The 56,173-nt window shown below is 72.0% G+C and carries 53 protein-coding genes and 1 pseudogene (1 of these 54 cut by a window edge); 35 read left to right on the top strand and 19 right to left on the bottom strand.

Annotation, left to right across the window (positions count from 1 at the left end):
• Positions 1 to 68, bottom strand: partial view of a threonine aldolase family protein gene (locus ACFY01_RS20635; RefSeq protein ID WP_390737165.1) — the 5' end (the start) only. 1,117 nt of this gene lie to the left of the window's left edge; 68 of the gene's 1,185 nt are visible here — the first part of the coding sequence; its start codon is at positions 66 to 68; its stop codon lies off the left edge, out of view.
• A gap of 173 nt (positions 69 to 241) precedes the next feature.
• Here ACFY01_RS20635 and ACFY01_RS20630 point away from each other — a divergent pair, with 173 nt between their 5' ends.
• From ACFY01_RS20630 to ACFY01_RS20585, 10 genes are all read left to right on the top strand, one after another.
• A complete protein-coding gene (locus ACFY01_RS20630) occupies positions 242 to 1,225 on the top strand; it encodes a Rossmann-like and DUF2520 domain-containing protein (protein ID WP_390737164.1) in 984 nt (327 codons plus the stop codon).
• 70 nt (positions 1,226 to 1,295) lie between these two features.
• Positions 1,296 to 2,297: a pantoate--beta-alanine ligase gene (gene panC, locus ACFY01_RS20625; RefSeq protein WP_390737163.1), complete on the top strand. Its 1,002-nt coding sequence runs from the start codon at positions 1,296 to 1,298 to the stop codon at positions 2,295 to 2,297.
• Positions 2,294 to 4,027 (top strand): L-aspartate oxidase, encoded by a 1,734-nt coding sequence (locus ACFY01_RS20620; RefSeq protein ID WP_390737162.1) that lies wholly within the window; start codon positions 2,294 to 2,296, stop codon positions 4,025 to 4,027. Before panC ends, ACFY01_RS20620 begins: the two co-directional genes overlap by 4 nt.
• 5 nt (positions 4,028 to 4,032) lie before the next feature.
• Positions 4,033 to 5,019 (top strand): carboxylating nicotinate-nucleotide diphosphorylase, encoded by a 987-nt coding sequence (nadC, locus tag ACFY01_RS20615; RefSeq protein ID WP_390737161.1) that lies wholly within the window; start codon positions 4,033 to 4,035, stop codon positions 5,017 to 5,019.
• Between the two features lie 5 nt (positions 5,020 to 5,024).
• Positions 5,025 to 5,822 (top strand): type III pantothenate kinase, encoded by a 798-nt coding sequence (locus ACFY01_RS20610; protein ID WP_361446019.1) that lies wholly within the window; start codon positions 5,025 to 5,027, stop codon positions 5,820 to 5,822.
• 92 nt (positions 5,823 to 5,914) lie between these two features.
• Positions 5,915 to 6,523 (top strand): hypothetical protein, encoded by a 609-nt coding sequence (locus tag ACFY01_RS20605; RefSeq protein ID WP_390737160.1) that lies wholly within the window; start codon positions 5,915 to 5,917, stop codon positions 6,521 to 6,523.
• Between the two features lie 47 nt (positions 6,524 to 6,570).
• Positions 6,571 to 6,750: a hypothetical protein gene (locus tag ACFY01_RS20600; protein WP_390737159.1), complete on the top strand. Its 180-nt coding sequence runs from the start codon at positions 6,571 to 6,573 to the stop codon at positions 6,748 to 6,750.
• A gap of 143 nt (positions 6,751 to 6,893) precedes the next feature.
• Positions 6,894 to 7,322 carry a BlaI/MecI/CopY family transcriptional regulator gene (locus tag ACFY01_RS20595; protein WP_390737493.1) on the top strand — a complete coding sequence of 143 codons (429 nt, stop codon included), beginning with the start codon at positions 6,894 to 6,896 and terminating at the stop codon, positions 7,320 to 7,322.
• Between the two features lie 9 nt (positions 7,323 to 7,331).
• Positions 7,332 to 7,865, top strand: coding sequence for an amino-acid N-acetyltransferase (locus tag ACFY01_RS20590; RefSeq protein WP_390737158.1), 534 nt, complete (start codon positions 7,332 to 7,334; stop codon positions 7,863 to 7,865).
• A 207-nt stretch (positions 7,866 to 8,072) separates the two neighbouring features.
• Positions 8,073 to 8,408: an Lsr2 family protein gene (locus tag ACFY01_RS20585; RefSeq protein WP_361446004.1), complete on the top strand. Its 336-nt coding sequence runs from the start codon at positions 8,073 to 8,075 to the stop codon at positions 8,406 to 8,408.
• Here ACFY01_RS20585 and ACFY01_RS20580 read toward each other — a convergent pair.
• Entirely contained in the window at positions 8,387 to 9,016 is a 630-nt protein-coding gene (locus tag ACFY01_RS20580) for an SCO3374 family protein (RefSeq protein WP_390737157.1), read from the bottom strand. The genes ACFY01_RS20585 and ACFY01_RS20580 overlap by 22 nt on opposite strands.
• A 431-nt stretch (positions 9,017 to 9,447) precedes the next feature.
• Here ACFY01_RS20580 and ACFY01_RS20575 point away from each other — a divergent pair, with 431 nt between their 5' ends.
• Positions 9,448 to 11,973, top strand: coding sequence for an ATP-dependent Clp protease ATP-binding subunit (locus tag ACFY01_RS20575; RefSeq protein WP_390737156.1), 2,526 nt, complete (start codon positions 9,448 to 9,450; stop codon positions 11,971 to 11,973).
• Positions 11,974 to 12,034: 61 nt separating this feature from the next.
• Here ACFY01_RS20575 and ACFY01_RS20570 read toward each other — a convergent pair whose 3' ends face one another.
• From ACFY01_RS20570 to ACFY01_RS20555, 4 genes and pseudogenes are all read right to left on the bottom strand, one after another.
• The gene (locus ACFY01_RS20570; protein WP_390737155.1) at positions 12,035 to 12,772 is read right to left on the bottom strand and encodes a hypothetical protein; all 738 of its coding nucleotides are present in this window, start codon (positions 12,770 to 12,772) and stop codon (positions 12,035 to 12,037) included.
• A gap of 105 nt (positions 12,773 to 12,877) precedes the next feature.
• Positions 12,878 to 13,110: pseudogene (locus tag ACFY01_RS20565) on the bottom strand (hypothetical protein); the annotation flags it as partial.
• Between the two features lie 92 nt (positions 13,111 to 13,202).
• A complete protein-coding gene (locus ACFY01_RS20560) occupies positions 13,203 to 13,820 on the bottom strand; it encodes an HAD family acid phosphatase (protein WP_390737154.1) in 618 nt (205 codons plus the stop codon).
• A 119-nt stretch (positions 13,821 to 13,939) separates the two neighbouring features.
• Positions 13,940 to 14,239, bottom strand: a complete 300-nt coding sequence (locus ACFY01_RS20555) for a hypothetical protein (RefSeq protein WP_390737153.1) — start codon at positions 14,237 to 14,239, stop codon at positions 13,940 to 13,942.
• A 435-nt stretch (positions 14,240 to 14,674) separates the two neighbouring features.
• On the opposite strand from ACFY01_RS20555, the gene ACFY01_RS20550 reads away from it, so the two are divergent.
• Positions 14,675 to 15,322 carry a M23 family metallopeptidase gene (locus ACFY01_RS20550; protein ID WP_390737152.1) on the top strand — a complete coding sequence of 216 codons (648 nt, stop codon included), beginning with the start codon at positions 14,675 to 14,677 and terminating at the stop codon, positions 15,320 to 15,322.
• On the opposite strand, the gene ACFY01_RS20545 is transcribed toward ACFY01_RS20550, so the two are convergent.
• Entirely contained in the window at positions 15,319 to 15,921 is a 603-nt protein-coding gene (locus tag ACFY01_RS20545) for a TetR/AcrR family transcriptional regulator (RefSeq protein WP_390737151.1), read from the bottom strand. The genes ACFY01_RS20550 and ACFY01_RS20545 overlap by 4 nt on opposite strands.
• 123 nt (positions 15,922 to 16,044) lie before the next feature.
• On the opposite strand from ACFY01_RS20545, the gene ACFY01_RS20540 reads away from it, so the two are divergent.
• The 3 genes from ACFY01_RS20540 (at position 16,045) to ACFY01_RS20530 (ending at position 18,696) form a co-directional block, all read left to right on the top strand.
• Positions 16,045 to 17,643 (top strand): MDR family MFS transporter, encoded by a 1,599-nt coding sequence (locus ACFY01_RS20540; protein ID WP_390737150.1) that lies wholly within the window; start codon positions 16,045 to 16,047, stop codon positions 17,641 to 17,643.
• Between the two features lie 107 nt (positions 17,644 to 17,750).
• Positions 17,751 to 18,182 carry a helix-turn-helix transcriptional regulator gene (locus ACFY01_RS20535; protein WP_390737149.1) on the top strand — a complete coding sequence of 144 codons (432 nt, stop codon included), beginning with the start codon at positions 17,751 to 17,753 and terminating at the stop codon, positions 18,180 to 18,182.
• Positions 18,183 to 18,240: 58 nt separating this feature from the next.
• Positions 18,241 to 18,696 (top strand): VOC family protein, encoded by a 456-nt coding sequence (locus tag ACFY01_RS20530; protein WP_390737148.1) that lies wholly within the window; start codon positions 18,241 to 18,243, stop codon positions 18,694 to 18,696.
• Positions 18,697 to 18,722: 26 nt separating this feature from the next.
• Here ACFY01_RS20530 and ACFY01_RS20525 read toward each other — a convergent pair whose 3' ends face one another.
• Positions 18,723 to 19,478, bottom strand: coding sequence for an SDR family oxidoreductase (locus ACFY01_RS20525; RefSeq protein ID WP_390737147.1), 756 nt, complete (start codon positions 19,476 to 19,478; stop codon positions 18,723 to 18,725).
• 129 nt (positions 19,479 to 19,607) lie between these two features.
• On the opposite strand from ACFY01_RS20525, the gene ACFY01_RS20520 reads away from it, so the two are divergent.
• Entirely contained in the window at positions 19,608 to 20,201 is a 594-nt protein-coding gene (locus tag ACFY01_RS20520) for a TetR/AcrR family transcriptional regulator (protein WP_390737146.1), read from the top strand.
• Positions 20,202 to 20,469: 268 nt separating this feature from the next.
• On the opposite strand, the gene cseC is transcribed toward ACFY01_RS20520, so the two are convergent.
• The 5 genes from cseC to ACFY01_RS20495 form a co-directional block, all read right to left on the bottom strand.
• Complete coding sequence (gene cseC / locus ACFY01_RS20515) at positions 20,470 to 21,813, bottom strand: two-component system sensor histidine kinase CseC (RefSeq protein WP_390737145.1); 1,344 nt, start codon at positions 21,811 to 21,813, stop codon at positions 20,470 to 20,472.
• Positions 21,814 to 21,826: 13 nt separating this feature from the next.
• A complete protein-coding gene (cseB, locus tag ACFY01_RS20510) occupies positions 21,827 to 22,531 on the bottom strand; it encodes a two-component system response regulator CseB (RefSeq protein ID WP_390737144.1) in 705 nt (234 codons plus the stop codon).
• A gap of 134 nt (positions 22,532 to 22,665) precedes the next feature.
• A complete protein-coding gene (locus ACFY01_RS20505) occupies positions 22,666 to 23,316 on the bottom strand; it encodes a hypothetical protein (RefSeq protein WP_390737143.1) in 651 nt (216 codons plus the stop codon).
• Positions 23,304 to 23,843: a SigE family RNA polymerase sigma factor gene (locus tag ACFY01_RS20500; protein WP_390737142.1), complete on the bottom strand. Its 540-nt coding sequence runs from the start codon at positions 23,841 to 23,843 to the stop codon at positions 23,304 to 23,306. The genes ACFY01_RS20505 and ACFY01_RS20500 overlap by 13 nt, the downstream gene beginning before the upstream one ends.
• Positions 23,844 to 24,105: 262 nt before the next feature.
• Entirely contained in the window at positions 24,106 to 24,981 is an 876-nt protein-coding gene (locus ACFY01_RS20495; RefSeq protein WP_390737141.1) for an A/G-specific adenine glycosylase, read from the bottom strand.
• Between the two features lie 219 nt (positions 24,982 to 25,200).
• Between ACFY01_RS20495 and ACFY01_RS20490 the strand changes: the two genes are divergently transcribed.
• The gene (locus ACFY01_RS20490; RefSeq protein ID WP_390737140.1) at positions 25,201 to 26,031 is read left to right on the top strand and encodes a hypothetical protein; all 831 of its coding nucleotides are present in this window, start codon (positions 25,201 to 25,203) and stop codon (positions 26,029 to 26,031) included.
• 105 nt (positions 26,032 to 26,136) lie between these two features.
• Here ACFY01_RS20490 and disA read toward each other — a convergent pair whose 3' ends face one another.
• Positions 26,137 to 27,261 (bottom strand): DNA integrity scanning diadenylate cyclase DisA, encoded by a 1,125-nt coding sequence (gene disA / locus ACFY01_RS20485; protein ID WP_390737139.1) that lies wholly within the window; start codon positions 27,259 to 27,261, stop codon positions 26,137 to 26,139.
• Between the two features lie 81 nt (positions 27,262 to 27,342).
• A complete protein-coding gene (gene radA / locus ACFY01_RS20480) occupies positions 27,343 to 28,752 on the bottom strand; it encodes a DNA repair protein RadA (protein WP_390737138.1) in 1,410 nt (469 codons plus the stop codon).
• A 184-nt stretch (positions 28,753 to 28,936) separates the two neighbouring features.
• Between radA and ACFY01_RS20475 the strand changes: the two genes are divergently transcribed.
• From ACFY01_RS20475 to ACFY01_RS20445, 7 genes are all read left to right on the top strand, one after another.
• The gene (locus ACFY01_RS20475; protein WP_390737137.1) at positions 28,937 to 29,383 is read left to right on the top strand and encodes a hypothetical protein; all 447 of its coding nucleotides are present in this window, start codon (positions 28,937 to 28,939) and stop codon (positions 29,381 to 29,383) included.
• Positions 29,380 to 30,402 (top strand): hypothetical protein, encoded by a 1,023-nt coding sequence (locus ACFY01_RS20470; RefSeq protein WP_390737136.1) that lies wholly within the window; start codon positions 29,380 to 29,382, stop codon positions 30,400 to 30,402. The genes ACFY01_RS20475 and ACFY01_RS20470 overlap by 4 nt, the downstream gene beginning before the upstream one ends.
• Positions 30,399 to 31,520, top strand: coding sequence for an AAA family ATPase (locus tag ACFY01_RS20465; RefSeq protein WP_390737135.1), 1,122 nt, complete (start codon positions 30,399 to 30,401; stop codon positions 31,518 to 31,520). Before ACFY01_RS20470 ends, ACFY01_RS20465 begins: the two co-directional genes overlap by 4 nt.
• 3 nt (positions 31,521 to 31,523) lie before the next feature.
• Complete coding sequence (locus ACFY01_RS20460; protein WP_390737134.1) at positions 31,524 to 33,515, top strand: hypothetical protein; 1,992 nt, start codon at positions 31,524 to 31,526, stop codon at positions 33,513 to 33,515.
• Positions 33,512 to 34,834, top strand: coding sequence for a hypothetical protein (locus tag ACFY01_RS20455; protein ID WP_390737133.1), 1,323 nt, complete (start codon positions 33,512 to 33,514; stop codon positions 34,832 to 34,834). Before ACFY01_RS20460 ends, ACFY01_RS20455 begins: the two co-directional genes overlap by 4 nt.
• Positions 34,831 to 38,445 (top strand): tetratricopeptide repeat protein, encoded by a 3,615-nt coding sequence (locus ACFY01_RS20450; protein WP_390737132.1) that lies wholly within the window; start codon positions 34,831 to 34,833, stop codon positions 38,443 to 38,445. Before ACFY01_RS20455 ends, ACFY01_RS20450 begins: the two co-directional genes overlap by 4 nt.
• A gap of 151 nt (positions 38,446 to 38,596) precedes the next feature.
• Entirely contained in the window at positions 38,597 to 40,303 is a 1,707-nt protein-coding gene (locus ACFY01_RS20445) for a hypothetical protein (protein ID WP_390737131.1), read from the top strand.
• Positions 40,304 to 40,405: 102 nt separating this feature from the next.
• Here ACFY01_RS20445 and ACFY01_RS20440 read toward each other — a convergent pair whose 3' ends face one another.
• Positions 40,406 to 41,206 (bottom strand): hypothetical protein, encoded by an 801-nt coding sequence (locus ACFY01_RS20440; protein WP_390737130.1) that lies wholly within the window; start codon positions 41,204 to 41,206, stop codon positions 40,406 to 40,408.
• Between the two features lie 71 nt (positions 41,207 to 41,277).
• Between ACFY01_RS20440 and ACFY01_RS20435 the strand changes: the two genes are divergently transcribed.
• The 4 genes from ACFY01_RS20435 to ilvD all read left to right on the top strand — a co-directional run bounded on the left by ACFY01_RS20435 (position 41,278) and on the right by ilvD (position 45,830).
• Positions 41,278 to 42,210, top strand: a complete 933-nt coding sequence (locus tag ACFY01_RS20435) for a Ppx/GppA family phosphatase (RefSeq protein WP_390737129.1) — start codon at positions 41,278 to 41,280, stop codon at positions 42,208 to 42,210.
• Between the two features lie 173 nt (positions 42,211 to 42,383).
• A complete protein-coding gene (locus tag ACFY01_RS20430) occupies positions 42,384 to 43,205 on the top strand; it encodes a sugar phosphate isomerase/epimerase family protein (protein ID WP_390737128.1) in 822 nt (273 codons plus the stop codon).
• Positions 43,202 to 43,810 (top strand): TetR family transcriptional regulator, encoded by a 609-nt coding sequence (locus ACFY01_RS20425; protein WP_390737127.1) that lies wholly within the window; start codon positions 43,202 to 43,204, stop codon positions 43,808 to 43,810. Before ACFY01_RS20430 ends, ACFY01_RS20425 begins: the two co-directional genes overlap by 4 nt.
• Before the next feature lie 166 nt (positions 43,811 to 43,976).
• Positions 43,977 to 45,830, top strand: coding sequence for a dihydroxy-acid dehydratase (gene ilvD, locus ACFY01_RS20420; RefSeq protein ID WP_390737126.1), 1,854 nt, complete (start codon positions 43,977 to 43,979; stop codon positions 45,828 to 45,830).
• A 103-nt stretch (positions 45,831 to 45,933) separates the two neighbouring features.
• On the opposite strand, the gene ACFY01_RS20415 is transcribed toward ilvD, so the two are convergent.
• The gene (locus tag ACFY01_RS20415) at positions 45,934 to 48,126 is read right to left on the bottom strand and encodes a serine/threonine-protein kinase (protein WP_390737125.1); all 2,193 of its coding nucleotides are present in this window, start codon (positions 48,124 to 48,126) and stop codon (positions 45,934 to 45,936) included.
• Between the two features lie 181 nt (positions 48,127 to 48,307).
• Between ACFY01_RS20415 and ACFY01_RS20410 the strand changes: the two genes are divergently transcribed.
• From ACFY01_RS20410 to proC, 6 genes are all read left to right on the top strand, one after another.
• A complete protein-coding gene (locus ACFY01_RS20410; RefSeq protein WP_390737124.1) occupies positions 48,308 to 48,655 on the top strand; it encodes an SH3 domain-containing protein in 348 nt (115 codons plus the stop codon).
• Positions 48,656 to 48,697: 42 nt separating this feature from the next.
• Complete coding sequence (locus tag ACFY01_RS20405) at positions 48,698 to 49,219, top strand: EamA/RhaT family transporter (RefSeq protein ID WP_390737123.1); 522 nt, start codon at positions 48,698 to 48,700, stop codon at positions 49,217 to 49,219.
• A 75-nt stretch (positions 49,220 to 49,294) separates the two neighbouring features.
• Complete coding sequence (locus ACFY01_RS20400; protein WP_390737122.1) at positions 49,295 to 50,110, top strand: class I SAM-dependent methyltransferase; 816 nt, start codon at positions 49,295 to 49,297, stop codon at positions 50,108 to 50,110.
• 32 nt (positions 50,111 to 50,142) lie between these two features.
• The gene (locus tag ACFY01_RS20395) at positions 50,143 to 50,952 is read left to right on the top strand and encodes an ABC transporter ATP-binding protein (RefSeq protein ID WP_390737121.1); all 810 of its coding nucleotides are present in this window, start codon (positions 50,143 to 50,145) and stop codon (positions 50,950 to 50,952) included.
• Entirely contained in the window at positions 50,949 to 51,701 is a 753-nt protein-coding gene (locus ACFY01_RS20390; RefSeq protein WP_390737120.1) for an ABC transporter permease, read from the top strand. Before ACFY01_RS20395 ends, ACFY01_RS20390 begins: the two co-directional genes overlap by 4 nt.
• Positions 51,702 to 51,907: 206 nt before the next feature.
• A complete protein-coding gene (proC, locus tag ACFY01_RS20385) occupies positions 51,908 to 52,720 on the top strand; it encodes a pyrroline-5-carboxylate reductase (RefSeq protein WP_390737119.1) in 813 nt (270 codons plus the stop codon).
• A gap of 36 nt (positions 52,721 to 52,756) precedes the next feature.
• Here the strand turns inward: proC and ACFY01_RS20380 are convergent, their stop codons facing one another.
• Positions 52,757 to 53,341: a cysteine hydrolase family protein gene (locus ACFY01_RS20380; RefSeq protein WP_390737118.1), complete on the bottom strand. Its 585-nt coding sequence runs from the start codon at positions 53,339 to 53,341 to the stop codon at positions 52,757 to 52,759.
• Positions 53,342 to 53,506: 165 nt separating this feature from the next.
• Between ACFY01_RS20380 and ACFY01_RS20375 the strand changes: the two genes are divergently transcribed.
• Entirely contained in the window at positions 53,507 to 54,520 is a 1,014-nt protein-coding gene (locus ACFY01_RS20375; RefSeq protein ID WP_390737492.1) for a GlxA family transcriptional regulator, read from the top strand.
• Here ACFY01_RS20375 and trpS read toward each other — a convergent pair.
• Positions 54,424 to 55,485, bottom strand: a complete 1,062-nt coding sequence (trpS, locus tag ACFY01_RS20370; protein ID WP_390737117.1) for a tryptophan--tRNA ligase — start codon at positions 55,483 to 55,485, stop codon at positions 54,424 to 54,426. The two genes, ACFY01_RS20375 and trpS, sit on opposite strands and share 97 nt — an antisense overlap.
• Positions 55,486 to 56,173 lie beyond the last annotated feature (688 nt).

The raw sequence follows: 56,173 nt of genomic DNA, 5'->3' as shown, positions 1-56,173 counted from the left end.
TCCCGCAACCGCTCCTGCACCGACTTCGCGCCGCCCTGTTCCACGCCCTGCCCCGCCGTATCGCTCATGCCCGGATCATGCCGCCTCCCGCCACGGCCGGGCACCGGATTTACCGCCCCGGAGCCCGTGTGCGCAAACCCACAGCCTGTGGACAACCGACCGCCCCTCGACCCGATAGCGTTAACATGACGAGAAATCGTCCGGTACCCAGAGCGGACTGGAACGGGAAGGCCGTCGTCGCGTGAGCACAGTCCACCAGCAAGACTCCAAGGACCGCCCCGCGCGGCTCACCGTCGGCGTCATCGGCGCCGGCCGTGTGGGTCCCGCGCTCGCCGCGTCCCTCCAACTCGCCGGGCACCGCCCGGTCGCCGTCTCCGCCGTCTCCGACGCCTCCCTGCGGCGGGCCGCGCTGCTCCTGCCGGACGTGCCGGTCGTGCCGCCCGCCGAGGTCCTCCAGCGCGCCGACCTGGTCCTGCTGACCGTGCCCGACGACACTCTGCCCGGCCTCGTCACCGGCCTCGCCGAGACGGGGGCCGTACGCCCGGGGCAGCTGCTCGTGCACACCTCCGGGCGGTACGGCGCCAAGGTGCTCGAACCCGCCCTGCGCGCGGGCGCGCTGCCGCTGGCCCTGCACCCGGCGATGACCTTCACCGGCACGCCCGTAGACGTCCAGCGGCTCGCCGGCTGCTCCTTCGGCGTCACCGCGCCCGAGGAACTGCGGCTGGCCGCCGAGGCCCTCGTGATCGAGATGGGCGGCGAGCCCGAGTGGATCGCCGAGGAGAACCGCGCGCTCTACCACACGGCCCTCGCCCTGGGCGCGAACCACCTGGTCACGCTGGTCGCCCAGTCCATGGAGCTGCTGCGCACGGCCGGTGTCGAGGCCCCCGACCGGATGCTCGGCCCGCTGCTCGGCGCCGCCCTGGACAACGCCCTGCGTTCCGGCGACGCCGCGCTGACCGGGCCCGTCGCGCGCGGGGACGCGGGCACCGTCGCCGCCCACGTCGCCGAGCTGCGGGCGCACGCCCCGCAGGCCGTCGCCGGCTATCTGGCGATGGCCCGCGCGACCGCCGACCGTGCGCTCGCCCACGGGCTGCTGAAGCCGGAACTCGCTCAGGACCTCCTGGGGGTACTCGCCGACGGGACGGCCGGCGCCGCGGGGTCCGGCGGCACCGGGGGATCCGGCGGCGCCGACGGCACCGAGGGCACCGAGGGAGACGGCCGATGACCGGGGCCGGGTTCAAGACCGCGACGGAGGGCCGCCCGGCGACGTGCGTGCCCGGGAACGGAGACCTGCGATGACCGCCGCCCTGCTGAGCACCGCCGACGAGCTGCACGCGCGCGTGCGCCGGGGCCGCCGCGCCGTCGTGATGACCATGGGCGCCCTGCACGAGGGCCACGCCACCCTGATCCGCACCGCGCGCGAGATCGCCGGGCCGGACGGCGAGGTCGTCGTCACCGTCTTCGTCAACCCGCTCCAGTTCGGCGCCGGCGAGGACCTCGACCGCTACCCGCGCACCCTCGACGCCGACCTCAAGCTCGCCGAGCAGTCCGGCGCGGACGCCGTGTTCGCCCCCGCCGTGGACGAGGTCTACCCGGGCGGCGAACCCCAGGTGCGCGTCTCCGCGGGCCCGATGGGCGAGCGCCTGGAGGGCGGGTCCCGCCCCGGGCACTTCGACGGCGTGCTGACGGTCGTCGCCAAGCTGCTGCACCTCACCCGCCCCGACGTGGCCCTGTTCGGGCAGAAGGACGCCCAGCAACTGGCCCTGATCCGGCGCATGGTGCGGGACCTGAACTTCGGCGTGGAGATCGTCGGCGTACCGACCGTGCGGGAGGACGACGGACTGGCCCTGTCCAGCCGCAACCGCTACCTCTCGCCCAGGGAGCGGCGCACGGCCCTGTCCCTGTCCCTGGCTCTGTTCGCGGGCCGCGACCGGCACGTCGCCCAGGAGGCGCTGCTCGCGCGGGCCCGCGAGGTGCCCGCCACGCGTGCGCGTGCCGAGGCGCTCAGTGCCATAGGGGAGTCCCGCGCGGCGGCCGACGCGCACGCCGTCGCCAAGGCGGCCCCGGGCGGCCCGGCGGCCGTCCGCGCGGCGGCGCGCCAGGTCCTCGACGAGGCCGCCCGCCTCGACCCGCCGCTCGAACTGGACTACCTCGCGCTGGTCGACCCGTCCGACTTCACCGAGATCGGCGACGACTTCACCGGCGAGGCCGTCCTCGCCGTCGCCGCCCGGGTCGGCTCGACCCGGCTGATCGACAACATCCCCCTCACCTTCGGAACCCTCGGAGCCGCCTCGTGACCAGCACAGGCACCAGCACAGGCATACGACTGCACGCCCCCGCCCCCGGGTGGTCCATCTCCGCGGACGTCATCGTCGTCGGCTCCGGAGTGGCCGGCCTCACCGCGGCCCTGCGCTGCGAGGCGGCGGGACTGACCACGGTCGTCGTCACCAAGGCCCGCCTCGACGACGGCTCCACCCGCTGGGCCCAGGGCGGCATCGCCGCGGCCCTCGGCGAGGGCGACACCCCCGAACAGCACCTCGACGACACCCTGGTGGCGGGCGCGGGCCTGTGCGACGAGGAGGCCGTACGGATCCTCGTCACCGAGGGACCCGGCGCCGTACGGCGGCTGATCTCCACCGGCGCCCACTTCGACACCGACGACGAGGGCGACATCCACCTCACCCGCGAGGGCGGCCACCACCGCCGCCGGATCGCGCACGCGGGCGGCGACGCCACCGGCGCCGAGGTCTCCCGGGCGCTCGTGGAGGCCGTGCACGCGCGCGGGGTGCGCACGATCGAGAACGCGCTCGTGCTGGACCTGCTGACCGACGCCGAGGGCCGTACGGCCGGTGTCACCCTGCACGTCATGGGCGAGGGCCAGCACGACGGCGTGGGCGCCGTGCACGCCCCCGCGGTGGTCCTCGCGACCGGCGGCATGGGCCAGGTGTTCTCCGCGACCACCAACCCGTCGGTGTCCACCGGCGACGGCGTGGCGCTGGCGCTGCGCGCGGGCGCGGAGGTCTCCGACCTGGAGTTCCTCCAGTTCCACCCGACCGTGCTGTTCCTCGGCCCGGAGGCGGAGGGGCAGCAGCCGCTCGTCTCCGAGGCGGTGCGCGGCGAGGGCGCCCACCTGGTCGACGGCGACGGCGTGCGCTTCATGGTCGGGCAGCACGAACTGGCCGAGCTGGCGCCCCGGGACATCGTCGCCAAGGGCATCCTGCGGCGGATGCTGGAGCAGGGCGCCGAGCACATGTACCTCGACGCCCGGCACTTCGGGGCCGACATGTGGGAGCAGCGCTTCCCGACGATCACGGCCGCCTGCCGCGCGAACGGCATCGACCCGGTCACCGACCCCATCCCGATCGCCCCGGCCGCCCACTACGCCTCCGGGGGCGTACGCACCGACTCCCACGGCCGGACCACCGTCCCGGGCCTTTACGCGTGCGGCGAGGTCGCCTGCACCGGCGTGCACGGCGCCAACCGGCTCGCCTCCAACTCCCTCCTGGAGGGCCTGGTCTACGCCGAGCGCATCGCCGCCGACATCGCGGCCGGCCACGCGGCCGAGCGCCTTCACGCGCGCGTGCCCGAGCCCGTCCCGGACCCCGAGAGGCCGGCGCACCCCCTGCTCGCCCCCGAGGCCCGCTTCGCGATCCAGCGGATCATGACCGAGGGCGCGGGCGTGCTGCGCTCGGCGGAGTCCCTCGACAAGGCCGCCGAGCAGCTCCAGCGGCTGCACTCCGAGGCCCGCGACGCCCTCGACGAGAACGGCAAGACCGCCGAGCCCGGCGTCGACACCTGGGAGGCCACCAACCTCCTGTGCGTGGCCCGCGTCCTGGTCGCCGCCGCGCGGCTGCGCGAGGAGACCCGCGGCTGCCACTGGCGCGAGGACCGGGCCGACCGCGACGACGCGAACTGGCGCCGCCACATCGTCGTACGGCTGAATCCCGACCGGTCGCTGGCCGTGCGCACCACCGACACCGCAGACTTCCCCCCGACCCGGCAGCACCAGCGTCCCCAGGAGCAGTGAGTCACGTGAGCACCCCCGACCTTCCCCTCGCCCCGTCCGGCGGCTGCGGCGACGGCTGCGCCTGCGGCGCGGGCGGTGACGAGGGATACGACGAGTACATGGAGTGCGGGCTCGACCCCGCGCTCGCGCAGCTCCTGGCCGACGCCGGACTCGACCCCGTCGAGGTCGAGGACGTCGCCAACGTGGCCATCCAGGAGGACCTCGCCCACGGTGTGGACGTGACGACGGTCGCGACCATCCCCGAGGACGCGGTGGCCACCGCCGACTTCACCGCGCGCGAGGCGGGCGTGGTCGCGGGCCTCAGGGTCGCCGAGGCCGTGGTCTCCGTGGTCTGCACGGACGAGTTCGAGGTCGAGCGGCACGTCGAGGACGGCGACCGGGTGGCGGCCGGGCAGAAACTGCTGTCGGTCACCACGCGCACCCGCGACCTGCTGACCGCCGAGCGCAGCGCGCTGAACGTCCTGTGCCGCCTGTCGGGCATCGCGACCGCCACGCGCGCGTGGGCCGACGTGCTGGAGGGCACCGGCGCCAAGGTGCGGGACACCCGCAAGACCACGCCGGGGCTCCGGGCGCTGGAGAAGTTCGCGGTGCGCTGCGGCGGCGGCGTCAACCACCGGATGTCGCTCTCCGACGCGGCCCTGGTCAAGGACAACCACGTCGTCGCCGCGGGCGGGGTCGCGCAGGCCTTCAAGGCCGTACGGGAATCCTTCCCCGGGCTGGCGATCGAGGTCGAGGTCGACACCCTGCACCAGCTGCGCGAGGTCCTGGACGCGGGCGCCGACCTGATCCTGCTGGACAACTTCACGCCGATGGAGTGCGAGGAGGCCGTCGCGCTCGTCGACGGGCGGGCGCTGCTGGAGGCGTCGGGCCGGCTCACGCTGGACAACGCCCGCGCGTACGCCGAGACCGGCGTCGACTTCCTCGCCGTGGGCGCCCTGACCCACTCCTCGCCGATCCTGGACATCGGCCTGGACCTGCGCGAGGCGGAGTAGCTGCCATGCTCCTCACGATCGACGTGGGCAACACGCACACCGTCCTGGGCCTGTTCGACGGTGAGGACATCGTCGAGCACTGGCGGATCTCGACGGACGCGCGCCGGACGGCGGACGAGCTGGCGGTGCTGCTCCAGGGCCTGATGGGCATGCACCCGCTGCTCGGCGACGAACTGGGCGACGGGATCGACGGGATCGCGATCTGCGCGACCGTGCCGTCGGTGCTGCACGAGCTGCGTGAGGTGACGCGGCGCTACTACGGCGACGTGCCCGCGGTGCTGGTGGAGCCCGGGGTGAAGACCGGCGTGCCGATCCTCACCGACAACCCCAAGGAGGTCGGCGCCGACCGGATCATCAACGCGGTGGCCGCCGTCGAGCTGTACGGCGGCCCGGCGATCGTCGTGGACTTCGGTACGGCCACGACCTTCGACGCGGTGTCCGCGCGCGGGGAGTACGTCGGCGGGGTCATCGCCCCCGGTATCGAGATCTCGGTCGAGGCGCTCGGCGTCAAGGGCGCGCAGCTCCGCAAGATCGAGGTGGCCCGGCCGCGCAGCGTCATCGGCAAGAACACGGTCGAGGCGATGCAGGCCGGCATCGTGTACGGGTTCGCCGGGCAGGTCGACGGCGTGGTGAGCCGCATGGCGCGGGAGCTGGCCGACGACCCGGACGAGGTGACCGTGATCGCGACGGGTGGGCTGGCGCCGATGGTGCTGGGCGAGTCCTCGGTGATCGACGAGCACGAGCCGTGGCTGACGTTGGTGGGGCTGCGCCTGGTGTACGAACGGAACGTCTCGCGTATGTGAGCGCGCGTGGGTACGCCTCCGCCCGGGTGGCTCACTCACGCCACACCAGCCTCTTATGTCGAATTTGTCTGATTAGCTCGTATCGTCGGCGTATGCCCACGCCATACGGAACCCGCGGCGGCATGGCGTTCGGCGTGGAGGAGCTGCGTGTGCTCCGCCGCGCTCTCGCCCTTGCCCTTCATCCCGGCCCGGCCTCGGCCGAGGACGTGCAGGAGTGCCTCCGGCTCGCCGAGTCGCTCGACGAGGCGATGCGCGAGGGGGCCAGGCTGCGCGCCTTCGTGATGGCGGACCTGGCCAGGTACCGGGCCGCGCTGCCCGGTACGGCCGCCGGTTACCTGGAGCTCCTTCGGGAGGCGCTGCGCGCGGGACACCGGCCGACGCCCGACGATCTGGCCGCGCTGCGGGCCCTGCGCGGGAATCCGGCCGCGGCGGCCCTGCTGGAGAGGTGCGCCTCGACCGTACCGGCCTGCCGTAGGCCGCTGTCGGGCCTCCCGGGGGGCCGGTGCGCGGAATCGGGTGAGGGCGGTACCGACGAGCCCGCCGAGAAGCCCGCGCAGAAACCCGCCCGGAAGCCCGCCGAGCCCGTCACGCCCGCCGCACCGCGTCCCCCGCGGCCCATTCCGACGCCGGGTGAGGTCTTCCCGCGCCGCAAGCCGGCCCCGCCGTCCGGGGAGCCCTCCAGGCGGCTCGCCGCGGTCTGAGCGCACCCCTGCCGGTCCGGGCGGATCCCCGTGGCTACCCTGGAGGCATGGACTACGTCTCCGCGCTCGTACCCCCGGTCGTCATGGCCGTCTTCTTCATCGGTGTGGTCAGGGTGATCGTGAAGACCCAGGGCGGCGCCGCCAAGGCCAAGGAGGACGCGGCCGTCGACGCCGCGCTCTCCCGCACGGAGGGTGCCCGCCAGGCCCCGGCCGGCACCGACGCCTGAGAAAGACCGCACGACCGGTCGCGGCGTACGCCCTTTTTGTTCGCGTTCGCGTCGAAAGTGCACGTCCGGCACGCCATTGCCGGGATCTCCCACTATTGTTCTGAGGTGTGCCCCGGCCATTGGGAGAACTCGAAGACGCGGTCATGACGCGGGTGTGGAAGTGGAACCGCCCGGTGACCGTTCGAGAAGTCCTGGAAGACCTTCAGCGAGAACGGTCCATCGCGTACACCACGGTCATGACCGTTTTGGACAATCTCCATCAGAAGGGCTGGGTGCGCCGCGAGGCGGAAGGCCGGGCCTATCGATATGAGGCCGTCTCCACCCGGGCCGCCTACGCCGCCGCACTGATGAACGACGCCTGGTCGCAGAGCGACAACCCGGCCGCCGCCCTCGTCGCGTTCTTCGGGATGATGAGCGACGAACAGCGCCGGGCCCTCAGGGACGCCGTACGCATCGTCCAGGGCCCCACGGATAGCGTCCCGGCGGATACCGGCCCCGATACGGCCCCGCATACCTCCCCCGATACCGGCGACGAGAACCCCGGCTCGGTACCGGAGCGCGGCGGGCGATAGCGTCCGCTCATGTCAGCAGAGCGCCCCGAAGTCACCGCAAAAGCCATCACCGTCCGGCGGGCGAGGACCAGCGATGTCCCGGCCGTGCGCCGCCTCCTCGACGTCTACGTGCGTGAGCGCATCCTGCTCGACAAAGCGACCGTGACGCTTTACGAGGACATCCAGGAGTTCTGGGTCGCCGAACGCGACGACAACGCCGAGGTGCTCGGCTGCGGCGCACTGCACGTGATGTGGGAAGACCTCGCGGAAGTCCGCACTCTCGCGGTGAAGCCCGGCCTGAAGGGCGTGGGCGTGGGTCACCAGTTGCTGGAGAAGTTGCTTGAGACCGCCCGCTGGCTCGGCGTTCGCCGCGTTTTCTGTCTGACCTTCGAAGTGGACTTCTTCGGGAAGCACGGCTTCGTCGAGATCGGGGAGACACCCGTCGACACCGATGTCTACGCGGAGCTGTTGCGTTCCTATGACGAGGGCGTCGCGGAGTTCCTCGGTCTCGAACGAGTGAAACCGAACACCTTGGGCAACAGCCGGATGCTTCTGCATCTGTGATCATCGGGCATTGCCCGCGCGCCCTATGTCCGAAACGCGCATGTTTCCGGTCTTCAGCGGCCCCTGAGTCTCTCCCAGGGGTTTGTGTTTTTCCGGCAAAAGCGGTTTGCTTTCCGACGTAACGCAGTACTGCATATAACAGGGGGTCGGCGAAACGGCGGGCGCCGCACACCCCCGGCCCTAACGTTATCGATGAAAGGAAATCCGGTGGCACAGAAGGTTCAGGTCCTTCTTGTCGACGACCTCGACGGCGGCGAGGCGGACGAGACCGTGACGTTCGCGCTGGACGGCAAGACGTACGAGATCGATCTCACGACTGCCAATGCGGACAACCTGCGCGGACTTCTCGAGCCCTATGTGAAGGGCGGTCGTCGTACCGGAGGCCGTTCCGCGGGTGGGCGTGGAAAGGCCCGTGCCGCTTCCGGCGGCAGCCAGGACACCGCGCAGATCCGCGCCTGGGCGAAGGAGAACGGCTACGAGGTCAATGACCGCGGCCGTGTTCCCGCGACCATCCGCGAGGCCTACGAGAAGGCCAACGGCTGAGCGCACACGCGCCGCAGCCGGACCCGGTGACAGTGCGTTGCCACCGTGTCCACCAGTCGCACGAGATCGGGGGCGCCCGCGCCGCCCCCCAAGGCCGACAGCGTCGGCAGCGAGGCCTCGACCTCGCACCCCGGCTCGGGGGGCCGCAGCCACACGGCGGCCCCCTGGAGGACGGCCGGGACGGCAGGAACACCGGAGCCGCCCGGGGGAAACGGTCGGACTCCGGTGGAAGCCCGCTCGGGGGGCGCCGGCGCATCCATGCGCCCGTCCGCGCCCAGCGCCACCAGATCCAGCGCCAGCGCGCCCCACTCCAGCCAGTCCAGCAGCCCCGGCAGTTCCTCGGCGCTGCCCGCGGCCACCAGCAGCCGCATCCGGTCCCCCTGCACGGCCACCGGAGAGCCCGGCCCCAGGCGCCTGAGCGCGGCCACGCCCGCCTCGGCCGGCACGTCCAGGACGTCGAAGCGCAGGCCGGTGACGAGCCGCGGCGGAGATCCCGGCACCGTGGCCCACCCCAGATCGTTCTCGTACCAGTGCCGGATTCCGGCGTTCGAGTCGAGCGGTCGACGAGGGAGGGGGACCATGGGGACCACGGGGGCAGTGCCAACCATGACAAGAGAAACCGCCGAAACAGGCTCCGGGTTACGCTGTGTGTACGAGGCATTGCGCACCGTGTCCGAAACGGGGGCACTCGGGGACGCGGAGGGGCGCAAGGTTGTTCGCCCATAGCGGAGCGAACCGGTGCGCGCGGCATGGACTGTCAGCGCGTACGGGTAAGACATCCCTAGTGGGAGGGGGCGACGCGCAGGACGGGCTTGTCTCACGTTCGCCATCGGCGTACTGGCGACAGGGGTAAGTGCCTGGCCTGCGGGAACATCGTCTCGCACCATCGGGTTGGAGCAGATGTCGGCGTCACGGGTCAGGAGGCCATCGACGGTGTCGGCAGTTGGAATGAGCGGTCCCCGCTTGCGGGACTAAGCTGCGGAAGGACAGGGAGGGGAAGTTCCCCCCACTGCCTGACCGCTCTGAGGAGCGATTAACGATGTTCGAGAGGTTCACCGACCGCGCGCGGCGGGTTGTCGTCCTGGCTCAGGAAGAAGCCCGGATGCTCAACCACAACTACATCGGCACCGAGCACATCCTCCTGGGCCTGATCCACGAGGGTGAGGGTGTCGCCGCCAAGGCCCTTGAGAGCCTCGGGATTTCGCTCGAGGCGGTCCGCCAGCAGGTGGAGGAGATCATCGGCCAGGGCCAGCAGGCCCCGTCCGGGCACATCCCCTTCACCCCCCGTGCCAAGAAGGTCCTGGAGCTGTCGCTCCGCGAGGCCCTTCAGCTGGGCCACAACTACATCGGCACGGAGCACATCCTGCTCGGCCTGATCCGTGAGGGCGAGGGCGTCGCCGCCCAGGTCCTGGTCAAGCTGGGCGCTGATCTCAACCGGGTGCGGCAGCAGGTCATCCAGCTGCTCTCCGGCTACCAGGGCAAGGAGACCGCCACCGCCGGCGGGCCTGCCGAGGGCACCCCCTCGACGTCCCTGGTCCTCGACCAGTTCGGCCGGAACCTCACCCAGGCCGCTCGTGAGTCCAAGCTCGACCCGGTCATCGGGCGCGAGAAGGAGATCGAGCGGGTCATGCAGGTGCTGTCCCGCCGTACCAAGAACAACCCGGTCCTGATCGGTGAGCCCGGCGTCGGCAAGACCGCCGTCGTGGAGGGCCTCGCCCAGGCCATCGTCAAGGGCGAGGTGCCCGAGACCCTCAAGGACAAGCACCTCTACACCCTCGACCTCGGCGCGCTGGTCGCCGGCTCCCGCTACCGCGGTGACTTCGAGGAGCGCCTGAAGAAGGTGCTCAAGGAGATCCGCACCCGCGGCGACATCATCCTGTTCATCGACGAGCTGCACACGCTGGTCGGTGCGGGTGCCGCCGAGGGCGCCATCGACGCCGCTTCGATCCTGAAGCCGATGCTGGCCCGCGGTGAGCTCCAGACGATCGGCGCCACGACGCTGGACGAGTACCGCAAGCACCTGGAGAAGGACGCCGCCCTCGAGCGCCGCTTCCAGCCCATCCAGGTCGCCGAGCCCTCGCTGCCGCACACCATCGAGATCCTCAAGGGTCTGCGCGACCGTTACGAGGCGCACCACCGCGTCTCCATCACGGACGAGGCGCTGGTCCAGGCCGCCACCCTGGCCGACCGCTACATCTCGGACCGCTTCCTGCCGGACAAGGCGATCGACCTGATCGACGAGGCCGGCTCCCGGATGCGCATCCGCCGGATGACCGCTCCGCCGGACCTGCGCGAGTTCGACGAGAAGATCGCCGCCGTCCGCCGGGACAAGGAGTCCGCGATCGACTCGCAGGACTTCGAGAAGGCCGCCTCCCTGCGCGACAAGGAGAAGCAGCTCCTCGCTGCCAAGGCCAAGCGGGAGAAGGAGTGGAAGGCCGGCGACATGGACGTCGTCGCCGAGGTCGACGGCGAGCTGATCGCCGAGGTCCTCGCCACGGCCACCGGCATCCCGGTCTTCAAGCTCACGGAGGAGGAGTCCTCCCGCCTCCTGCGCATGGAGGAAGAGCTCCACAAGCGGGTCATCGGCCAGAACGACGCCGTCAAGGCGCTGTCGAAGGCGATCCGCCGTACGCGTGCCGGTCTGAAGGACCCCAAGCGTCCGGGTGGCTCGTTCATCTTCGCCGGCCCGTCCGGTGTCGGTAAGACCGAGCTGTCCAAGGCGCTCGCCGAGTTCCTCTTCGGCGACGAGGACGCGCTGATCTCCCTCGACATGTCGGAGTTCAGCGAGAAGCACACGGTGTCGCGGCTCTTCGGTTCGCCCCCCGGCTACGTGGGCTACGAAGAGGGCGGCCAGCTGACCGAGAAGGTCCGCCGCAAGCCGTTCTCCGTCGTCCTCTTCGACGAGGTCGAGAAGGCCCACCCGGACATCTTCAACAGCCTGCTGCAGATCCTGGAGGACGGTCGCCTGACCGACTCCCAGGGCCGGGTCGTGGACTTCAAGAACACGGTCATCATCATGACGACCAACCTCGGCACCCGGGACATCTCCAAGGGCTTCAACCTGGGCTTCGCGGCCTCGGGTGACACGAAGACCAACTACGAGCGCATGAAGAACAAGGTCTCGGATGAGCTCAAGCAGCACTTCCGCCCCGAGTTCCTCAACCGCGTCGACGACGTGGTCGTCTTCCCGCAGCTCACGCAGGAGGACATCCTGCGGATCGTCGACCTGATGATCGGCAAGGTGGACGAGCGCCTGAAGGACCGGGACATGGGCATCGAGCTCTCCCAGTCCGCCAAGGAGCTGCTGTCCAAGAAGGGCTACGACCCCGTGCTGGGCGCCCGGCCGCTGCGCCGCACCATCCAGCGCGAGATCGAGGACAGCCTCTCCGAGAAGATCCTCTTCGGCGAGCTGCGCCCCGGTCACATCGTGGTCGTGGACACCGAGGGCGAGGGCGACGCCAAGACCTTCACCTTCCGGGGTGAGGAGAAGTCGGCCCTGCCCGACGTCCCGCCGATCGAGCAGGCCGCGGGTGGGGCTGGGCCCAACCTGAGCAAGGACGCGTAAGCGTCAGGGCGACGCCTTGAAGGGGCCGGTGCTTTTCGGAGCACCGGCCCCTTCGCGTTGTTCAACGGCGGTCCAGGTTGATGTCGAGGCCTGGGAAGAGACGGGCATGGCGGGCGAGGTGCGGGGCGGCAGGCAGGAGGCTGACCGACCTGAGGCCTGGTAGTCGGCGTGCGAGGTCGGAAAGGTCCTCGTCGCCGTAGACCGAGGTGATTCGCGGTAACTCGATGCCCGGCAGTTCGGGCATGACCGCGAACGAGTAGGAAAATTCCCGGATGGTTTCCGCGTTGAAATGGAGTTCCCTGGGCTCGGGCAACGCGGCGACTGCCTGCCAGTCGGTGTCCGTCAGCTCGGTGGTCAAACGCCCGAGGCTGAGCGAGCGGAGTCCGGCCCGGTGTTCAAGCCCGCGCAGTCCGGTGGTGTCCGTGCTGTGCGGACCGAGGAAGAGGGTTTCCAGCGGCGCGTCGACCGGCAGGACCTCGGTGAGGTCCGTGCCCGGCAGCTCCTGGGCCAGGGAGAGCCGCTGTAGGGACCGCAGGGCGCCAAGCCCGGTGACGTCGGCCACCTGAGTGCAGCCGAGGCGGACCAGTGGAAGCTCGGAGAGCCGGTCCAGTCGTGTTGTCGGGCACTCCGTCAACCGCAGCTCATGGAGGAAGCCGAAGGACAGCAGGGCATCTGCATCGATGATGTGGGGGTTGTGCAGCAGTTCGAGCGCTGTGACGGCTTCCGAAGTCGGCACAGCGGCCAGGATCTCCTCGAGCCGGTGCGGGCCGTGGAAGGACAGGGCCTGCCTCGGCCGCATCGTGGCTCGAAGGCGGTGTCCCGGTCGTCGGGGCGTGGGGTTTCGGGCGATCAGTACGTCGATCTTGCGGTCCGTCTCGGCTTGTCCCCGGGCCTGTTCCACCAGGGCGCGAGGTATGAAGGTCGACCGCCGCGTGAAGAACTCCAGGATGTGCAGGCACGCCGATTCGGTCGCGGCATCGAGGAAGAGGTGTCCAGGTCGCCGAGGGCGAGGAGGCGACGGGCCAGGGCGTCGGCGACGGCGGTCCGCTCGTCGGGCGGGAAGGGTGACTCGCCCGGCCGCTGCACCGACTGGCCTGCCAACTGTTCGGCGAGCCGACGTAATTCCCTCTCACGCAGTACGCGCTTCTCGCCCCGAAGAGAAGCAAGATCCGCCTCACCCCCGCATGCGTGCGAACGGAGGTGAGGCTACCTGGAGTCGACCGGCAGGGTCAGGACAACTGCCCGTCGTAGTCCGGCAGTTTGAACGTCTTCTCGGCGTGGCCGCCCGAGAGGTCGGTGGCGCTGTTGCCGATGTTCGCGATGATCGTGTAGCCGTCGTTCTCGATGTCGGCGCGCTGGGCGGTCTTGTAGGCGGCGACGTCCTTGAACAGGTCGAGCAGGCCACGCACGCGGAGACCGGAGACCTCGTAGCCGTCGTGCTCGAGGTTCCACTCGGTGGGCGCGGCGATGATGCCCGGGCGGGCGGTGACGAAGAAGAGCGATACGCCGTGCTCCTGCGCGTACTCGGCGACGTTCAGCACGGGCTTGTTGGCCGGCTGCGGGAAACTGAAGCCGAAGTCGGTCTCCAGCGTGGTGTTGTCGACGTCGAAGACGATCGCCTGCTTCTCGCCCGGCTTGGCGGCCGCGATGCGCTGCTCAAGGTACGGCAGGGCCTGGTCCATGACCGTCTGGCAGTCCTTCTGCCAGGTGGCGTAGTCCACCTTGGCGGCGGTGGTGCTCGTGCTGCCGGCCGCCGCGGCGTCGGCCGGGGCGGCCATGGCGACGAGGGCGGCCGCGGATACGGCGGTCGCGGATACGCGCAGCGCCCAGGGGCGTCGTCTGCTCATAGGTGGGGGGTCCTCTCACTCCATACGCTGCCGGTGTCGTGGGCATGATCGTGCGTGAGGGTGGCGCGAGGGGAACCGTAGGGTTACCGGGGGGTAGGCGTACAGAGATGTGCGTCACATCAAGGGAGTTGGCCGATGTGGCCGATCGCTCGCTGGACCACCCAGGCCAAGTCCTCTTCCGCCTGGACGAGTTCGCGGTCGGCGAGCGAAAGCGTCGAGCAGTCGGCCACGGCGAGCGGGTTGTTGCTGACGTAGAAGTTGAGTTTGCCGACGTGCTCGGGGCGCACATCCTTCGTCGTGAGCTCGAAGACGAAGAGTCGGGGCGGTACGGGTCCCGGGCCGGCTCCTTGAGCACCGCCGAGCCGTCGGGGATCGTCACCTCGAAGTTGGTTGCCGCGGAGCCCCGGGTCGCCGTCCATGACGGGAGTCACCTGCCGCCCTGCCCGCGGGGGCGGGTCGGTGGCGACGCCGAGTCTGGGCGCGGGCTGCTGCGAGCGGGGCAAAGGCGTGTGGTTCCGGCTCGACGGCCGCCGGGTGCCGTTCTGTTGGCCCGCGCCTGACGTGTAGCGCGGGTCACAATCGGGCGATTTCGGATCTTGCGGCCGGTGACATGCCGCACAGGCGATATGTCCGGTACTAGTAGAGATAGTGGGACTTATGAGTGGGGTGAAGGCGGTCTCTCCGCCCGCCTGTCGCCTGTCAAGGCCGGGTGGAGGTTAGAGCCCGCTTACTACCTATGGCCGTAGTTAGCCCGTTTTGGGATGAATGGGGCCGGGCTGTACCAAGGGATGGCGCCACCCGCTGGACGCAGTCGCGTCGGGTGGTCTTCCTGTTCCCGAACTCACGAGGTCTCGATGATCCAGCGCGTCCCGTTCCGCTTCGCCCGTACGTCCCCCATGCGCACCCGTGTCGCCGCCCTGGCCGTAGGCGTGGGCGCGTCGGCCGTGCTGGGTGTCGGGGTCGCGAACGCCGTCGGTCCGCACGCCGCCGCTGCCACCACGACCGTCGCCGCCAAGCCCGCGGCCGCCAAGCCCGCCAAGCCTGCCGTGAAGCCGGCTGCCAAGCACGCCGCCAACTCCGCCGCCACCTGGGTCGACCCGGTGAAGAAGTACACGCTGTCCGCGGGCTTCGACCAGGCCGGCAGCCACTGGATCCACAAGCACAGCGGGCAGGACTTCGCCGTGCCGATCGGTACCAACGTCGTCGCCGCGCACGGCGGCACCGTGGTCAAGGCCGGCGGCTACGGCGCCGGCGACGGGCCCGCCTACGGCAACGCCATCGTCATCAAGCACGCCGACGGGCAGTACTCGCAGTACGCCCACCTGTCGCGGATCGACGTCAGGCCCGGCCAGGTCGTCAGCACCGGCCAGCACATAGCCGAGTCCGGCAACACGGGCAACTCCACCGGCCCGCACCTGCACTTCGAGATCCGCAAGACCCCGAACTACGGTTCCGCGATCGACCCGGTCCCCTTCCTGCGGGCCATGGGCGTGACCGTCTAACTCCCCGTCCCGCGGGCGCCCTCGTGCGCCTGTGTGACCAGGTCCACGGCGACCTCGAGAACGGCCTCGCGCCTCTTCTCGGGGTCGCCTTCGACGTCCTGCATGATGAACATGCCCGCGTGCAGAGTGAACAGGGCGCTGACGCAGCGGACCTGGTCGACGAGGGGCGCGTCGGGGTCGATGATGATGTCGCGCAGGCCGCGCATGCGGTCCTTGAAGGCGTCGCCGATGCGCAGTTCCCGTACCGTCGCCTGGTTCTCCTGCATGAAGCGGAAGAGCGGTTCGGCGCCGGTCAGCGCCTGGCTGTAACGCCGTACGATCTCCTGCTTGGTCTCGAGCGTGTGCGGCTGTCGCGCGCCCCACTCGATCAGTTCCAGGATCGGCTGCGTCAGATCCTCGAAGAGACTGACGATGATCTCTTCCTTGGTCTTGAAGTGGTAGTAGAGCGCCGCCTTCGTGACGTCCAGGTGTTCGGCGATCTCCCGCAGGGAGGTCTTCTCGTAGCCCTGCTCGGCGAAGAGTTCGAGGGCCACGTCCTGGATGCGCTGGCGGGTGTTGCCGCGGCGCTGCTGCTTGGTGCCGTCCATGGTGACGCCCATCCTCGTACTCCTCGCGCTCCCGCGGAAACTTACTTGACGCCCGGCTAGTGACATCGCTACCTTCACCAGTGTAGTGAACTAGCCGGGCGGCAAGTAAGTAGCGGTCCTGGGGGAGTGGGAAAGATGGCGGACACAGAGGGTGCGCAAAGCGTGGAAAGCAGCGAAATAGAGGGCAAGAAGCCCCGGAGCGTGCGGGTCGTGCTGCTCGCGCTCATGATCGCGATGATGCTCGCGATGCTGGACAACATGATCGTCGGCACCGCGATGCCGACGATCGTGGGCGAGCTGGGCGGCCTGGAACACCTGTCGTGGGTGGTGACCGGGTACACCCTGGCGACCGCCGCGGCGACCCCGATCTGGGGCAAGCTCGGCGACATGTTCGGCCGCAAGGCCACCTTCCTCACCTCGATCGTGATCTTCCTGATCGGGTCCGCGCTCAGCGGCATGGCCCAGAACATGGGTGAGCTCATCGGATTCCGGGCCGTTCAGGGGCTCGGCGCCGGCGGTCTGATGGTCGGTGTCATGGCGATCATCGGTGACCTGATCCCGCCCCGGGAGCGCGGCAAGTACCAGGGCATGATGGCCGGCGTCATGGCGCTGGCGATGATCGGCGGTCCGCTGGTCGGCGGCACCATCACCGACAACTGGGGCTGGCGCTGGTCCTTCTACATCAACCTGCCGCTCGGCGCGGTCGCGCTGGCGCTGGTCAGTGCCGTGCTGCACCTGCCGAAGAAGCGGAGCAAGGCGCGCATCGACTACCTCGGCGCCGCGCTGCTCACCATCGGCATCACCTCGATCGTGCTGGTCACCACCTGGGGCGGCTCGGAGTACGCCTGGACGTCCGCGCGGATCATGGAGCTGATCGGCATCGGCGTCGCCGCGCTGGTCGGGTTCGTGTTCTGGCAGACCCGGGCCGCCGAGCCGGTCGTGCCGCTGCACATCTTCCGCAGCCGCAACTTCACGCTGATGTCCGTCATCGGCTTCATCACCGGCTTCGTGATGTTCGGCGCCACGCTCTTCCTGCCGCTGTACCAGCAGTCCGTGCAGGGCGCGTCCGCGACCAACTCCGGGCTGCTGCTCCTGCCGATGCTCGGCGCGATGCTGGTGACCTCGATGGTCGCCGGGCGGATCACCACCAACAGCGGGCGCTACAAGGTCTTCCCGATCGTCGGCGGCGTCCTGATGATCACCGGCCTGTACCTGCTGTCCACGATGGACACGGGCACCTCCCGGCTCACCTCCGGGGTGTTCATGGCCGTCCTCGGCCTCGGTATGGGCTGCCTGATGCAGATCACCATGCTGGTCGCGCAGAACAGCGTGGAGATGAAGGACATGGGCGTGGCCTCCTCGTCCACCACCCTCTTCCGTACGCTCGGCTCGTCCTTCGGCGTCGCCATCATGGGCGCCCTGTTCAACAACCGGGTCAAGGACGTCATGGCCGAGCGGGCCGGCTCGCAGGGCTCCAAGCTCACCGAGCAGTCCGCGCAGCTCGACGCGGCCAGCCTGGCGAAGTTGCCGGCGGCGGCGCGGGAGGCGTACCAGCACGCGGTGTCCGCCGGTACGCACTCGGCGTTCCTGCTGGGCGCGGTCGTCGCGGTGGTCGTCCTGGCCGCGGCGTTCTTCGTCAAGGAGGTCCCGCTCAAGGGCGGACCGCAGAAGCCGGAGGGCGGCGCGGCGGACAACGCCGACGCGGTGCCGGCACCGGTCATCGAGGCCGTCTGACCGGACAGTGAGCCGAAGGCCCCCGGAGGGTGTCCGCCCCGGGGGCCTTCGCCGTGCGCCGCCGTGGTCACGGCGGCGTTGTCAGTGCCGCGTGCCACCATCCCCGTATGGACAAACTGCGCCAGTTGCGCCTGGCCAAGGACGCCATGGACCGCGACTGGGCCGACCCGGGGCTCGACCTGGACGCGGTGGCCGCGCACGCCGGATATTCGCGCTACCACTTCATACGCGCCTTCAAGGAGACGTACGGCGAGACCCCCGGCCAGTACCTCACGCACCGCCGCATCGAGCGGGCCGAGGAGATGCTGCGCACCGCCAACCTGTCGGTGACCGAGATCTGCCATCTCGTGGGCTTCAGCAGCCTGGGCACCTTCTCCGCCCGGTTCAAGACGTGGACCGGGCTGACGCCCAGCGAGTACCGGACGAAGCACGTGGGACGCGGAGCCGCGCTCATACCCGGGTGCTACGCCATGCTGTGGGCGGGAGGGTTCAGGAGGGGCCCGGGCGCCGTGGAGCGCAATTCCGGAGAAGCGGGCTGAGGCCACCCCTGCCTACGGTGGCTGCGCAGAAGCCGATCGCCGTGGACAGGAGCGCGCCATGATCAGGGGACTCAAGATCTCTACCGTCTGGGTACTGGACCAGGACCGGGCCAAGGACTTCTACACCGAGAAGCTGGGGCTCGAGGTCCGCACGGACCTCACGATGGGCGACGGCGGCATGCGCTGGCTCACCGTGGGCGCCGGGAGCCAGCCCGACGTGGAGCTCACGCTGATGGTGCCGGGACCGCCCGCGATGGACCCCGAGTCCGCCGAAATGGTGAAGAAGCTGGTGTCCAAGGGGGTGCTCGGCGCCGGCGTGCTGACCACCGACGACATCCACGGCGACTACAAGACGCTCAAGGAGCGCGGCGTGGAGTTCCTCCAGGAACCGCAGGAGCGTCCGTACGGCACGGAGGCGCTGTTCCGCGACGACTCCGGCAACTGGTTCTCCTTCACCCAGCCCCGCGAGGGCGGCCTCGACACGTCGAAGGACTGGGAGGGATGGGCGAACTGAGCCCGGCCCGGAGCGGTCTCTGAGGGTCAGCGCCCCGTCGCCAGGTTCACCCCGCCGGTCGCCTCCAGGACGACCCCGGTCACGAAGGTGTTCGCGGCCAGCATGTGGATGGCCGGGGCGATGTCCCCGGGACGGCCGACCCGGCCCACGGGGGTCGCGGCGGCGAGGGCGTCGAAGGTGGCCTGGCGCCGCTCGGCCGGTACGGCGTCCCACCAGGGCGTGTCGACGACGCCCGGCGAGACGGCGTTGACCCGGAGCGGGGCCAGCTCGACGGCCAGCGGCGGGACCATCGCCTCCAGGGCGCCGTTGATCGCGGCGAGGCCGGCGGTGCCGGGCATCGCGGCGCGCGCGGAGGCGGCGGTCACCAGCGTCACCGAGCCGTCGGGGCGCAGCCGGGGCAGGGCCGCCTGGAGGACGCGCAGGTGCGGCCAGAACTTGCCGTCGAAGCCGGCCGCGAGGTCCGCGAGGTCCAGCTCGGCGAAGGGACCGCCGCCGCTGGCGCCGCTGAGGGCGAGGACCAGGTGGTCGACGGGGCCGGACCGGGCGAAGAAGGCGTCCACCGCGGCCCGGTCGGCCGCGTCCAGGCGGTACGCGGAGGTCTTGCCGCCGATACGGGTGGCAGCCGCGTCGAGCCGTTCCCGGTCGCGGCCGGTGATGACCACCTCCGCGCCGTCCGCCGCGAAGGCCGCGGCCGCCGCCTCGCCGATGCCCGAGCTGCCGCCCATGACGGCGACGCGCTGTCCGGCGAAAGCGGGGGAGGTGACGTGGTTCGGAGTGCTCATGAGTGGCTTCTCTCCTGTGACTCGCCGGGTCTCGACCCTTTGTCGAGAACGTCGGTCTCGTTAAAGTGTTGCCGAGACCGATAGTCTCGTCAAGCGAGTTCCGGAGGAGCTCTCGGAGAGGATGGGCCCGTGGACACGAAAGAACCGCGCCCCGCTGAGTCGCGCCCCCACACCGGCCGCCGCCGCAACGAGGCCGTCCGCCGGGCCATCCTCGATGCCGCGCTGGACCTGATCGCCGACGCGGACGGCGCTCCGGTGACCGTCGAGACCATCGCCCGTGCGGCCGGCGTCGGAAAGCAGACGCTCTACCGCTGGTGGCCCTCCAAGGGTGCCGTCCTGCTGGACGCGCTGACCGACTACGCCGCCCAGGAGGTGCCCACGCCGGACACCGGCAGCCTCCGCGACGACCTGCGGGCGCTGACGACCGCCACCTTCGAGGCGTCCCAGCGCGCCCCCTCCGCGCCCGCGCTGCGCACCCTCGTACGGGAGGCCGCCCGCGACCCCCACCTGGCCGAGCTGATGCGCAACTTCACCGAGTCCCGCCGGGCCGCCGTGCGCGGGATCCTCCAGCGCGGGCGCGAGCGCGGCGAACTGCCCGCCGACCGGGACGTCGACCTCCTGGTCGACCAGTTCTACGGCTTCTTCTGGTACCGCTTCCTACTCGGCCACGCCCCGCTGGACAGGGCCACCGCGGACCGGCTCACGGAGTCCCTGCTTCGGTGAGAGCCACGGCGCCGGAGCGGGGAGCGCCGGCCCCGGGCTGGGCCGAGAGCCCGCGGCGGTACCGGGCTGCTGGCGCGGGACGCTGCGCGGTGGGATGGCCCGGACGGGGCCGGGGGAGTTACTCCCGGTTGCGGTGGTGCCTGCGGCGTCGGCTGGGTCCGGCGCGGTCGCCGGTCGCGGGATGGGTTGCGGTGGGTGCCCGCGGCGTGGGGCAGGTCCGACGGGGGGCGGGACCGGGCTGGGCCGAGAGCCTGGGGCCCCCGGAGGGCTACGGCAGCATCGGGTAGCTGCCGGTGGCGGTCGGGGCGTGTTCCGGTAGCCAGAGGACCGCCACCGCTCCCTCCGCCGGGACGTGTTCGGGCGCGCCCGCGGGGCGGACGTTGCGGAAGGTCAGGCGGGCGCCCAGTACCCGGGCCTGGCCGGCGGCGATGGTCAGGCCGAGGCCGTGGCCCTGGCCGGCGCGGTCCTTGCTGCCGGTACGGAAGCGGCTCGGCCCCTCGGCGAGCAGTTCCTCGGGGAAGCCGCGGCCGTGGTCGCGGACCCGGATGACCCGGCCCTCGACACTGACCTCGATGGGGGGCTTGCCGTGCCGGGCGGCGTTGGCCAGGAGGTTGATCAGCACCCGTTCCAGGCGCCGAGGGTCGGTCGTCACCTCCGACTCGTGCACCACGCGCACGGCGACGTTCGGGTCCTTGGCGGCCACCCGCCGGGTCACGAACTCGCCCAGCATGATGTCCTGGAGCTCGGCCCGCTCGGAGGCGCTGTCGAGCCGGGCGACCTCCAGGACGTCCTCGACGAGCGTGCGCATGGCCTTGGCACGGTCGAGGACCAGCTCGGTCGGCCGGCCGGGCGGCAGCAGTTCGGCCGCCGTCAGCAGCCCGGTCACCGGGGTGCGCAGCTCGTGCGCGATGTCGGCGGTGACCCGGCGCTCGGCCTCCAGCCGCTGCTGGAGCGCGTCCGCCATCGCGTCCACCGCCCGCGCGAGGTCGTCGGTCTCGTCCCGTACCACCCCGCCGATGGCGTCCCGCACCCGTACGTCCGGCTCGCCCTGGGCGACCTGGTTCGCGGCGGCCGCCGCCTTGCGCAGCCGTCCCGAGAGCTGCCCGCCGATGAGCACACCGAGCGCGCTGCCGCCGAGCACGACCGCGATGGACCCGATGACCAGGGCCTGGTCGAGGTCCTTCATCACGTCGTTGCTGCGGTCGGTGAAGCGGGTGTGCAGGGACAGCACGTGCCCGTCCTTCATCGGCACGGCCGCCCAGATGTCCGGCGCGTTGCCGCGGTGGTCCGTCACGAAGGTGGCCCGGCGGCCGTTCTCGACCTTCTCCCGCAGCGCCGGCGGCAGCTTCGGGTCGTCGACCTCTGAGCCCGGGAAGTTCGTGTGCCGGTTCAGCACGTAGTTCCGCTCGGGAATCTGGAGCCGCTCCAGGGCGAGGTCGCGCGCGTTGTCCAGCATCGACACCCGGGCGGCGTTGTGCACGACGAGGCTGAGCGCGATCGCCACCAGCGCCCCGACCAGCGCGATCGCCGCGCTGAGCTTCCATCTGAGCCCCGTGCGCAGACTCGCACGCTCCACGCGCCCCCTGACCCGGCGCCCGATGATCCCCCGCATGCCCCTGCCCCGCTCAGGCCTTCAGCTTGTAACCGAAGCCGCGGACCGTCTCGATCCGGTCCTGACCGATCTTGGTCCGCAGCCGCTGCACATGGACGTCGACGACCCGGGTGTCCCCGCCCCAGCCGTAGTCCCACACGCGCTCCAGCAGCTTGTCGCGCGAGAGCACCGTCCCCGGCGCCGAGGAGAACTCCAGCAGCAGCCGCATCTCGGTCGGGGTGAGCGCCACCGGCTGCCCGGCCCGGCGCACCTCCATGCCCTCGGTGTCGACCTCCAGCTCACCGAAGGTCAGCAGCCCGCCGTCCACCGGGGATCCGGAGTCGTCCCCCCGGTCCCCGCCGCTCGCGTGCCCGAAGCGGCGCAGCACCGCGCGGATCCGGGCGACCAGCACGGCGCCGTCGAACGGCTTGGTCACGTAGTCGTCGGCGCCCGCCTCCAGCCCCAGCACGACGTCGATGGAGTCCGCGCGCGCCGACAGCATGATCACCGGGACCGTCGACTCGTCGCGGATGCGGCGGCACAGGCTGACCCCGTCCAGGCCCGGGACCATGACGTCCAGCAGCGCGATGTCGGGCCGGTTCGCCCGGAACGACTCCAGGCCCGACAGCCCGTCGGGCATCGCGGTGACCGCGAAGCCGTCCCGCTCCAGGGCGAGCTGTGTGGCCTCGCGGATGACGTCGTCGTCCTCCACGAACAGTACGTGGGTCTGTTCTGCCATCCCGGTGCTCTCAGTCCTCGTATGAATGTCGTGCTCTCGAACAGGTGACGCAGAGTGCGCCGGAGCGGTTCACTCCCGTGCCCGGCACCGACGTCACGTGTCCGGCACCGACGTCATGTGCCCGGCACCGGGGGTCAGGTGCTCGGCACCGGCGTCGCGTCGCCCCCGACCGCCTTGCCGTAGTCGGTGTGGTGGAAGTCCTCCTGGACGAAGCGTCCCGCGGCCCAGCTGTACGTGATCACGTTCTCGCCGGACGGGTTCGACACCGGGTCGCCCTTCTCGTACACCTGCTTGGTCACCATCAGGTCGCCCCGGTCGACCTCCGCGTACACCGGGGACTCCTCGGCCTTGAACACATTCTCGTACCTGCCGCTCTGCGCCCGGTACACATACGCGCCGAGCCCCACCGCGTCGCCGCAGGTCAGCACATTGACGACGACGTCGTCGACGCTTCCGCCGGTCAGGTTGCCGTAGGTCACGTCGACCGGGTAGTCGTCGCCGGAGCACGGCTTGAGGTCCCGTTTGACCGTCTCGGAGACCTTCGGGTCGTCCTTGACGAGCGCGACCGCGTCCACCCGCCGGAAGGTGTCGGAGGGGCTCGGCGCGGGGGAGGCCCCGACACCGGCCACCGAGTCGGCGTGCGCCGGACCCTCGTCCCGGGCTCCGGTGCCCCCGGTCGCGCAGGCGGCGAAAAGGCCGAGGGCGGCGAGCACGGCCGTCGCCGTGATCGCCGCCTGCAAGCTCACTCGGGCCCAGCTGGGCCCGGCCCCGGTCAGGCCGCGCAACGCTCCCGCTCCTCACGCTCCAGCGCGCGTGCGTCCAGATCGCGGGCCTCCAGCTCCTCGCGGAGCCGGGCGAGCGCCCGGTGCAGCGTGCTCTTGACCGTTCCGGCCGACATGCCGAGGGCCGCGGCGGTCTCCTCCGTGGACATCTGCTCCCAGTGTCGCAGCACGACGACGCTGCGCTGCTTCGGAGCGAGAACCTTCATGATGTCCATCAGCAGGGCCCGGTCCGCGTGCTGCTCGGTGGAGTCGTCCACGCAGGCGTCCGGCAGCTGTTCGGTGGGGACCTCCTCCAGCTTCCGCGCCCGCCACCACTCGGTCCGCGTGTTGATCATCACCCGGCGCAGATAGGCGTCCGCGAGCCGCTTGTCCGCGATGCCCTCCCAGCGGCCGTACGTCCGGACCAGCGCCGTCTGGAGCAGATCCTGGGCGTCGATCGGGTCGGGCACCAGCCGGCGGGCGCTGCGCAGCAGCGCGTCCTGCCGGGTGCGGACGTACTCCTCGAACTCGAGCACCTCGCCCTGCGCCATGATCAACCGCCTCCGTTCCCCGTTTTCTTCTCCGGCCCCGTGCCTGTCGTCCCCGGTGGTCTGCCGGGCACAGGGAAGAAGCTACGGAGCTGTTGTCACGGGGCTGTCCGAGAGAGCCTGCGGGTAGCACTCGGCTGTCCGTCGGTTGTGTAACGGAAATGAGTTCGGGGTAAAGAGGAGGGTTGAAAAGCTCCGGTTCAGGGTGATTTGACGGCCGGGAGGGTCCGTAACGGAGCCCCCGGCCCTGTGATGTGTCTGTGCGTCAGCCCAACGGCAGCCGGTACAGACCGCCCGGCAGCGGCTCCACCAGACCGTCCGAGACGAGCCCGTCCAGGGCGCGCGCCCGCTGCACCGGCTCGTGCCACACCCGGTCCAGCACCGCCTGCGGCACCGGGGCGTGCGCGTCGCGCAGCACGGCCAGCAGCTTGCCCCGGACCTGGCGGTCGGTACCGGCGTACGTCTGTCCCCGGCGCGGCGGCCCCGAGTGCTCCGGCTTGCCCGCCAGCCGCCAGGCGCACTGGGCCGAGATCGGGCAGCGGTGGCAGCCCTCGTTCTTCGCCGTGCACACCAGCGCGCCCAGCTCCATGGAGGCGGCGGCCCAGCGGGCGGCGGTGCCCTCGTCCTGGGGCAGCAGGGAACGGGCGAGTTTGCGCTCGGCCGCCGTCGTGGCGTTCGGCGGGTACTGCACCCCCGTGACCGCCCGGGCGAACACCCGGCGGACGTTGGTGTCCAGCACCGCGTGCCGCTGCCCGTACGCGAAGGAGGCCACCGCCGCCGCCGTGTACTCGCCGATGCCGGGCAGCGCGAGCAGCTGCGCGTGGTCCGTCGGTACGTCCCCGCCGTGCCGTTCCGTTATGGCGGCCGCGGCGCCGTGCAGCCGCAGGGCGCGGCGGGGGTAGCCGAGCCGGCCCCAGGCGCGGACCGCCTCACCGGGGGCGTCCTTGGCCAGGTCCGCCGGGCGGGGCCAGCGGGACAGCCACTCCTCGTACACCGGCAGCACACGGCTGACCGGCGTCTGCTGGAGCATGAACTCGCTGACCATCACACCCCAGGGGCCCGCCTCCGGGCGGCGCCAGGGGAGGTCGCGGGCGTGGGCGTCGAACCAGGCGATCACGGGGGTGTGGAGCGTCTCAGTCATGTCACCTCCGATCCTGCCACGGGTTGGAAGCGTCCGGTTTGCGGCTTGCCCCAAGCCGGGGTGCGGCGGGTTGACGGCGGCGGGGAGGGGGCGCTGCGCCGGCGGAGGTGGAACGGGAGGGCCCGTACGGGCAGTTACCGAAATGATGATCCGGAAAAGTTGTGGTCCGGGCGGCGGGTGAGGACAGCAAGCGGCGCGATCTCTCGTACAGTTTGGGCCGTGGGATCTCTGCGCAATCCGGTCGGGCCGCTCCCCTCCTCCATCTACTGGCGACGGAGGGTCGTACTGGTGTCGGTGGTCGCCGTGTTGGCGCTGCTGATCACCTGGATAGTCACCTCGGGCGGCTCCGGCGGCAAGAACCACGCCGGAGGGTCCGACGGCAAGAACCCCGCCCCTTCGATCACGCCGGGACCGTCCGACTCGGGCCCCGCGATCAGCCAACACCCGGGCGGGCGCGACGGGTCGGGGAGCGGGGACACCGGGAGCAGCGGGCCGGGCGGCTCCGGGGAATCGTCCGGCTCGGGGGACGGCACGGGGTCCGGGGAATCCGGGGGGTCCGGTGATTCGGGCGGGAGTGGTTCTTCAGGCTCCGGTTCCGGCGCCGTCGCCGTCGGTACGGGGGACACGCTCCCGGCGTCCTCCGCACTGCCCAACTGCACCGCAGGAGCGGTCACGTTGAGCCTGCGCAGCGTCCACAACACCTACTCGCCCGGTCAGACGCCCGCCTTCGAACTCACCGCGAAGAACAGCGCCGGGAGCGCCTGCAAGATCGACCTCGGCCCCAAGAAAGCCGTGCTCACCATCACGCAGGCCGACGGCAGCGACGACTACTGGTCCTCCGCCGACTGCCCCCAGGGCGCGGGCGGCCTCGTCTTCCGTGTGCCGGCGGACAGCGCGATCACCTACACGGTGAAGTGGGACCGCAAGCCGAGCGCTCCGGAGTGCGCCACGCCTCCGGCGGGGTCGGCGAAGGCGGGGACGTATCTGGTGGAGGCGAAGGCCACGGGGTTCGCCTCGGCGCAGACGTCGTTCGTACTGTCGGCGGACTAGCCTGGTCACGTCTCGGCGCCAGGGGGCTTCGCCCCCGGATCCCCTGTCGGCCTGAACGGCCTCGTCCTCAAACGCCGGACAGGCTGAATACAGTGCCGGCCGACGTCAGACGTAACGCTCCAGGATCGAGGACTCCGCCAGCCGTGACAGGCCCTCCCGTACGCTGCGGGCGCGGGCCTCGCCCACGCCGTCGACGGTCTGGAGGTCGTCGACGCTCGCGGCGAGCAGTTTCTGGAGGCCACCGAAGTGCTCCACGAGCCGGTCGATGATCGCGCCGGGCAGCCGCGGCACCTTGGCCAGCAGCCGGAAGCCGCGCGGCGACACCGCGGAGTCGAGGGTCTCGGGCGAGCCGGTGTAGCCGAGCGCGCGGGCGACCGTGGGCATCTCCAGCAGCTCGGCGTGGGAGAGGGCGTCCAGCTCGTGGAGGGCCTCGTCGACCGTGCGGGAGCGCTTGGCGGTGGGCTCCGGGACGTAGTCCCGCACGACCAGCTCGCGCTCCGGCTCCACGCCCGCGATCAACTCGTCGAGCTGGAGGGCGAGGAGCCGCCCGTCGGTGCCCAGTTCGACCACATATTCGGCGATTTCGGTGGCGATGCGGCGCACCATCTCCAGGCGCTGCGCGACGGCGGAGACGTCCCGGACCGTCACCAGGTCCTCGATCTCCAGCGCCGACAGCGTGCCCGCGACCTCGTCCAGGCGGAGCTTGTACCGCTCCAGCGTGGCCAGGGCCTGGTTCGCGCGGGACAGGATCGCCGCGGAGTCCTCCAGGACGCGGCGCTGCCCGCCGACGTACAGGGCGATCAGCCGCATCGACTGGGAGACGGAGACCACGGGGAAGCCGACCTGCTTGCTGACCCGGTCCGCAGTGCGGTGCCGGGTGCCCGTCTCCTCCGTGGGGATCGTCGCGTCGGGCACGAACTGCACGCCCGCCCGCAGGATCTTCGACAGGTCGGAGGAGAGCACGATGCCGCCGTCGAGCTTGCACAGCTCGCGCAGCCGCGTCGCCGTGAAGTCGACGTCCAGCACGAAACCGCCCGTGCACATGGCCTCGACCGTCCTGTCGGAGCCGAGCACGATGAGTCCGCCGGTGTTGCCGCGCAGCACCCGCTCGAGGCCGTCGCGCAGGGTCGTGCCGGGCGCCACGGCGCTCAGCGAGGCGCGCATCAGGCCGTCGGCACGGGGACTCCCACCGGACTTTCCGGGAGCTGCCGCCCGGTCGTTGGCTGCCACTGCACTCCTCCGGTCGCAGGTTCTTGGGCGCTCCCGTTTCGCGCACTCGGTTCGTACGGACGGGCGAGACCAGGGCAAAGTCTACCGGCGCTCCTCCGCATCCCGCGGGGCCTCTCGGCGACGGGAGCGGGGAAGGACCCGCAGCGCGTCCCCTATGTCCGCCACTTCCAGCACCTTCATCCCCGGCGGGACCTTGCCCGGATCGCCGGGGACGAGCGCGTGCGTGAAGCCCAGCCGGTGCGCCTCGGCGAGCCTGCGCTGCACGCCCGTGACCCGTCTGACCTCGCCCGCGAGGCCGACCTCGCCGATGGCGACGAGGTTCTTCGGCAGCGGGGTGTCGCTGGCGGCCGAGGCCAGCGCGAGGGCGACGGCGAGGTCGGCGGCCGGCTCCGAGAGCTTCACGCCGCCGACCGTCGCGGAGTAGATGTCCCGCTTGCCGAGGGCGCTGATCCGGCCCCGCTGCTCCAGCACGGCGAGCATCATCGACACGCGTGAGGTCTCCAGGCCGGACGTCGTCCGCCGCGGGGAGGGGATCTGCGAGTCGACGGTGAGGGCCTGCACCTCCGCCACCAGCGGGCGGCGGCCCTCCAGGGTCACCGTCAGACACGTACCGGGAACCGGTTCGGCACGACGGGTCAGGAAAAGCCCACTTGGGTCGGCGAGTCCGGTGATGCCCTCGTCGTGCAGTTCGAAGCAGCCGACCTCGTCGGTGGCCCCGTACCGGTTCTTCACGCCCCGCACCAGGCGGAGCCGGGCGTGCCGGTCGCCCTCGAAGTGGAGCACCACGTCCACGAGGTGCTCCAGCAGCCGGGGCCCGGCGATCGCCCCGTCCTTGGTGACATGGCCCACCAGCAGCGTGGACATACCGCGTTCCTTGGAGGCGCGGATCAGGGCGCCGGCCACCTCCCGCACCTGGGCCATGCCGCCGGGCGCCCCGTCGATCTCCGGGGACGCGACCGTCTGCACGGAGTCGAGGATCAGCAGGGACGGCTTGACCGCGTCCAAGTGCCCGAGCACGGCCGCCAGATCGGTCTCGGCCGCGAGATACAGATGGTCGTCGATGGCGTTGATCCGGTCGGCACGCAGCCGCACCTGGCTCGCCGACTCCTCACCCGTCACATAAAGGGTGCGATGCTCGTCACTCGCCGACTTCGCCGCCACGTCCAGCAGCAGCGTCGACTTGCCCACCCCCGGCTCGCCCGCGAGCAGCACCACCGCGCCCGGCACCAGGCCGCCCCCCAGCACCCGGTCCAGCTCGGGCACGCCGGTCGGGCGCGCGGTCGCCTGCCGCCCGTCGATCTGCCCGATGGGCAACGCGGAACTCGTGACCCGCCCCGGCGCCGTGGTACGCACGGCGGGCGCGCCGTACTCCTCGACCGTCCCCCACGCCTGGCACTCGGGACAACGGCCGAGCCACTTGGCCGTCTGCCAGCCGCATTCGGTGCAGCGGTAGGACGGGCGGTCCTTGGTGGACTTGGTACGGGCAGCCATGCGGAAACCGTAGCCGAGCCCACTGACAACGCCGCCGACGCCGTGGCACACGGGGACAGTTGTGTGGAGTTGGGGCAAGTGGCCTCCCCGGTGCGAAGGATCTCCGTACAATCAGCATTCGTCGAGACACGGCGTGTGACGGCGACGTCGTGGACCGGCCGCACCACGGGGGGAGTGTGGGCCGATGTCAGGCACTGACGCGGTCGAGCTGGCGCGGAACGTGTACGGGGGTCTCCTGGACCACACGTCGACCACGTTCGATCACGCCGTCGAGGTCGATCCGCTGCATGACCGCGCACCGCAGGTCGCCCGCCGGATCTCGGCGATCTTCGACGAGCATCCCGAGTACCGGGGCGTGGCCATCCGCGTCCCCGGTGCCTCCGACGGGCGGGGGATCGGGATCAGCAGCCGAGCCAGGGCGCGCGACGCCCTCGGCTCCGCGGGCGGCGAGCCCGGAGCCGCCGCGGACTGGGGCGCCGGCGACCGCGCCGCACTGCTCGGCACGTCGACGGGGTACCGGGTTCTGCTGTTCGCCTGCCCCACCTGCGGATCGGGCGCGGCGCGCGCGTACTACGACGCCGGAGACCTCCCCCGCTGCGCCGCCCACGGCACGATGGAGCTGGTCCGGTGAAGCTCGGCTCCTCGATGCAGCCGCCCGCCGGACTCGGGGCCGGGCGGCGGTTCTTCCTGGTGGGCTACCTGCCGACGTACGCGGCGGTCTTCTTCCTCGCCCTGCTGTTCTGGGCCGGCGCGCGCGGCTGGCACTCCCCGGTCGGCGGCCGCCTGAGCTTCTCGCGGGCCTGGGCCACGGCGGCCGCGCTGGGCGTCGGGGAGACGGTCCTCCTCGTACTGGGCGTCACCCTCCTCGCCGTCCTGCTCGCCCCGCTCCAGACCTCCCTGGTCCGCCTGCTCGAAGGAGCCTGGCCGGCGCAGGCCCATTGGGTACGCGCCCGGCAGCTGCGCCGCAAGCGGTCCTGGGAGCGGCGGGCGGCACTGCCCGCCGTCGTCGTCCTGCCGCCGGGCACACCGGGCTCCGGTCCGCCGCCCACGCCCGCCGTACCGCCGGACGTCGTCCAGCGCGCGGGCGTCGCCGGCACCGAGCTACGCCGCCGCTACCCCCTGCGCGACCACCTGGTCCGCCCCACCGCGCTGGGCAACGCGCTGGCCGCCGCCGAGGACACCGCGGGCCGGGCGTTCGGCTACGACGCCGTGGTGGCCTGGCCCCGGCTGTACCCCCTGCTGGGCGAGCAGACCCGCACGGTCGTCGACGACCGCCGGGACACCGTGGACGCGGCGGCCAGGACGGCGGTGACCACCGCCGTCACGGCCGTGGCCGCCGGGGTCGTCCTGATGCGGACCGGCTGGTGGCTGGCACTGGCCCTCGTCCCGCTGCTCGTGTCGTGGGTGGCGTACCGGGGGGCGGTGCAGGCTGCCCTCGCGTACGGCGAGTCCGTGCACGTCGCCTTCGACCTGCACCGGTTCGCCCTGCTGGAGGCCCTCGGCGGCCGCCGCCCCGACGCTCCCGAGGACGAACGCAAGACCGCCGAGGCGTGGTGCGACCTCTGGCGCCAGGGCGTGCCGCTGCCGGCCGCCTTCCGCTACACCGCGCACCAGGATCAGGGCACGACCGGGGGACAGGGACAACCATGACGGACACGAACGACGTGCGGGACGACTACGACTACGGCCACCACACCGGCGAGGGCGGTACCGGACCCGGCGAGGACGCCATCGAGCACTCCGCGGAGCACGATACGGACGCCGCTCACGCCGCGGAGGACGCCGCCGACGCCGCTCACGAAGCGGAGCAGGAGGCCGCCGCCCTCGCCACCGTGCTGCCCTACTCGCTGATCGTCGGCCAGGACGAGCTGCGCACCGCGCTGGAGATCGCCTACGTCTGCCGGGCCGTCGGCGGTGTGCTCGCCACCGGGCAGCGCGGCACCGCCAAGACGACCACTGTGCGCGCCTTCACCAAGATGGCGGTGGGCGGGCTGCCCGTGACGATGCCGATCGGCGCCACGGACGACCGGGTGCTCGGCGGCTGGCGCATCAAGGAACTGATGAAGGGCAAACCCCGCAAGTCCGACGGCCTGCTCGTACAGGCCTCGAAGTCCAAGGCCCACATGCTGTACGTCGACGAGATCAACCTCCTCGACGACTACCTGGTCAACATCATCCTGGACGCGGCCTCCACGGGCATCCTCGCGCTGGAGCGGGACCACCGCTCGGAACAGACGCAGCACGTGGAGTTCACCCTGGTGGGCACCATGAACCCGGACGAGGGCGGACTGCGGCCCCAACTCCTCGACCGGTTCGGGCTGGTGGCCGCCGTCGAGTCCGAATCGGAGGCCCGCAAGCGGCAGCTCATCGTGGAGCGGGTGCTCAGGTTCGAGGCCGAACGAGGGGATCCCGGCTCGCAGTTCATGGCGGACGCGGCACGCGCCGACGCCGAGAAACGTGCCGTGCTCGACGCGGCCCGCGAACGCCTCGACCACGTCGAGTGCGGTACCGCCGTCTTCGCCGGCTGCGCCGCGCTCGCCGAAGGCTTCCAACTCGCCGGACACCGCGGCGAGATCGTGCTGCTGAGAGCCGCACGGGCGCTCGCTGCCATCCAGGGCGCCCCCAGCGTGACCCTGCGCCACCTCGCCGACGTGGCGAAACCGGCCCTCTTCCACCGCCGCGGGCGGGGCGACACGGGCACCCTGCCGCTGTGGGGCGACGAGGACGACGCACAGGTGCGGGACCTGCTCGCGGACATCCGGGGCTGATCCATGCAGGACCGCCCCCTGGACGCCCGTCCCGAGCCGGACGGAGAGAAGCCCTCGCCGTCGTACGCCGTGCCCGCCCCGGCCGACCGCGCCGCCGCCCCGCCCGGCGTCCCCCGAGCGAGCTCCGCCCGCGCCGGCACCCCGAAGCCCGCGACGCCCGCCGGACCGCCGCCCCCTCCGGTCACCCGCGCCCTGACCCTGCTGTCCTGCCTGGCCACGGAACCGGGCGCGGGGGGCCTGCTCCTCCTGGACCTCGACCCGGAACTCCTGCCCGCCCTGGGTGCCTGGCTTGCCGCGCACCTGCGCTCCGGCACCCCGGGTTCCGACGACGACGTCCGCACCCTGGGTTCCTGGCTGGGCGAGGACGAACTGTGGCTGCGCCCCCGGCTGGACGCCGACGGACTGCGCCTCGTGCCGGGCCTGCTGGTGGAGAGACCCGGCGGCCCCCCTCCGGTGCTCCTCGTCCCCGACCTGGGCCAGGCCGGGCCTGCCGTCGTACGGGCCGCGGTGACGCTGATCGGCGCCGAGGCGGGCCACGTGGAGATGCACGGGCACAGCCTTCGCTGGCACCCCCGGGCCCGCTGGCTGGCGGCCGTCGACCGCACCGAGGCCGGCCGCCTCTCCCCTCACCTGCTGGACCGGTTCCCGCTGCGCATCGAGGCCGAGCCGCTCAACGACATCCTGTGGGGGCTCGGCACCGACCGGTTCTGGGATCTGCCCGCCGAGCGCGACAGCCTGGTCCGGGCGCTCCCGTCCCTCCCGCTGATACCGGCGTACGGACCCCGCCCCCTCCTGACGCCGGGCGCCGCCGACCGCGTGGCCGCCCTGGTCCCCGCGACGGCCGGCATGCGGCGCGGCCTGGCCCTCGCCCGCGTCGCCCGCGCCCTGGCGGCCCGGGCCGGCGCTCCCCGTACCGAGGTACGGCACGTCATGGAGGCCGCCGCCCTGCTCGGCATCACTGCCCCGCACGTCCCGTTCGAACCGCGCCAGGAGCCCCCGCCCCGCCCGCACCCCGCCCCGGCCGACCCCCAGCCGGCCAAGGAGCCGCAGCCACCCGCGGCCCCCGCGGTGCCCACCCCCGTGGCCGAGCCCGAGCCGCCGCTCCCGCTGTCCCCGACCCCGGTCGCCCCGCGCGTGCCGCCGACGCCGGCCCCGTACCCCGAGGACTCCCCGGACGCCCTGCCCCAGCCGGGCTCGCTGCGCCCGCCGGGCCGCCGCCGCACCGCGGCCAAGCGGCTCAACGGCCGCCCGGTGGGGACGATGAGGGCCCGTGACGTGCACGACCTCGCCCTGGTGCCGAGCATGGTCGAGGCCGCCAAGTCCCGGCTGCTCACCGCGGACCGTCCGGACGGCCCGGACAGCCTGGACGGCCCGCTCGCCCTGCGGGCGGAGAACCTGCGGCAGTACCGCCGCCGACCCGAACCGGCGCACGCGCTGGTGCTCGTACTCGACCACTCCTGCCGCGACTGGGATCCCGCGCCCGCGCTCGCTCCGCACCTGCGCTGGGCCTACGAGTCGAACGCGGCCGTGACGGTGGTGGAGTTCGGCCACCGCACCGCCGAACTCGAACTGTGCGCGGAACGCTTCCGGGCGCCCTCGCTGCTCCACCCCGGTCTCGTCGAGGCCTTCGAGCGGGCCCCGGGCGCGGCCAGCCCGCTCGCCCACGCCCTCGACCTCGGCGTCCACGAGCTGCGCCGCTTCCTGCGCCGGGGACGCGCGGTGGTCGACGAGGTGCTGTTCGTCGTCGTCACGGACGGCCGGGGCAACGTGCCCCTGGAGGCCAGTCTGCGCGGGCGCCCGCCGAGCGGGGTGCGCCGGGAGGGCGTCGACGACGCCCTGCGCGTCGCGGCCACGGCGGCCGCGCTGAACCGGATGCGCGCGGTGATCGTCGCGCCGGACCTCGACCAGTACGCGGAACTGCCCGCCGAACTCGCCGAGGCCCTCGGCGCGACGCTCCTCGTCACACCCCGGCGTCGACCGGGGGCGCTGTCATGACAGCCGAACCGATGAGCCTGCGCGGCTGGTTACAGGCCGACCTGGGCAGACCCGCCCCCGAGCGGCCGGAGCGGCCCACCGTCCCCCGGGACGAACCCGATGGCGTCCGCAGCTCCTCCCGAACCGCACGCCTCGACGAACAGGACGCCCCCCTCTCGGAGCAACTCCCGGTCGGAACAGCCCTGTTACGGGTCACGAGCGAGTCGTACGCGGGCAAGCCCAACTACCGCCTGGACTTCCACTACCAGGGCACGACGGTGAGCGCGAACGACGACGAGGACCTCCTGCGGCGCCGCCCGCCCGACCTGGGCCTGCCGCGCCTGGCCGAACTGGCGGTGGAGATCGGCTGGCGCGCCACCTACCGGCGGGTCAAGGGCTGGTGGAAGACGGAACCGACCCTGATCCGGTGGGTCGACTGGCTGGAGAGGGCCGAGAACCCCAAGCTGGTGGTCTGGGACCAGACGGCGTACGAGATCCCGTGGGAGCTGCTCTACCGGCAGCGGATCGGAGGCGCGGCGGTCATGAACGCGGCGGACGGAACGGGCGGCTGGATCGGCGCCGGCCTGCCCGTCATCCGCTGGACCACCGTGTGGAACGGTGTCCGTGCCGGGCGCTACGACCCCCCGCGGGGGGACTGCCGCGGCGGCGTACTCGTCTACGAGGACGAGGAGTTCCGCGCCGAGCACGACGGCGTCGGCCGGCACGAGGTCCTGCCTCGGTCCCGCCGCATGGCGGAACTCCGCCCCCGCCTCGAGGACCCGTACACCGCCTTCGGGCTGCTCCTCCTGCGCTGCCACGGCAACTACTCCCAGAACCCCGAGGAGTTCATGCTCGGTGACGCCTCGCTCGCCGCGCTGTCGGACGAATGGCAGATGCCCGCCCTGTTCGAGACGGGGGCGGCCGTCCTGATCAACTCCTGTGTGTCCGCGCGCACCGCCGAGGACCACCGGTACAACTCGGCCGTGCCCTGCACGTTCGCCGAGGTCTTCCTCAGATGGGGCGCCGGCGCGGTCGTCGCCACGCTCGCGGAGGTGAGCAAGGCGGACGCCCACGACTTCGCGGCACGGCTGCTCACCCAGGCGGCGGGCGGCCCGGTGAACCTCGCCGAGGCCCTCACGGAGAACCGCGCGTACCACGCCCGACGGGCCGAGAAGGCCGTCCGGCAGGGGGATACCGCCGCCCTGGCCGGCGAGGAGATCGACGAGGAGATCAAGGCCTTCTTCGGCGGCTTCACCTACGCCTACTTCGGCCATCCGGAGACCACACTGGCCCTGGAGGCACCGTCGGCGCGGGCGTGCGGAGGGGGTGGGGGCGCATGACCGTACCGGCGGACCGGCCGTCCGTCCCGCTCCGGCCCGTCGTCAGCTGGCCCGAGGAGGTGGAGGCCGGGCAGAAGTACCTGGTCACCGTCGACGTCGAGTTCGACGCGGAGAACGACGCCTGGCCGTACGACACCGAGGAGTACGCCATCGGCTGCATGGTCGAGGGCGGCACCGGCCTCGCCGTCGAGTCGGCCGGCGACACCACCCTCGTGCTCCACCGCTTCGGCGGCACCTACGGCCCGGCCCGGTTCGTCACCTACCCCGTGGACGAGACCGGCCCCGGCCAGGACACGGCACTGCTGCTCACCCTGATCACCGCCGGCGGGGTGCCCTTCCGCAGCGAGCGGCTGCCGGTGCGGACCAGCCCGGCCGGGCAGCTCCCACCGGGTCCGCGGACCGAGGTGGAGCTGCCCGGACCGCTCGATCCGGACGGGCCCGGGACCGAGGCGGAGGAGGAGAGCGAGGAGGAAGCCGGGACCGTCCTGGTGCTGGCCGGGTCCGACGTGCTGCACGCCGCGCTGTACGCCCGGCTCACCGACCGGAAGTTCAGCGCGGACCACACGATCGGCACCCTGGCGGGCACCGCGCGGCGGGTGGTCGTCATGTCCGTCGACTGGCAGTCGCCGCAGTTCCGGCGCGAGGTCATGGCGGCCGGCCAGCGCCACGGCGTGTCACTGGTGGTGTCCCTGGTCCACGGGCGCGGCGTGCGGCGCAGGCTGGAGTACGGCGACGTCGTCGTGGCCACCGAGGTCGAACTGCGCAGCAACATCGTCGTACGGCCCTCCTCGCGCCAGGTGGAGACGGCGCGCGTGGTCATGGGCAGCAGCGCCTACTACGAGCCCGTGCGCCCGGACACCCGGCGGGACCAGGTCTGCCTCACCACCGCGTACGCCACCCCCGCCGCCGAGCACCTGACGATCTGCGCGGTCGGCCGGGCGGCGGTCGACCGCGCCACGGAGGTGCTGAGGGCGGTGCTCGGCACCGAGGCCCCGCGCATCGCCCGGCTGACCCTGCCGCGCGTAACCGCGACCTTCACCGGACGGGACGCGGAGACGGGCCGGCTGCTGAAGCTGCTGGACCCCTCCGAGCGGATCTCGACCGAGCGGTTCACCCTGGTGTCCGGCATGCCCGGCATCGGCAAGACCGTGTTCGCGGCGGCGGCGGCCCGCGAGGCCGTGGAACGCGGCTGGTTCCCGGGCGGCGCCTACTGGATCCCGCCCGGCCCGGAGGAGAAGGCCGCCGCCGTGGCCCGGTCGCTGTCCCGGCTGCGGGACGGCCAGCAGCCGGTGCTCGTCGTGCACGACGGGACGACCTGGGCCGAGGCGCACGACACCTGGGAGGACGTTCCCGCCCGCAGCCGGTTCCACGTCCTGGTCACCTCCCGCTCCGCGACGGGGGCCCCGGACGAGCGGCACATGGTGCTGAGGCCGCTCACGCCCCAGGCCGCGACGGCCGTCCTCGGTGCCGCCGGCCCCGAGAACGAGGTGGCGCAGCGGCTGGCCGCCCTGTGCGGAGGCGTGCCCCTCGCACTGCGGCTCGCCGCCCAGTACCCCGGAACCCTCGCGCAGACGCTCGACCGTACCGAGTCGGCGGGAGGGATCTTCCACGTCTTCGACGAGCTCCGGCACGCCTTCGACACCGAGTACGCGAGGCTTTCGCCGGACCGGCGCACGGCACTGCGGCTGCTGTCGGCGGCGCCGGGCGACGACCTCGGGGCGGAATCGGTGGCCGTGCTGTTCTCCGGGCACGACGCGGTCGTGCGGGGGCTGCGCGGAGCCGGCCTGATCGTGCAGGAGGAGACCGCGGAACAGGGGCTCGCGGAACGGCTCCGGGTGGAGACGCTGCCCAAGGAGTACGTCCGCCAGGTGCTCGGCAGGGAGCCGGCCGTCCGGGAGGAGGCGACGAGCGCACGGCGGCGCCTGCTGGCCTTCAGCCTCGACCGGACCCGCGAGGCCGTCACCGGCCTGGGCCTGGGCGCCTCTCCCCCCGACGAGAACCGGCCCGGGGCACGTGAGGACGCGCTGGCCTGGCTGGACGGCGAACGCGACAACCTGGTCGCACAGGTCCTGGAAGCGCCCGCGCACGCCGACGCCGACCACGTCGCGGACCTGGTGCTGCTCCTGGGCGCCTACCTGAACTGGCGCCGGGACTTCGAGCGCTGCCTGGAGTGCTGTGCGACCGCGCTGGAGCAGCCCGTCAGCGAGCATCTGCGGGCGCACCTGCTGAACCTGCGGGGCGCCGCGCTGCGCGGCACGGGCCTGCTGGACGAAGCGACGGGTGCGCACGAGTCGGCCCTGACCCTGCACGAGCAACTCGGCGACGCCTGGGGCGCGGCCAAGGCCCACGAGGCCCTCGGCCTGGTGGCCGCCGAGCGGGGCGACTGGGCCATCGCCCTGGCGGCGCACACCAGGGCACTGGAGGGGATGACACGCGTCGGCGACCGCCGCGGCGAGGCCGAGGCGAGCACGGACCTCGGCGTGGCCCTCCTCAAGACGGGCGCCCACGCGGAGGGGTTCGAGCACCTGAGCCGGGCCACCGACATCTGCCGCGAGCTCGACGACCGCCCGGGCACGGCACGGGCGCTGCTCATCCGCGCCGAGGCCCTCTACGACTCCGGCGGCATGCAGGACGCCCTCGCGCTGGCGGAGGAGGCGGCGCCCCTGTTCAAGGAACTGACCGACGACTACGGCCAGGCCCGGGTCCTGGAGGTCAGGGCCCGGGCGAACGAGGAGCTGCGCCGCTACACCGACGCGCGCAACCAGTGGAAAGCGGCCGTGGAGGCGTATCGGCGGGTGGGGGACACGGAGAGCGCGACCCGGGCCATCAGGCACTCGTACCGCGTCGGCATCGGCGTGCACCAACGCGAGGCCCAGGTCCTGGTCACGGTGGCGAGCGGGCTCTTCAGGACCTCCTCCTACCGGTGGGCCGTCCTGCTGGCCCGCGGCCAGGGCTGGGAGACCCGGCGCGAGAGCCGGTCCTCCATCAAGATCAACGCGCTGCCCAAGGCCGTGGCGGAGCCGCTCAGCCGGACACTGCGCGAGGCCGACACGCCCCACAGCCCGGCGCCGGTCGAGTTCGCCCTGCCTCTGACGGGCTTCGACCTGGCACCGCACACCTGGCGGAGCACCGACTCGTCCCAGCGACTGGGCTCACAGCGCCCGGTGACCCTGCGCTACGCGGACCGGGGTGCGTGGACCCTGAACCCGGGATCCGCGGCCTGGAAGAACCTCCAGGGCGCGCCGGGCTTCCTCGCCTGGCACCTCCCGCTCCCCGCCGCGGGGGAGCCGCTGGGCGTCCACCCGCGCGGCGGGGTCCCCTTTCTGTGCGGCCCGGTCAGCCATGGGCCCGGCCGGGAGATCATGTCGCGGCTGCTGACACAGAGTCATGGCGTCGCACTGTGGACCACGGCTCCGCACGCGAGGGAGTGCGGCCCGCAGTGCGAGCGGCTGATCCGCACCGTCGACGGCTTCCTGCGCGGCATCGGATCCATCGCGGAGATCCCCCGCGCCCTGTGGTGGCTGCGCGTACAGGGCCGCGACGAACAGCTCTCGCTGCTCTACGACGACCCCCTGTCGCCCCTCCCCAACTTCCATCGCCCTGCTTACTGAGGCTTGCTGAGGCGCACTGAGGCCCCGCTGTCCCGCATTGGTCGCGGAATCCGAGGTTCCTGTCCCCTTATGAGGGATCGTTTCACCCGTACGGATTAAATGTGCTCAAGCCGCCGGAATGGCTCATCCCCCGCCGCCTACGGTCGCACGGGTGATGAGCACCAGTCCGGAGACCTCGACCCGCACCACAGGCGCACACAGAGCGCACCGTGAAGCGCGCGATCGTGCTGCGGCGCACACGTTGGCGCAGCGGCCGCCCGCGCGCTACGAGCCCTACCTGGACGGCCTGTTCACCTACTGCCTGTCCGTGCTGTGCGACCACGAGGCCGCGACCGCCGCACTGGGCGACGTCCTCGCGCTCGCCGAGCGGCGCGGGCAGCGGGTGCCGCAGGCGGTGGGCGACCGCAGGGCCTGGCTGTACGCCCTGGCCCGCTGGGCGTGCCTGCGCAAGCTGACCGAGGCCAAGCAGAAACGTCAGGCCACGCACGCGGCGGGCCGCGCCCGGGCCGAGAAGGGGCACGTCGCCGCCCCGCCCGTCTCGGCTCAGACCCAGGAGCAGCGGCGCGGCGAACTCGCCCTGCTCGCCTGGCCGGAGGCCGCCGGCACCAGCCCGGAGCAGCGCGAGGCGCTCGAACTCGCCGTGCGCCACCACCTCCCCGTCCAGGAGGTCGCCGCCGTCCTCGGCATGGACCTCGCCGCCGCCCGCGAACTGCTGGCCTCCGCCGCCTGCGAGGTCGAACGCACCCGCGCCGCGCTCGCCGTCGTGGAGACCGGCGGCTGTCCCGGCGTGGACCGGCTCACCGGCGACCAGCAGCTGGTGCTCAGCAGCGCCCTGCGGCGCGAGCTGGTGCGGCACGTCGACGACTGCCCGCGCTGCCGCCGCTCCGCCGAGCGCGCGGTCCCGGAACGCTGGCCCGGCGCCACGGTCACCCCCGCCGAGCTGCCCGTCCTGGAGGCACCCCGGGCGGCCCTGCACGTCGCCCTGGCCCACGGCCCGCGTGCGCGGGGCTCCGCCGCCCCCCGCTTCGACCGGCGCGGCTTCCCCATGGACCCCAAGGACCGTGCCGCCCGCCGGGACCGCATCCGCGCCCGTGCCGTCACCACGACCGTCGTCGCCACCGTCGTCGCCGCCCCCGTGCTGGCCCTGTGGGCCGCGTACCGGGGCACCCCGATCGGAGAGGACCAGGCCGGCCCCGCCGCCACCGCGCGCGAGGCGCACGGCCCCGGCGGCCTCGACGGCGACCCGGCCGACGGCTACGAGAACGCCGGGAACGCCTCCGTCCCCGCCAGAAGCCTCGCCAAGGACGGCTCCTCCGACGTCTCCGTGGAGGTGGTCGGCGTCCCCGGGGCCGGACACGAAGGGGCGGGACACCTCGCGGTCACGGCCGACACCAGCGGCGACACCACGCTCGTCACCCTCACCGCGTCCGGCCCCGCCCCGGTCCGCTGGTCGGCGACCACCTCGGCCGACTGGCTCTACCTCAGCCGCCCCTCGGGCACCCTCCGGCCCGGCGAGTCGGTCACGATCAAGGTGTACGTCGACCAGCTGCGCGAGCCCGCCGGCCACTGGACCGCCCGGCTGGCGATCACCCCGGCAGGCGCCGTCGTCTCGATCGAGGGCTACGGCCCCGCCCCCACCGGCCCCTCGCAACCGGCCGACCCGCCGAGCACCGCCCACCCGGACCCGACCCCCACGGCCTCGGCCCCCGCAGACCCCCCACCCACCGGCCCGCCCCCGTCCACGGACCCGACCCCCACCCCGACCGCCCCCTCGTCCCCTCCTCCGGACACCACCGCAACCCCGCCGCCCCCACCGACCGACGGCACCCCCCAGAACCCACCGGACACCCCGGCCTAGCCGAGCCCCACCGCATGCGAGACACCAGCCACTTCACGAACGAGCCCGCACCCGCCGCCGGCGAGGACACGCCACAGGGCCCGCCCGCCCAGGTCAGTACACCTAGGCCGGGTCCGCCGGATGCGGAGCCACCAGTGGCAGCTGCGAGGCCAGGCGCTGCTCGCAGAGCTCGACCAGCCGGTCGTAGCCGGCCTTGCCCATCAGCTCGGTCAGCTCGGGCCGGTAGGACACGTAGACCGGCTCGCCCGCGCCGTGGGCGGAGGTCGCCGACGTGCACCACCAGTGCAGGTCGTGGCCGCCCGGACCCCAGCCCCGGCGGTCGTACTCACCGATGGACACCTGGAGCACACGGGTGTCGTCGGGCCGGTCGATCCAGTCGTACGTCCGCCGGATCGGCAGCTGCCAGCACACGTCCGGCTTGGTCTCCAGCGGCTCGCGGCCCTCGCGCAGGGCCAGGATGTGCAGCGAGCAGCCCGCGCCGCCCGCGAAGCCGGGCCGGTTCTGGAAGATGCAGGAGCCCTGGAAGGGCCGGGTCTGCCGGGAACCGTCCTCGTCCTCCGAGACCCAGCCGCGCGCCAGCCCCTCGTCGTGGTTCTGCCAGATGTCCGGCGTGAGCCTCGCCACGTGCTCGGCGACCCGCTTCTCGTCGTCCTCGTCGGAGAAGTGGGCACCCAGCGTGCAGCACCCGTCGTCCGCGCGGCCCGCCTGGATGCCCTGGCAGCCGCTGCCGAAGATGCAGTTCCAGCGAGAGGTCAGCCATGTCAGATCACAGCGGAAGACCTGCTCTTCGTCCGCCGGATCAGGAAACTCCACCCACGCGCGAGCGAAGTCGAGCCCCTTCTCGTCGCCCACCTTCGCACGCGTGGAGGATTTGTCGCTCTTCGCCTTTTTCGTCTTTGGCACGCATCCAGGGTAAGTGGCCCAAGCCCGCTCCGGGGCCTGAGGACCGCGGTACTGGCAGTAGCGTTCCGTACATGAGACTCGGTGTCCTGGACGTGGGTTCGAACACGGTGCACTTGCTGGTCGTGGACGCACACCCCGGCGCGCGCCCCCTGCCCGCGCATTCGCACAAGGCCGAGCTGCGGCTCGCCCAGCTCCTCGACGGCAGCGGTGCCATCGGCGCCGAAGGCGTCGACAAACTGGCCGGCGTCGTCCGGGACGCCCTCCAGGCCGCCGAGGACAAGGGCGTCGAGGACCTGCTGCCGTTCGCCACGTCCGCGGTCCGCGAGGCGAGCAACGCCGACGAGGTGTTGGCCCACGTCCAGGACACCACCGGCGTCGAGCTCCAGGTCCTCACCGGCGAGGAGGAGGCCCGCCTCACCTTCCTCGCCGTCCGCCGCTGGTTCGGCTGGTCGGCCGGGAAACTGCTCGTCCTGGACATCGGCGGCGGCTCCCTGGAGATCGCGTACGGCATCGACGAGGAGCCCGACACGGCCGTCTCCCTCCCGCTCGGCGCGGGCCGGCTCACCGCCGGCTGGCTGCCCGGCGACCCGCCCGACCCGGAGCGGACAAGGGCACTGCGCCGCCACGTGCGCACCGAGATCGCGCGCACCATCGGCGAGTTCACCCGCTTCGGCGCCCCGGACCACGTGGTCGGCACCTCCAAGACCTTCAAGCAGCTGGCCCGTATCGCCGGCGCGGCCCGCTCCGCCGACGGCCTCTACGTGCAGCGCGAGCTCAAGCGCGAGTCCCTGGAGGCATGGGTCCCCCGCCTGGCCTCCATGACCGCGGACCAGCGCGCCGAACTCCCCGGCGTCTCCGACGGCCGGGCCGGCCAACTCCTGGCCGGCGCCCTGGTCGCCGAGGCCGCGATGGACCTCTTCGGCGTGGAGAACCTGGAGATCTGCCCGTGGGCGCTCCGGGAGGGCGTGATCCTGCGGCGGCTGGACCACATGGGGTCGGCGTAGAGCACACGGGGAGCACCCGGAGAGCACCCACAGTGCACTCGGAGAGCACCCGTAACGCACCCGTAGCGCACCCGGGGACAGGCCACGGACGACCGGTACTCGCCCGTGGCAAACCCCACAACGGCTAACAGGTACCCCACGTTCCGCTCACCGCAGCCCGTAACCTGTCCCTCATGGCAGAGCCCGTCCGCATCCCAGATGCGAAGGTCGCCCTCTCCACGGCCTCGGTGTACCCGGAGTCCACGGCGACGGCCTTCGAGATCGCCGCGCGCCTCGGTTACGACGGCGTCGAGGTCATGGTGTGGACCGACCCGGTCAGTCAGGACATCGAGGCGCTGCGCCGTCTCTCCGACTACCACGCGATACCGATCCTGGCGGTGCACGCGCCCTGCCTGCTCATCACCCAGCGGGTGTGGTCCACCGACCCCTGGGTCAAGCTGGAGCGCGCCCGGGCGGCCGCCGAGAAGCTCGGTGCCGGCACCGTCGTCGTGCACCCGCCGTTCCGCTGGCAGCGGCAGTACGCCCGGGACTTCGTCACCGGGATCTGGCGCATGGCGAACGAGACGGACGTACGGTTCGCGGTGGAGAACATGTACCCCTGGCGCTACCGCGACCGCGAGATGCTCGCCTACGCCCCCGACTGGGACGTCACCCAGGACGACTACCGGCACTTCACGATCGATCTCAGCCACGCGGCGACCGCCCGCACGGACGCCCTTGACATGCTCGACCGGATGGGCGACCGCCTCGGTCACGTCCACCTGGCCGACGGCCGGGGGTCGGCCAAGGACGAGCACCTGGTCCCCGGCCGCGGCACCCAGCCCTGCGCCGAGGTGCTGGAGCGGCTCGCGCTGACCGGCTTCGACGGCCACGTCGTCATCGAGGTCAACACCCGGCGGGCCATGTCCAGCGCCGAGCGCGAGGCCGACCTCGCGGAGGCCCTGGCCTTCACCCGCCTGCACATGGCCTCCCCGGTGAAGGTGCCCCGGCGGTGACCGGGACGACCGGCGCCCGCCGCCGCGGCAGGCCCCCACGCACCGAGTCGGCCGGCACCCGCGACCGCATCCTCAGCGCCGCCCGCGAGGAGTTCTCCGAGCGCGGCTACGAGAAGACGTCCGTACGCGGTATCGCCAAGGCCGCCGGTGTCGACTCCGCGCTCGTCCACCACTACTTCGGCACCAAGGACCAGATCTTCGCGGCCGCCATCGAGGTCGCCTTCGCGCCCGCCCTGAACGCCCCCGACGCGGTGGCCGCGGGCCCGCCGGACGGAGTGGGGGAGCGGCTGACCCGCTTCATCTTCGGCGTCTGGGAGAACCCCACCACTCGTACGCCCCTGCTGGCCATCGTGCGCTCCGCCGTCAACAACGAGACCGCGGCCGCCGTCTTCCGCCGCCTCGTCGCCACCCAGCTGCTGCGCCGCATCGCCGGTCAGCTCGACCTGCCCGACGCCGAACTGCGCGCCGAGCTGGCGGCCGCGCAGCTGGTGGGGTGCGCGATGCTCCGCTACGTGATCAAGGTGGAGCCGCTGGCCTCGGCGGACCTGGAGCAGATCGTGGCGCGGGTGGCGCCGGTGGTGCAGGGGCACCTGACCGGGCCCTGAGCCGGGACCTGAGCCGGAGCCGGGGCCTGAGCCGGGCCCTGCGCGCAGCCGTTCCCCAGCACCCGTTCCCGAGACATCCGTCCCGGAATCCGGACACCTTGTCCCGATCCCTGGATGACCGGCGTAGGCTCGTTACAGCCCTACTTGTCTGAAGGAGCGAGCGACGATGCCCGAGCTGAGGTCCCGCACAGTCACCCACGGCCGCAACATGGCGGGCGCCCGCGCCCTTATGCGCGCCTCCGGTGTACCCGGTGCGGACATCGGCCGGAAGCCGATCATCGCGGTCGCCAACTCCTTCACCGAGTTCGTGCCCGGCCACACCCACCTCCAGCCGGTCGGCCGGATCGTCAGCGAGGCGATCACGGAGGCGGGCGGCATCCCGCGCGAGTTCAACACCATCGCCGTCGACGACGGCATCGCGATGGGCCACGGCGGCATGCTCTACTCCCTGCCCTCCCGCGACCTGATCGCGGACAGCGTGGAGTACATGGTCGAGGCCCACTGCGCCGACGCCCTGGTCTGCATCTCCAACTGCGACAAGATCACCCCGGGCATGCTGCTGGCCGCCCTGCGGCTGAACATCCCGACGGTCTTCGTCTCCGGCGGCCCGATGGAGTCCGGCCGCGCCACCCTGGTCGACGGCACGGTCCGCACGCTCGACCTGGTCGACGCGATCTCCGACGCCGTGAACGACAAGATCTCCGACGAGGACATCCTCCGTATCGAGGAGAACGCCTGCCCGACCTGCGGCAGCTGTTCCGGCATGTTCACCGCCAACTCGATGAACTGCCTCACCGAGGCCATCGGCCTCTCCCTCCCCGGCAACGGCTCGGTCCTCGCCACCCACACCGCGCGCAAGCAGCTCTACGTCGACGCGGCCCGCACGGTCATGGACATCACCCGCCGCTACTACGAGCAGGACGACGAGTCGGTCCTGCCGCTCAACGTCGCCACCTTCCAGGCCTTCGAGAACGCCATGGCCCTGGACATCGCGATGGGCGGCTCCACCAACACGATCCTGCACCTGCTGGCCGCCGCCCAGGAGGCGGGCGTCCCCTTCGGCCTGGAGCAGATCGACGCGGTCTCCCGCCGGGTCCCGTGCCTGGCGAAGGTGGCCCCGAACGTCGCGAAGAACCGCACGTACTACATGGAGGACGTGCACCGCGCCGGCGGCATCCCCGCCCTGCTCGGCGAGCTGCACCGCGCGGGCCTGCTCAACGAGGACGTGCACTCCGTCCACAGCCCGTCGCTGGCGGACTGGCTGAAGACCTGGGACGTGCGCGGCGGCTCCCCGTCCGCCGAAGCGGTGGAACTGTGGCACGCGGCACCCGGCTGCGTCCGCTCCGCCGAGGCCTTCTCCCAGTCCGAGCGCTGGGAGGCCCTGGACGAGGACGCGGCGGAAGGCTGCATCCGCTCGGTCGAGCACGCCTACTCCAAGGACGGCGGCCTGGCGGTCCTCAAGGGCAACCTGGCGGTCGACGGCTGCGTGGTGAAGACGGCGGGCGTGGACGAGTCGATCTGGACCTTCGAGGGCCCGGCGGTCGTCTGCGAGTCCCAGGAGGAGGCCGTCCAGCGGATCCTCACCCAGGAGGTCAAGGACGGCGACGTCGTCGTCATCCGCTACGAGGGCCCCAAGGGCGGCCCCGGCATGCAGGAGATGCTCTACCCGACCTCGTACCTGAAGGGCCGCGGCCTGGGCAAGACCTGCGCCCTGATCACCGACGGCCGTTTCTCCGGCGGCACCTCGGGCCTGTCCATCGGCCACGCCTCCCCGGAGGCGGCCTCCGGCGGCACGATCGCCCTCGTCGAGGACGGCGACCGCATCCGCATCGACATCCCGAACCGCACGATCGAGCTCCTCGTCGACGAGGCCGAACTCGCCCGCCGCGAGCAGGCCCTGAACGGCGCCTACGCACCCAAGAACCGCGAACGCAAGGTCTCGGCCGCCCTGCGGGCCTACGCGGCGATGGCCACCAGCGCCGACAAGGGCGCGGTGCGGGACGTGACCAAGCTGGGCTGAGGGTTCCTACCCCGGCTCTCACCCCGGTTCTCACATCGGTTTGTACACCGGTTCGTACACCGGCAGGGGCCGCCTCCACCATCGGGGGCGGCCCCTTCGGGTGTCACCAGGCCGAGGGGTCGCGGCCGTCGACGGCGAAGACCGTTCCGTCGGGCGCGGCGGCGTACACGCGGCCCTTGACGACCACCGGGTCGGGCAGCGTGGCGACGACCCGGTCGGGGTGCGTGCCGAGCCGGGTCGGCGTCTGCCCGAGGAGCCTGCCGCGCCGGGCGTCGACGGCGAGCAGCCGCCCGTCGGGAATGGTGACGTACACATGGCCGCCGTCGACGACCGGTGCCGAGCCCCGGCTCACGGAGGTCTGCAACTGCCACAACTGCCTGCGCTCGCCCATGTCCACGGCCGACAGCGAGCCCCCGGTGGCCATGAGGTAGACCACGTCTCCCCGTACGGCGGCGTGGGCGTCCTCGGGGGACGCGGTCACGGCCACCCGCCGTGTCGTCCGGGACGCGGGGCTGTAGCGGACCACCGCCCGCGTGACCCCGTAGACCCGGTCGAGGGAGAGGAAGTAGAGCGATCCGCCGCTGGTGCCGACGGGCCGCAGCGATCCGTCGAGCCGCGCGTCCCAGCGCACGTCACCCGTGTCCGGGTCCACCGCCGTGACCCGCGTGCTCGACCCGTCGTCGGAGGTGCTCGTCGCGTACGCCACCCGATCCCCGGTGAACCAGGTGAACAGCGCAAACGCCTGCCCCGGCACCCGGCGGTGCCACTTCGTCGCGCCCGAGGCGCTGTCCACGGCCGTGACCGTCCCGTCGGCGCCGGTGAGCAGGAGGGTGTTTCCCGCGAACCGCAATCCGCCGCCCGCGGGTACGTCCTGCCGCCGCCGCACCTTGCCGGACGCGGGGTCGAGCGCCTCCAGGTGCCGCCCCTCGTCCGTCAGGATCTGCACCAGCCCACCCGACAGCACGGGCTGCCCGCTGCCGAGCGACGTGGCGGCGGGGTGCCGCCACAGCAGACTGCCGTCGGAGGGGGAGAGGGCGTAGACCCGTCCGGACTGGGTGCAGACCAACGCGGCGGCGGTGGCGGCACATTGGGGCGTCCCGGCGTTCCCGGACCCGGGCTTCTCCGTCCACGGCATGAACCCGTCGGCCGACGCCCCGGCCGACACGGTGTGCGAGCCGCCCGACGTCCGGGGAGCGGGATCGTCGAGCAACCGTACCGACGCGACCGCACCGCCGACGACGAGAGCCAGCACCCCGGCCGCCACACCCCACCACCGGCCCCGCCGCCCCGCGCGCCGCCCTTCGGGCTCGCCGACCTCGGGCTTTCCGGTCCGGGGCTTTCCGGTCCGGGGCTTTCCGGCCTCGGGTTCCGCGCCCGTCCGCCCCTCGGTTTCCCCACCGGTCCGCGCCTCGTCCGCGGACGGGTCGACCGTACGCTGCGACGGTATGAAGGTCTGCGTGTCGTACGAGGCCGCCACCGACCGCAGTTCCCGCATCAGTTCGTCCGGCGTGGGCCGCTCCTCCGGCTCCTTGGCGAGGCAGCGCAGCACCAGCGGCGCCAGGTTCTCCGGTACACCGGCCAGATCGGGCTCGTCGTGCACGACCTGGTACGCGACGACATAGGGGCTGTCGGAGTCGAACGGCCCACGCCCGGTGGCCGCGTGCACCATGACCGACCCCAGGGCGAAGACGTCGGCGGCCGGGCCCACCTCCCGCGGGCGCCGGAACTGCTCCGGCGCCATGAACGGCGGAGTGCCTATCAACTTGCCCGTCTCGGTGCGCAGTTCGCTGTCCTTGGGGCGGGAGATCCCGAAGTCGATGACCTTCGGCCCGTCCTCGGCGAGCAGCACGTTGCTCGGTTTGAGGTCGCGGTGCACGACCCCCACCCGGTGAATGTCGCGCAGCGCCTCGGCCAGCCCGGCCATCAGCCGGCGCAACCGGTCCGGGGGCATGGCCCCGTGCTCCTTCACATGGTCGGCGAGGGTCGACCCGGGGATGAACAGCGTGGCCATCCACGGCCGTTCGGCCTCCGGATCGGCGTCCACGACGGGCGCGGTGAACGCACCGCTCACCCGCCGTGCGGCGGCCACCTCCTGCCGGAACCGGCCACGGAACTCGGGATCCCGGGCGAACTGGGCGTGTACGACCTTCACCGCGACCTTCATGCCCGAGGTGCTGCGGGCCAGGTGCACGACACCCATCCCACCCGAGCCCAGACGCGACTCCAGTTGATAGTGACCGGCGTACTCGGGAAGTTCCGCTTCCGCGCCCGCTCCGGCGTTCCGCTGTGGCGCCATGGGACCACCCCCGTGCTGTTCGTCGGCGCGCGCGACGCACGGAGCCTAGTCGATGACGCGTACGAGACAGAGGCGGCTTGCTAGCGTTCGCGTGCGATTCGCGCACATGTGTTTCGTCTCGCGTTTCCGGGGAATCAACGGGACCCCATGGCAGTCATGGGGATCAACGGGGGGAGTTCAGATGTCTGTCACCGACGTCGGAGAAGTCGAGGGCGGGGACGAGACGGCGGCCGTCACGACGGCCGTCACGACGGCCGTCACCGCGGAGACCGCGGCCGCGCTCGTGCACTACTACCCGGTCGCCCCGGGCGTGGAGCTCCGCGTCCGCAGCGGCCCCGGCACCACCTACGGCATCGTCCGCACCCTGGCCGAGGGCGCCAAGGTCCCGATCTACTGCCAGACGCCGGGCCAGACGATCACCGGGCCGTACGGCACCAGCAAGATCTGGGACAACATCGGCGACGGCTACGTGTCCGACGCGTACGTCCACACGGGCGTCGACGGCTACGTGACCTCCCGCTGCTCCTGACCCGCCACGGAGCCCGCCGCGCCGTCCGGCCATAATCGTCCCGTGAGCGACGAAACCGGCACCCCGGACACCACGGCGGGCTCCCCGGGCGGCACCCCCGGCGACGGCCCCCGCCCCGAGCCCCTGCGGTTCTTCGGCACGACCTGGGTGAACCACGACAACGGCTACGCGGCCCGCCGCGCGGCCGTCACCGCCGGCTCGCTGGTGGCGGCCGTCGCCTCCTGCGTCGTCCTGCGGTTCGCCTACCAGGGACTGGAGATCGCGGGCAGCGGAGCCTTCGTGACCGTCCTGGTCGTCGCGATGTTCGCGATCTGCAGCGCGCTGGCCTTCCGCAACACCTGGGACGGCTTCGGCAAGCGCCACGACCCCGCCCGCCAGGCCTCCCTGCGCGGCCTGCTGGCCATCGGCTTCGTCGGCTCCCTCGTCGCCTACTTCTTCCGCTCCCTCACCGAGGCCCCCGGTGAGAAGCTGCACCGCGCCGAATACGAGGAGGCCCGCGCCCAGCACACCCGCCGCACCGCCCGCCGCACGGGCAATCCCTCCAAGAAGCGCCGCAAGGGATAGGCGGAAAGGGAAAGCGGAAGAAAGGCTTTCACCGTACCGACGGCATGCCCAGGCCCCAGCGGCCAGCATGACGGCATGACCACAACTCCATCACCGTCTCCATCGCCGTCGTCCCCCTCTCCATCCCCGTCGCCGTCACCCTTCGCCTCCCGGGCCCACTCCTTCAACGGCGCCGCCGCCCAGTACGCCGCGAACCGCCCCTCCTATCCGCCCGCCCTCTTCGACACCCTCGAGGAACTCGCCGCCCGCCCCCTCGCCGGCGCCCGGGTCGTCGACGTCGGCGCCGGCACCGGCATAGCCACCGCGCTGCTGCACGCGCGCGGCGCCGACGTGCTCGCGGTGGAGCCCGGCGACGGCATGGCGGCCCAGTTCCGCCGCACCCTCCCCGACGTCCCGCTGGTCCGCGGCAACGGCAACGCCCTCCCGCTGGCCGACGCCTCCGCCGACCTGCTCACCTACGCCCAGGCCTGGCACTGGACCGACCCGGTCCGCTCGGTCCCGGAGGCCCTGCGCGTCCTGCGTCCCGGCGGCGCCCTCGCACTGTGGTGGAACAAGAGCGCCCTCGGCGTCCCGTGGATAGACGCACAGAACGAACGCCTCCGGCACCACTTCGACATCGACCGGCGCGCGGAGGTGCACAACAGTTCGCGGTCCGCCCTCGCCGACCCCACCGGCCGCCTGGACTTCGCCGACCGCACGGTCCGCTGGAGCCGCCACGTCCCCCTCGACACACACCTCGCCAACCTCGGCAGTCACTCGGCCTTCCTGATCCAGGACCCGGCGACCGCCGACGCCTTCCTCACCGAGGAACGCGCCCACCTCCTCACCGCCTTCCCCGACGGCACGGTGGAGGAGGTCTACGACGTGGAGCTGCTGGTGGCCATCGCTTGACGGCACTCCACCCCGGGCGCATTATTCATCGCATGATGAATTATGCGCCCGGCCCTCCCGGGCTCCCGGCCGACCACCCTTCGTCCCCCGCCGTACAGGCCTCCTCCCTCACCGCCGTCCGAGGCCCCCGCACCGTCCTGCGCGGCCTCGACTTCACCGTCCCGCGAGGCAGGATCACCGGCCTGCTCGGCCCCTCCGGATGCGGCAAGTCGACCCTCATGCGAGCCGTCGTCGGCACCCAGGCCAAGGTCAGCGGCACCCTCCGGGTCCTCGGCCACCCCGCCGGCCACCCCACCCTGCGCACCCGCATCGGCTACGTCACCCAGGCCCCGTCCGTCTACGACGACCTGACCGTCCGCCAGAACCTCGACTACTTCGCCGCGATCCTCGACCCCGGCCGCGCCGCAGCCGACCGGCGCCACGATGTCGATCGCGTCCTCGCCGACGTCGACCTCACCACCCACGCCGACGCCCTCGCCGGCAACCTCTCCGGCGGCCAGCGCGGCCGGGTCTCCCTCGCCGTGGCCCTCCTCGGCACCCCCGAACTCCTGGTCCTCGACGAACCCACCGTCGGCCTGGACCCGGTGCTCCGCCGCGACCTGTGGCACCTCTTCCACGACATCGCCGCCACCCGCGGCGCCACCCTCCTGATCTCCTCCCACGTCATGGACGAGGCCGAGCGCTGCGACCGCCTCCTCCTCATGCGCGAGGGCCAGATCCTCGCCGACGACACCCCCGACGCCCTGCGCGCCCGCACCGGCGCAGACACCGTCGAGGCGGCCTTCCTGCACCTGGTGGACGAGGCGGTCGCCACCGGCCGCGCGAAGGAGACGGCACGATGACAAATCCGGCGCTCAGCCCCTCCCGCACCACCGCCACCGCGGCCCGCGTCCTGCGCCAGCTCCGCCACGACCCGCGCACCATCGCGCTGATGCTGCTGATCCCCTGCCTGATGCTGCTCCTGCTGCGCTACGTCTTCGACGGCAGCCCGCACACCTTCGACAACATCGGCGCCTCGCTCCTCGGCATCTTCCCGCTGATCACGATGTTCCTGGTGACATCCATCGCCACCCTGCGCGAACGCACCTCCGGCACCCTCGAACGACTCCTCGCCATGCCCCTCGGCAAGGCCGACCTCATCGCCGGCTACGCGCTCGCCTTCGGCGCCCTGGCCATCGTCCAGTCGGCACTGGCCACCGGTCTCGCGGTCTGGTTCCTGGGCCTCGACGTCACAGGCAGCCCCTGGCTACTGCTCCTCATAGCCCTCCTCGACGCCCTGCTGGGCACAGCCCTCGGCCTCTTCGTCTCGGCCTTCGCGGCCTCCGAATTCCAGGCGGTCCAGTTCATGCCCGCGGTGATCTTCCCCCAACTCCTCCTCTGCGGCCTCTTCACCCCCCGCCCCGCCATGCACCCCGCCCTGGAAGCCATCTCCGACGCCCTCCCCATGTCCTACGCCGTCGACGGCATGAACGAGGTCCTCCACCACACGGACATGACGACGACATTCCTACGAGACACCCTCATCGTGACGGCCTGCGCCCTCTTGGTACTGACCCTGGGCGCAGCCACACTGCGCCGCCGGACAGAGTGAACCCCGGCCCGGATTACTCAGCCCGTCCGGCGTTTGAGGACGAGGCCGTTCAGGCCGAAGCGGGGGTCTGGGGGCGGCAGCCCCCAGCGGGGTCGAAGGGGCGGAGCCCCTGGGGACGGGAACGGGTAGGGGCGGCGGGGGCGAAACCACATCCCGCCCACCGGACACCGCCCCACCCCCCGCACCCCCGGTGCAAAGATGACCCCATGACCCAGAAAGTCGCAGTCCTCGGCACCGGCAAGATCGGCGAAGCCCTGCTCAGCGGAATGATCCGAGCCGGCTGGTCCCCCGCCGACCTCCTGGTCACCGCCCGCCGCCGAGAACGCGCCGAAGAACTCCGCAACCGCCACGGAGTCACCCCGGTCACCAACGCCGAGGCCGCCAAGACCGCCGACACCCTCATCCTCACGGTCAAGCCGCAGGACATGGGCACGCTCCTCGACGAGCTCGCCCCCCACGTCCCCACCGACCGCCTGATCATCAGCGGCGCCGCCGGCATCCCCACCGCCTTCTTCGAGGAACGCCTCGCTCCCGGCACCCCGGTCGTCCGGGTCATGACGAACACCCCCGCCCTCGTCGACGAGGCCATGTCCGTCATCTCCGCCGGCACCCACGCCACCGCCGAACACCTCACCCACACCGAGGAGATCTTCGGCGCCGTCGGCAAGACCCTCCGCGTCCCCGAGTCCCAGCAGGACGCGTGCACCGCCCTCTCCGGCTCCGGCCCCGCTTACTTCTTCTACCTGGTCGAAGCCATGACCGACGCCGGCATCCTGCTCGGCCTGCCCCGCGACAAGGCCCACGACCTGATCGTCCAGTCCGCGATCGGCGCGGCCACCATGCTCCGCGACAGCGGCGAACACCCGGTCAAGCTCCGCGAGAACGTCACGTCCCCCGCCGGTACGACGATCAACGCCATCCGCGAACTGGAGAACCACGGGGTACGGGCCGCCCTCATCGCCGCCCTGGAGGCCGCCCGCGACCGCAGCCGCGAACTGGCCTCGGGCAAGAAGGACTGAACGGCCCAACGCCCGGTGGCCGGTGGCCCGATGGGCTCAGCCCGCCGCCCCCACCACCTCCTCCGTAGTCACCACCCGCGCGAACCCACCCCCGTGCAGCGACACCGCCGACGCCTGCGCAACCTCCTCCGCACTGCGCCGCCAGCCGAACGGCCCCTCCAGATCGAAGGTGTACGTGGCGTCGTAGGGCACCACCACGTCGTACCCGAGGTTCCCGCCCATCCGGGCCGTCGTCTCCACGCACATGTTGGTCTGGATCCCGATCACCACGACCTGCCCGATCCCCTCCGCCGTCAGCCAGGCCCCCAGGTCCGGCGTGCCGAGGAAGGCCGAGTTCACGGTCTTGGTCAGGAACAGCTCGGCCCCCGCCCCCTTCCCGCGCCGCTCCGCCACGTACTCCTTCAGGTCGTTCCCCGCATACCCCGGCCGCAGCGGCGACTGCGGCTTCGGCGAGTCGTGCCGTACGAAGACGACCGGCCGCCCCGTCGACTGCCATACGTCGATCAGCGCCGCGATGTTGTCATCGGCCCCCGGGTTGTTCCGCGGCCCCCAGAAGCCGGCCTCCTCGAAGCCCTTCTGCACGTCCACGACCACCAGTGCTGCGTTCTCCGCGATCTCCATGCCCCGATCCTGCCGCCGCCGGGCCCGCCCGCCCCATAGGGTGAAAAGACAGCGATCGATGATTTACTGCCACCCATGGCACCTGCGGCACCCATCGCACCTGCGGCACCCATCGCACCTGCGGCACCCATCGCACCTGCGGCACCCACGACCCGTCCTCATCGCATCGCCCTGGTCGCCTTCCCCGGCATCCGAGCCTTCGACGTCTCCGTCATCACCGAGGTCTGGGGCACCGACCGCACCGACCGCGGCGCCCCCGCCTTCGACCTGCGCCGCGTCGCCGCCGACACCGCCCCCATCCCCATGCGCGGCGGCCTCTCCCTACTCCCGGACCGCACCCTCACCTGGCTCGACCAAGCCGACCTGATCCTGATCCCCGGCCTGGACGACCACCTGACCCCCGCACCCACGCCCGTCCTCGACGCCCTCCGCCGCGCCCACACCCGCGGCACCACCCTCGCCGCCCTCTGCGGCGGCGCCTTCACCCTCGCCCAGGCCGGCCTCCTCGACGGCCGCCGCGCCATCACCCACTGGAACCTCGTCGACCTCCTGCGCGCCCACCACCCGCAGGTCACCGTCGTCCCCGACGCCCTCTTCATCGAGGACGACAACATCTGGACCGCGGCCGGCACGGCGGCCGGCATCGACCTGTGCCTCCACCTCGTCCGCCGCGCCCACGGCGCCGAGGCCGCGGCCACCATCGCCCGCTCCATGGTCACCGCCCCCTTCCGCACCGGCACCCAGGCACAGTTCATCGAGCGCCCCACCCCCCGCGCGGACCGCGACGCCGACACCCTCGCCGCCGTACGCGAACACGCCCTGCGCCGCCTCCACGAACCGCTGACGGTCGCAGACCTGGCCGCCCACGCGGGCATGTCCCCCCGTAGCTTCGCCCGCCACTTCACGGCGGCCACCGGCACGACTCCGCTGCGCTGGCTCCTCGACCAGCGCATCGCCGCGGCCCAGAAACTCCTCGAACGCACCGACCTCCCCATGCCCGAGGTCGCCCGCCGCGCGGGCTTCGGCAGCGAGGTCACCATGCGCCAGCACTTCGCATCGCGCCTCGCCACCAGCCCACGCGCCTACCGGTCAGCGTTCACGACGACCTCCGCCCCAGAAGACACGGAAGACACGGAAGAAACCGAGGACACCGGAGGCAGCAACCCGATCGCGCGATAAGCGGCATCCACGGTCGGCCGCGCCATCGCCCGGGCCCGGTCGGCCCCCTGACGCAGCACGGCCTCCACATAAGAGGAATCCGCGCACAACTCCCTGTGCCGCGCCCGCACCGGCCGCAACACCTCGACGACGGCCTCCGCGGTGTCCTTCTTCAGCGCTCCGTAAGACGCGTACCCCTCACCCAGGGCCGCCGGATCCCCACCCGTACAGGCTGCGAGGATCTCCAGCAGGTTCGCGACCCCAGGCCGCTCCTCCCGGTCGTACACGACGTCCCGCCCACTGTCGGTCACGGCTCGCATGACCTTCTTCCGCACCACGTCCGGCTCGTCGAGCAGATACACGATCCCCGGCCCGGAGTCGTCGCTCTTCCCCATCTTCGAAGTCGGCTCCTGGAGGTTCATCACCCGCGCGGCCACCTGGGGACACGTCGCCCTCGGCACCACGAACGTGTGCCCGTACCGCTGGTTGAACCGCACCGCCAGATCCCGCGTCAGCTCCACGTGCTGCGCCTGGTCGTCCCCCACCGGCACCTCATCGGTCCCGTACGCCAGGATGTCCGCCGCCATCAGCGCCGGATACGTCAGCAGCGACAGCCGCACACTCCCACCCCGCGCCCGCTCCCGCGCGGCCTTCTCCTTGTACTGGATCATCCGCCGCATCTCACCGTCGGTCGCCACGCACTCGAGCACGTACGACAGCCGCGCGTGCTCATCGACATGACTCTGTACGAACACGGTGCACAGCTCGGGATCCAGCCCCGCTGCCAGCAACAGCGTCGCCGCCTGACGGCTGAGTCTGCGTACCCGCGCCGGATCGTGGTCCACGGTCAGCGCGTGCAGATCGACGATGCAGAACAGCGCGTCCGACCTGTGCTGGTCCACCTCGGCCCAGCGCCGCATGGCCCCCAGGTAGTTACCCAGCGTCAGATGCCCGGTCGGCTTGATCCCGCTGAAGACTCGCGTCATCTCCACTCCACCTCCTGGTCGAGGCCACCGTCCCGGCCGGCCGACCCTCAGGAGCCCTGGAGGGAGAAACGAGAACGGCCGCCGAGGCGGCGGCCGTTGAACGCATACGTGAGCGCGGCCGCCGTCAGGCGGCCCACCACTGCTGGTTGCACGTACGCGTAGTCACGGACCCAGAGTACGCCGCCGGCGTGCCGTCCCGCCGCGAGTTGACACACCCCGACCAGATCCGTAAGGTTCTTCGAGTTGTCCGACGTGAGAGCCGACTCCGGTCGGTCCCCGGACAGCCATTCCGTAGGTACCAGCCATTGCTCGGCGATCCGTTGCCGTGTGCTTTGGCGCGCGTATTTACGAATGAGGAATCCGCGTTCGAAAGGACGCAGCCCCCGATTAGGTCGGGAGCGAGGAATCCGCTAAAGTCTCACTCGTCGGAACGGCCGAAGGGCCGGGAAGACAAAACCCGCCGGCCGGGAATCAGACACCGAAAAGGATCTGATAGAGTCGGAAACGCCGGAAAGGGAAACGCGAGAGCGGGAACCTGGAAAGCACCGAGGAAATCGGATCGAGAAAAGATCTGATAGAGTCGGAAACGCAAGACCGAAGGGAAGCGCCCGGAGGAAAGCCGCGAGAGAGTCTCTCGGGTGAGTACAAAGGAAGCGACCGTTCCTTGAGAACTCAACAGCGTGCCAAA

Source organism: Streptomyces sp. NPDC001480 (genome assembly GCF_042894725.1).
In the GTDB taxonomy this organism is placed as follows: Bacteria; Actinomycetota; Actinomycetes; order Streptomycetales; family Streptomycetaceae; genus Streptomyces.
Note: the sequence above shows the minus strand (reverse complement) of the source record. Positions and strands in the feature narration are given on the sequence as shown.

Bases quoted from the DNA above. Each gene is read 5' to 3' on its own strand.
- panC (WP_390737163.1), top strand. From the start codon at position 1,296: ATGACCGCCGCCCTGCTGAGCACCGCCGACGAGCTGCACGCGCGCGTG.
- ACFY01_RS20610 (WP_361446019.1), top strand. From the start codon at position 5,025: ATGCTCCTCACGATCGACGTGGGCAACACGCACACCGTCCTGGGCCTG.
- ACFY01_RS20605 (WP_390737160.1), top strand. From the start codon at position 5,915: ATGCCCACGCCATACGGAACCCGCGGCGGCATGGCGTTCGGCGTGGAG.
- ACFY01_RS20600 (WP_390737159.1), top strand. From the start codon at position 6,571: ATGGACTACGTCTCCGCGCTCGTACCCCCGGTCGTCATGGCCGTCTTC.
- ACFY01_RS20595 (WP_390737493.1), top strand. From the start codon at position 6,894: ATGACGCGGGTGTGGAAGTGGAACCGCCCGGTGACCGTTCGAGAAGTC.
- ACFY01_RS20590 (WP_390737158.1), top strand. From the start codon at position 7,332: ATGTCAGCAGAGCGCCCCGAAGTCACCGCAAAAGCCATCACCGTCCGG.
- ACFY01_RS20580 (WP_390737157.1), bottom strand. From the start codon at position 9,016: ATGGTTGGCACTGCCCCCGTGGTCCCCATGGTCCCCCTCCCTCGTCGA.
- ACFY01_RS20575 (WP_390737156.1), top strand. From the start codon at position 9,448: ATGTTCGAGAGGTTCACCGACCGCGCGCGGCGGGTTGTCGTCCTGGCT.
- ACFY01_RS20570 (WP_390737155.1), bottom strand. From the start codon at position 12,772: ATGCGGCCGAGGCAGGCCCTGTCCTTCCACGGCCCGCACCGGCTCGAG.
- ACFY01_RS20560 (WP_390737154.1), bottom strand. From the start codon at position 13,820: ATGAGCAGACGACGCCCCTGGGCGCTGCGCGTATCCGCGACCGCCGTA.
- ACFY01_RS20555 (WP_390737153.1), bottom strand. From the start codon at position 14,239: ATGGACGGCGACCCGGGGCTCCGCGGCAACCAACTTCGAGGTGACGAT.
- ACFY01_RS20550 (WP_390737152.1), top strand. From the start codon at position 14,675: ATGATCCAGCGCGTCCCGTTCCGCTTCGCCCGTACGTCCCCCATGCGC.
- ACFY01_RS20545 (WP_390737151.1), bottom strand. From the start codon at position 15,921: ATGGGCGTCACCATGGACGGCACCAAGCAGCAGCGCCGCGGCAACACC.
- ACFY01_RS20540 (WP_390737150.1), top strand. From the start codon at position 16,045: ATGGCGGACACAGAGGGTGCGCAAAGCGTGGAAAGCAGCGAAATAGAG.
- ACFY01_RS20535 (WP_390737149.1), top strand. From the start codon at position 17,751: ATGGACAAACTGCGCCAGTTGCGCCTGGCCAAGGACGCCATGGACCGC.
- ACFY01_RS20530 (WP_390737148.1), top strand. From the start codon at position 18,241: ATGATCAGGGGACTCAAGATCTCTACCGTCTGGGTACTGGACCAGGAC.
- ACFY01_RS20525 (WP_390737147.1), bottom strand. From the start codon at position 19,478: ATGAGCACTCCGAACCACGTCACCTCCCCCGCTTTCGCCGGACAGCGC.
- cseC (WP_390737145.1), bottom strand. From the start codon at position 21,813: ATGCGGGGGATCATCGGGCGCCGGGTCAGGGGGCGCGTGGAGCGTGCG.
- cseB (WP_390737144.1), bottom strand. From the start codon at position 22,531: ATGGCAGAACAGACCCACGTACTGTTCGTGGAGGACGACGACGTCATC.
- ACFY01_RS20500 (WP_390737142.1), bottom strand. From the start codon at position 23,843: ATGGCGCAGGGCGAGGTGCTCGAGTTCGAGGAGTACGTCCGCACCCGG.
- ACFY01_RS20495 (WP_390737141.1), bottom strand. From the start codon at position 24,981: ATGACTGAGACGCTCCACACCCCCGTGATCGCCTGGTTCGACGCCCAC.
- radA (WP_390737138.1), bottom strand. From the start codon at position 28,752: ATGGCTGCCCGTACCAAGTCCACCAAGGACCGCCCGTCCTACCGCTGC.
- ACFY01_RS20475 (WP_390737137.1), top strand. From the start codon at position 28,937: ATGTCAGGCACTGACGCGGTCGAGCTGGCGCGGAACGTGTACGGGGGT.
- ACFY01_RS20465 (WP_390737135.1), top strand. From the start codon at position 30,399: ATGACGGACACGAACGACGTGCGGGACGACTACGACTACGGCCACCAC.
- ACFY01_RS20460 (WP_390737134.1), top strand. From the start codon at position 31,524: ATGCAGGACCGCCCCCTGGACGCCCGTCCCGAGCCGGACGGAGAGAAG.
- ACFY01_RS20455 (WP_390737133.1), top strand. From the start codon at position 33,512: ATGACAGCCGAACCGATGAGCCTGCGCGGCTGGTTACAGGCCGACCTG.
- ACFY01_RS20450 (WP_390737132.1), top strand. From the start codon at position 34,831: ATGACCGTACCGGCGGACCGGCCGTCCGTCCCGCTCCGGCCCGTCGTC.
- ACFY01_RS20435 (WP_390737129.1), top strand. From the start codon at position 41,278: ATGAGACTCGGTGTCCTGGACGTGGGTTCGAACACGGTGCACTTGCTG.
- ACFY01_RS20430 (WP_390737128.1), top strand. From the start codon at position 42,384: ATGGCAGAGCCCGTCCGCATCCCAGATGCGAAGGTCGCCCTCTCCACG.
- ilvD (WP_390737126.1), top strand. From the start codon at position 43,977: ATGCCCGAGCTGAGGTCCCGCACAGTCACCCACGGCCGCAACATGGCG.
- ACFY01_RS20415 (WP_390737125.1), bottom strand. From the start codon at position 48,126: ATGGCGCCACAGCGGAACGCCGGAGCGGGCGCGGAAGCGGAACTTCCC.
- ACFY01_RS20410 (WP_390737124.1), top strand. From the start codon at position 48,308: ATGTCTGTCACCGACGTCGGAGAAGTCGAGGGCGGGGACGAGACGGCG.
- ACFY01_RS20400 (WP_390737122.1), top strand. From the start codon at position 49,295: ATGACCACAACTCCATCACCGTCTCCATCGCCGTCGTCCCCCTCTCCA.
- ACFY01_RS20395 (WP_390737121.1), top strand. From the start codon at position 50,143: ATGATGAATTATGCGCCCGGCCCTCCCGGGCTCCCGGCCGACCACCCT.
- ACFY01_RS20390 (WP_390737120.1), top strand. From the start codon at position 50,949: ATGACAAATCCGGCGCTCAGCCCCTCCCGCACCACCGCCACCGCGGCC.
- proC (WP_390737119.1), top strand. From the start codon at position 51,908: ATGACCCAGAAAGTCGCAGTCCTCGGCACCGGCAAGATCGGCGAAGCC.
- ACFY01_RS20380 (WP_390737118.1), bottom strand. From the start codon at position 53,341: ATGGAGATCGCGGAGAACGCAGCACTGGTGGTCGTGGACGTGCAGAAG.
- trpS (WP_390737117.1), bottom strand. From the start codon at position 55,485: ATGACGCGAGTCTTCAGCGGGATCAAGCCGACCGGGCATCTGACGCTG.